Genomic DNA, 51,633 nt, shown 5'->3' with positions numbered 1-51,633 from the left:
CCCCCCCCCCCCCCCCCCCCCCCCCCCCGCCCCCCCCCCCCCCCCCCCCCCCCCCCCCCCCCCCCCCCCCCCCCCCCGGTCGGCGTTTGGGGGGGGGCTAGACCACCGTCCAGGCGTCCAGCGCGAGCCCGGGCTCCGTCGTCTTCTGTCGGGTGACCAGGAGTTCGCGGCCGGGGCCGAGCGCGGCCAGGACGACCCGCCCGTAGCCGTCGAGCGCGAGGGCCGGAGCGGTGAGGCCGGGCTCGCCGGTCGGCGTCCACCAGGCGCCGGCCGACTCGTTCTCGGTGGGGTAGGCGGCGACCGCCAGGCGTCTGGTCTCCGGCTCGTGCTGGGCCAACACCGTGCAGTCGTAGCCGTAGACGGGCGCCTGGATGACCGCCGCCGCGCCCTCGCCCGTCGCGCCGCCCAGCGATACGGGCTCGGCGTCCGCGCCCGACCGGTAGGCGACGATCTCCCGGGTGTCCGCGTCGCGCCAGTAGTGGGTGAGGGAGTCGCGACCGGTCTGGACGCCCGAGACGGAGCCCGGCAAGGGGTTCACATCGAGGTTGTCGCCGCGCTTGAGGCCGCCGCCGGGTTCGGTCATGTACCAGCGCAGGGCCGCGCCGGTGGCCGGTGCGAAGAACTCGACCCGGCCCTCCTTGGTGGCGACCGTGGACACGCCCTCGGTGACGTTGCTGCCCTTGAAGTCGACCCAGCCGCTCCACTTGCCCTTGGCGTCCTGCCGGCGGGCGCTGATGCCGCCGCCCGCGTTGCGGACCACGACGTGCACGGCGCCCTCCTTGCCGACGACGGTGGAGACCACCGTCACGCGCCGCGCCCGCTCGGCGTCCTTGGGGTGCGGGGTGCCCAGCGAGTGCCAGACCGTGGTCGGCCGCCCCGTCTGGTACTGGGTGGCGTGCACCACGTCCACGTCGATCTGGTCATCGGGGGCCCGCTTCTCGCGCAGCCCGACCAGGTGGACGTAACCGTCCGACCCCTGGCCGATGGAACAGGCGGTCAGACCCGGCACGTCGAGCCACTCGGGCCCAGCCCAGTTCGGCCCTCCGGGACGGGTCTCCGTCCAGCGGGCGATGCCGCCTGCCGCCGGGGCGTAGGCCGAGAGCCTGCCGTCCTTTCCGCGCAGCAACCGCAACACCATGGTTCGCAGACAACCTTCCCTCTTGTAACACCGACCATAGTATTTTGCCTGGCCGAGGACGCCGCGTGCCCTCCCCAGGGCAATACGGCCCCGACGCCCTGATCGTGCCAGGCTGAGCGCATGAAGGCACTCGTGGTGGTGGACGCGGCGAACGTGGTCGGCTCCGTACCCGACGGATGGTGGCGCGATCGGCACGGCGCGGCCGAGCGCCTGCGGGACACGTTGGCGCCCCTGGCCGACGCGGGGTTGCCCGCCCGCGCGGACGTGCCCGGCTGGGCGCAGGAGGGCCCCGTGGAGGTCGTGCTCGTGGTCGAGGGCCGGGCGCGTGGCGTGGATTCAACACCGTTCGTACGGGTCGAGTCGGCGCCCGGCAGTGGCGATGATCACATCGTGGCGGTGGTCGCCGCCCGCACTCCGGACCGCCCCTGCCTGGTGGTCACCGCCGACCGCGAACTACGGCAGCGGGTGGGCGCGTTGGGTGCGGACGTGGCGGGGCCGCGGGCGGTGCGTTCGTGACGGGTGGGCCGGGGGCGGGCGGGCCGGAGCGAGCTGGCGGTCCGGGGTGGTGGGGCGGTGCGGCCGGTGGGTGCGCGGTACGTGGCTCCTCGGGGCGCGAGGCGCGTGGGGGGCGCGGGCCGGTGCGCGGGCCCGCGCGGCAGCGCTATGACTCGCCGGTGATCCTGGCCGATCCGATCGTCGCAGCGGCGATCGTGCGGGCCGCGGTCCTGGTCGACGAGTTGGAGTTCAGGCTGGTCAGCGACGACTGGTTGAGTGCGTGGACGACGAACTCGTAAGTGTTCACCGTGGAGGGCGAGCACGGCCCCTGGTAGCCGAAGAGGCTCGCGCTGCCGCGGTAGTAGACCTGCCGGGCTCCCGCCGGGGTGGTGGGTTGGTACGTGTGGTCGACGTTCTGCGGGAGCGAGGTCGTGTTCGCGGGGATGTCGTAGATGACCCAGTGGATGAGGCTGGCGTTGTCGAGATCGCGCATGACGATCGCATAGCTCTTGGCGCCGGCCGGCGCGCCCGACCAGGTCAGGGCGGGGGATTCGTTCCGCTTGCCGGGGTCGCTGCCGCCGCCGCTGGTGCACTCGTGGACCTTGGGCATGACGCCGCCGTCGGCGAATGCGGAGCTGGACAGGGCGAATGCGTTCCCGGTCGACGGGTTCGACAGATTCGACGGAGCTGCTGAAGCCGATGGAGCCGGTGCGGCAGTGGCTGGCGTGAGGCTGGTGGCCCCGACGAAGAGCAGGGCACAGAGCGTGATTTTTGCACTTCTCACTGGAGGCTCCCGAGATGCTCGTGGTCGCTGAGGTGTCCGTGGCGTGAGAGTGGTATGCGTACGGCAGGACCAGCTTAGGCACTCGCGAATCTGACGCCATGTCACTTACCGGTCAGGTCACGGTACTTTTCGTCTTCCGCTTGGGTCATCCCGGACGGAACCGTCTCCGTGACGGCGCCGACGCGGGTGCGGTGGCGGGAGAGCCGCCAGTCGGGGCCGCGGGACACTGAGCGGGCCGTGAATATGAATCGGACGCGAAAGGGCCGCAGCGATGCCGAGCGAGGACCGCGGAGCAAGCGAATTCCACCAGGTGTGGGAACGCCTGAATACCTGGCTGGAACTGCATGCTCCGGATGACTACCGCGCCCTTCGATTACCCGCATCCGACGCGGCGATCAATTCCGTCACGGACGGCGCGTTCCCGCTGTGCGACGAGTTGCGCGCACTCTTACAGCACCACGACGGGGTGCCGCTCCTGCGCAGCGCAGGCGATCCCGGTTCCTTCCTCCCCGGCACCCGCGGGCTCTACGGGACGCAGCGCCTACGTGCGGGGCACCAGCGAATGAGGGAAAACGTCTCGTGGAGCGTCGAAGAGGGAACGGACAGCCTGGTCGTCGGCGAGACGGCGCACACCCACTGGATACCGTTCGCGGGGGACGTCACGGGGCAGGAACTCGTCATCGACCACCGCCCGGGCGCCACCTACGGCAAAGTGCTGGAATACGACGATGAGTACTGCCGGTACGAGCCGCGGTGGCGGAGCCTGACGCACTTCTTCGGCGAGGTGGCGGACGCGCTGGAGACCATGAGCCGCATTGACCACTACCAGCCGCAGATGCGCGAGGACTCACTGAGCGTCGAATGGCGGGTCGGCTGACTTCAGTGGCGTGGGGGGGGGGGGGGGGGGGGGGGGGGGGGGGCGCGGGCCCCCCCCCCCCGGGCGGGGGGGGGGGGCGGCCGGCTGGTCCCCCTGCCCCGCCATGCACCACACCCCGCCGATGTGGCCGGGGGGGGCCCGGCGGGGCGCGGGGGGGGGGGGCTTCCTCCGGGGGGGGGGGGCCCGCCCGGGCCCCCCCCCCCCCACCGTGCTCACCTCATGTCAAGGGCGCGCCGCACGTCCTTGACGCGGGCTCCGCTTCAGCTACGCGGGCGAATGACGCACACGCTGCTGGTGTCGCATCCTTCGAGCTCCGGAACCTCGATGTAGTACGGATCGTCGTCCTGTACCCGCATTTCCTGGGTGAAGGTGGCGAGGCCCCCGGCGCGCCCGGCGTCCATGTTCTGCTTCCCGGGCATGGAAGCTCGCGCACAGATGGCACTCCAGTTGGGCAACTCCTCCCTGTCATCGTCGTACAGGCGCCACCCGTCGCTCTCCTTCTTCGCATAGAGCTGGACGCACGACTTTCCGTGCGGCAGGTTCTGCCCACCGCTCTGTTTGGTGCTGGCGAAGGGGTACTCGTCGCACTGCACCCCATCGGCGTCGGGCGTGGCATCCGGGTGTGCGACCCAACGGTTCTCCTGGCCCCCCAGCTTGCAGATCACCTCGCGGTTCCTATCGCTGACGGCCTTGCTTCCCTCTCGACGGAGCGGGCTCTTGTGCCGCTTGCTCCCCGGGTGGGAATCGAGTTCCTCGCGCATCAGCCAGTAGTAGGCCGCCGCCGCGGGATACCGGTAGGTATTGGTCTTGAACGTCGAGCGGTAGTCCTTGAACGTGCAGCCCTTCGTACCCGCGGGGAAGACGGAGTCGCACCGAATGGGGCCCATCGGCGCAGAGTTCCACTCGCCGAAGTCGATGATCTTCTCCGCGCCCGGCACCTGCATGTCGATCTTGGTATAGATCTGGTGCTCGTGAGTCTTTCCGGGCACCAGGAGGTCACCCGACTGATGGATGCGGACGGCCGACGCCTGGTGGAACTCCCCCATCACCCAGGTGGGTTTGCCCTGCCAGGTGGGGGCGGGCGCCGGCGGAGTGTTTGAGGTCTCGCACTTGCCCACCGGAGTGCAACTAGCAACCCACTCCTTGACAAGGATAGGAGGCATGGCCCCCGTGTAACTGACGGGCTTGAAAGTGATGCTGCTGAGGAACTGGTTCTCGTCTCCCCGTAGCTTGAATTCCTGCACGAAGGCGAATACCACGGTGCCCACGATGCTGTGCGTTGACTCGTCCAGATAAAGGACCGGCCACTGATCCCGGTAGCAACCCTGGTAGCGCTTGATCTCGTACTTGTGGGTCATCTTGTCGCACCAGGGATTCAGGTTGCTCTTCGGCTGGGCCGGGTCGTCGACGTCCTTCACGCTGGGCGCCGTCTTGGCGGCTTCGGCGCAGATCCTCTGGTCCGCTTCGGCCGTACTGCTACACACCACTCGCTGGGCCACCGCGACGGGGCCGTCGTTCCCCTGGGGTTCCTGCACGCTGTAGTCCGGGTCCGGTGCGTTCGGATCCGGGTCGGGGACCTTGACCTCGGGCAGAGTCGGGAAGTTGCCGGGCTCGAAGGCGACAGCGTCGAAGGCTATGTCCTGATCACCCGTACCGTCCGAGGTGATCGTGGTGAGCCGGACCTGCGGGTTGCTGTCGTTGAACCGATAGACGCCGAGCGGTACCCACCGGTTCTTGTTGCCCTTCTGGGAAAGGACCTTCGTCCGCCAGCCCAGCTTTCCCTTCACCTCGTACCGCGCCTGTTCGGTCTGGGCACCGTGATCAGGGAGGTGCACCCACACTCTGGCCGTTCCATTGATCGGCTTGTTCAGCGTCCACGTTCCAGTGACCTTGAGGCGCTGGCCCTCGATGTCGGACTGACGCGTATGGGCGAACCAGAAGTGTCCTCCGTAGCCCGCGCCGAGCTGGTGGGTGTCGATCTTGGCCGGGAGGTGCGCCTCCACCCCGTTGTTCATAAAGTCGAAGCTGAAGCTGCCGGCCCCGGTCTGCCGGGGGCAATCCGGGCGGATCGAGGGAATGTTGTCGGGAACGTCATCGACGATCAGCGCCTTCCCGGGGAGGCCGGCGGTGGAGCAGTTCGGCGGATAGGCGGTGCCGTCCGCTTCCTCCTTGTAGGTGTCGTTGAACCGCAGGATCTCGTTGCCGCACTCCGCCTTGGTGCAGTCCTTCCACTTGACGGGTTGGGACCACCAGCACTTCAGGTCCGCACGCGTACAGGCGCCGAGCCCCGGTTCGTTCTGGTCGTTCGGCCCGATCTTGCTCGGATCGCATGTGTTCGCGGTCGTGCAGAAAAGCTTCTCCGACGGCTTCATGGCCATGCGGAGCTCGTTGTTGTTCCACCACGCCTGCCGGAAGCCGAGCACCATGGTGCCGGGGGACTCCAGGGCCTGGAGCGGGCGGGCGGCCCAGCCGATGACCTTTTCCTGGTACGGCCAGTCCTGTGGGTGTGCGGCGTGCGAATAGTCGTCTCCCGTGCCGCTCGCGTTGGAGAGGAACGGCGTACGGTTGGCCTTCCAGAGCGGGTTGGCGGGGTTGTTCGTGAAGCCCACCCCCCACAGGCCGTCGTTCTTGGCGGCGTCGGCCTTCCGGTAGTAGCCGGAGTTGTAGGCCCACAAGGCGAAGAACCAGTTCTCCAGGTACTTGGGGTCACCGCCGTTGACGGTCATCCCGTCCTTGCGCGTCAGATTCCACTTGTCGGCCAGGATGTTGACGCCGGCGGCGACGTTCGCGGTGTAGTCCAGAGCCACGGCCTCCTGCTGGAGTGTGGTCAGGGGCTTCTCCCCCGGCTTCTCCTTGCCGTGCACGCGCATGCCGTCAGTGACCTGGGTGATGCCGTATCCGCAGTCCGCCTCGGCCCAGTCGATTCCCCACGGGTCGGTCTGCTCACCGTCAGCCGCATACTTGATGCCGTAGTAGTTTCCGATCAGCGGGTTTCCGGTCACTCCGGGCACGACGACCCGGGACGCCTGCCACATGTTGGATTCCTGTGCGGTGATGCCGAGCATGATCTGCGCGGGAATCCGTCCGCCGCCTTCCAACGCCTTGAGGGGAAAGAGGCTCTGCGGCTGATAGGCGCCCATGCCCAGGTTCTTCCAGTTCGCCGGGCGCGATATGTGCTTGTTCAGGTTGTTGGTGATGGCCTGGTCCACGGCCCACTCGACTTGGCGGGGCTTGGGCTGCATGGCCTGCTTGCGCACGTCGTTGCGCGGGACCGAGCAGTACCGCTCGTCCTCGACCGGGTTGTTCGGGGAGCCCGCCGCGGCCACCGAGCGCCTCGTACCGGACGGGGCCTTGCCGGCCGGGAGCGCCGGGGAGCGGGCGCTTCTCCCGCCCTGCGGACGCTTGGCGGCCTCATCCGGCGTGACCCGGAAGGTGGCCCGCTCCCCCGTACCCAGCACCTTCAGGTCGATGCTCGCCGGCCGCGCCCCCGTGGGGTCCGGTGCGGCGCTCCGGGAGCCCTTGCCCGCCGCCCAGGCCGTTTCGGTCACCAGTGCAGCGCCGCGGGTCGTTGCGTGCGCGCCCGCGGGGATGTCGGTACGGCGCTTGACCGTGCTGGGCAGGGTGTCGACGGCGGTGGTCTCGCCGGTGATGATGACCGTGCCGTCCGCGCTGCTGGTGAGGTCCATCTTCCGCAGCGGGCCGACCGCCAGCACGTGGGGCCTGGCGCCGGCCGCGTCCCCCGCCTTGACGTCCTCGGCGGTCAGGCGTTCCACCTCGCCCCGCTCGACGCTTCCCCGGGCGCGCCCGGCCGGACGGTCGAGGTAGCTCACGCCGCCGTCGGCGTCCGACCTGAGCAGGAACGGGACCTGATCGGTCCGGGCGAGCGCCGTACGCCGGCCCGCTTCATCGATCTTGACGAGCCGGGCGGAGTCGGCCGCGACGATGTCCTCGCCCACCGGAACCGCGGAACTGACCTGGCCCGCCAACTCGATGGGCCGGCCGGTCTTGGCGGTCTCCGTGTCGACCGTGACGAGCCGGGTGGCGTTCTTCGTCTCACCCGCGTACTGGGTCAGGACGGCGGTCTCGGCCGTGCCGCAACCGGGACTGAAGTACGCGAGCGACGCCTGTTGCTTCAGCTTCGTCACCGCGCCGGTCCCGAGGTCCACCACAGCGGTGAAGGCGCCCCGCGCCATCAACTCGGGCTTGTTCGTGAACGTCCGCGGTGCGTAGGCGACGACCGCGCGCCGCCCCGAGCCCGTCACACAGGCATTGCCGATCCACTGGTCCGCGTCGAAGCCAGGTTCTGCGAGCGAGGCGGCGGTGCGCCAGGCGTACCCGTCCTTCTGGTCCGCGACCAGAAGGTGGAAGCCCCGCGCGTCACCGGTCGTCGTCCAGGCCCGGTCGCGAGACCGCTGCCAGTCCTTTCCGAGGATTTCGGTACGGTCAGTCGGTTTCACGCTGGAGGATGTCGCGGCCTGGGTGCCGGTGGCCGTCGCCGACGACGGTGCGGCGTTCCCCTGGCCGTCTTCATCGGCCCAAGCCGGCAGGTTGGGAAGTAATCCCACCGCCAGCGCTGCGGCGACGACGGCCGTGAGCGGAGTTCTCCTTCTTCGAGAATTCAACACGTGCCCCTTCTCTGCGCAGTTGAGAGACAGCGAACGTCCCGCTGGCTCACCGTGCGTGCACCATTCGTCTTCTGTCGCACGGAACGCGGGACGCCGGGCCGGGTGACGTAGGGCGTGGTGTCTGGAGTGAACTGTTGTGACCAACCACGGTGGCTACGGCCCGGGTCACGGAGCTCGACCCACCGATGGTCCGAACTCGCCGTGGGCGTGCTACAGCTACGGGCGGGCGCTGCAACAGGCCCCAAGAGGCAGCGTCCGCAACGCCGGTTGGGGGACAGTTGGCGCGTTACCCGTGCACGGCATTTGTCGCGTACAGCCGTGTGGCTGTTTCAAGGGAAGAATTCACACTGGCCAGTCGCACGAGGGAAGTGCGGGTCCCGCGACATCGCGGGCGCACGGCCGACGGCCTTCCGAAACACCACTGATCGAGCAAACAACAACAAGAGCGTTAATCATCAACATGTCGCGAACTGGCGATCGCCAGCCGAATTACTGGGCATCCTTCCCGCACCGTGCCGCACACCTTGCGGCAGTCTTCACGGCGAATCGGCAGTCCAAGGCCAAAAGCGGCCTGGTAGCACACGGCAGTAGAAAGATCCCTCCTTCCACGGTCGTACGGCAAATACAACATCAGAGGCAACCACATCACTAAGCCCGCATGAGAATCGCAGGAAGTGTGATTCTCCGTCAACGGTGCCCGAAAAGTGGGAGCGATGACTCTCAGGTGGCCGCGTCCGAAAAGCGCCAGCGCCCGATGGCCCCGCAAAGCGACGTTCAGCTCACTCGGCCCGCTCCGGTCCCGCTCCCGTCGCACCCACGGCACAAAAGCCCCGCGGCCGGCCCGGGCGGCACGCCCCTGCCACGCGGTTCCTAGTCCACCCGCCCCTTCCCCGCGCTCAGCCGGCTGTGGCCCCGCCCGTACGCGACGTAGATGACGGTGCCGAGGAGCATCCAGGCCCCGAAGCGGAGCCAGGTCTCCGTGGGGAGGTTGAGCATCAGCCACAGCGACGCCAGTACGGAGGCGATGGGCAGCGCGGGCACCAGCGGGGTGCGGAAGGCGCGGGGCAGGTCGGGGCGGGTGCGGCGGAGGACGACGACGCCGATCGCCACCACGACGAAGGCGAACAGGGTGCCGATGTTCACCAGTTCCGCCAGCTCCGAGAGGCTGGTGAAGCCGGCGATGACGGCGACCACCACGCCGAGCAGCACCGTGGAGCGGTACGGTGTGCCGTAGTGCGGGTGGACCCGCGAGAAGGCCCTGGGCAGCAATCCGTCACGGCTCATCGCGAAGAACACCCGGGACTGGCCGAGCAGCAGGATCAGGCACACGGTGGTGAGCCCGACCGCGGCGCCGAAGCTGATGAGCCCGGCGTAGAAGGGGTGACCGGTGGCCTTGAAGGCGTCCGCGAGCGGCGCGTCCACCGTCAGCCGGGTGTACTTCTCCATGCCGGTGACCACCAGGGACACGGCGACGTAGAGCACGGTGCAGACGATGAGCGAGCCGAGCAGGCCGCGGGGCACGTCGCGTTGGGGGTTGCGGGTCTCCTCGGCCGCGGTCGCCACGATGTCGAAGCCGATGAAGGCGAAGAAGACGACGGCCGCCGCGGTGAAGATGCCCTGGACGCCGAAGGTGGTCGGCTCGTACCCGAACATGACCTGGATGAGCGGGGCGGCCAGGCCCGAGCCGCGGTCGGCGGTGCCCTCGGCCGGCGGCACGAAGGGGCGCCAGTTGTCGACCTCGATGAAGAACGCCCCGGCCACGATCACCAGCAGCACCACCCCCACCTTGACCGCCACGATCAGTGAGGTGATCCGCGCGGACAGCTTCATGCCGGCCACCAGCACCCCGGTGATCACCAGCACCAGCACGAAGGCGAGCAGGTCGAAGCCGAAGCCGTCCGCCTCGCCGCCCGACAGCCGGGCCGGCAGGTGCCAGCCGGCGTTGTCCATCAGCGAGCGCACGTACCCCGACCAGCCGACGGCCACCACGGCGCAGCCGAGCGCCAACTCCAGCATCAGGTCCCAGCCGATGATCCAGGCCGGGAGTTCGCCGAGCGAGGCGTACGCGAAGGTGTAGGCGGAGCCGGCGACCGGCACGGTGGAGGCGAACTCCGCGTAGCACAGGGCCGCCAGGGCGCAGACCAGGCCGGCGGCGAGGAAGGCGAGCGCGACCGCGGGGCCCGCGGTGTTCCTGGCGATCTGGCCGGTCAGGACGAAGATGCCGGTGCCGATGACCACCCCGACCCCGAAGACGGTGAGGTCGAGCGCGGAGAGCGACTTGTTCAGCGCGTGCTCCGGCTCCTCGGTGTCCCGGATGGACTGCTCGACGTCCTTTGTCCGGAAATAGCCCCCGCCGCCGCCCTTGGGTACCCGTGCACTCACCGGTGCTCCTTACGGCTCCGCTCCGCCGCGCACCCGGCCCGTACCTGCGCTGCGCGTGTACGCGCCAAGGTCTCGCACGGCGCAGACGGCCCGGCCACGCACCCCGCCGGCGCCGGCCCGGTTCACCCGATGGAGTGCGGGACGACGCGGCGGGATCGCCCACCCGGAGCAGCGGGGGCTGCGGGAGGAGCTGCGGGGGCGCGAGCGTACGGGCCCGAGCTCGGGCACACGGGTCCGGTCGGGCCCGCGGTGCGGGGACTGGGCGTACGGGTGCCGGGCCCGGGCGTACGGGGCAGGGTCCGGCCCGCGGGTGCCGGGCCCGGGCGTAGAGGTGCAGGGCTCGGTGTACGGGTTCCGGGGCCGAGCTCAGGCGTACGGGTGCCGCGTTCGGGCGGATGCCAGGTCGCCCCGGCGCAACAACGTCGCCCCGGCGCAACAACACCGCCGGGCCGGGCCCGGGCACCACGAAGCCGGGCCGGCCCGTACGGCAGTGCCGTGGGGCCGACCCGGCAACGGTCGGTCGGTGCGCCCGGGCGCCCCTCAGCGGGGGCCGGGCGCCGGGACCTCAGTCGCGCGCCGGCTCCGCCGCGCTGCTGCGGGCGCCGGCGGCGTCCGCCTCGTACCGGCCGTCGATCTGCGCCACCAGGCCGGTCACCTGGCGGGCGATGTCGGGGGCGGTGAGGCCGATCTCGGCCAGCACCTCCTTGCGGGAGGCGTGGTCGAGGAAGCGCGGCGGGATGCCGAAGTCGCGCAGCGGAACGTCCACGCCGGCGTCGCGCAGCGCCTGGGCGATGGCGGAGCCGACGCCGCCGACCCGGCTGTTGTCCTCGACGGTGACGACCACCCGGTGCCGCTCGGCCAGCGCCGGCATCGCCTCGTCCACCGGCTTGACCCAGCGCGGGTCGACCACGGTGGTGGAGATGCCCTGCTTGTCCAGGAGGTCGGCGACCTCAAGGCACATCGGGGCGAGGGCGCCCACCGAGACGAGCAGCACATCGGCGCGCCCGGCGGCACGGCCCTCGGGGGCCGGCTCGCGCAGGATGTCCATGCCGCCGATCCGGTCCACGGCCTGCACGGCCGGGCCCACCGCGCCCTTGGAGTAGCGCACCACGGTCGGCGCGTCGGTGACCTCGACGGCCTCCCGGAGCTGGGCGCGGACCTGGTCGGCGTCGCGCGGCGCGGCCAGCCGCAGCCCCGGCACCACCTGGAGGATGGACATGTCCCACATGCCGTTGTGCGAGGCGCCGTCGGTGCCGGTGATCCCGGCCCGGTCCAGCACGAAGGTGACCCCGCACTTGTGCAGCGCCACGTCCATCAGGACCTGGTCGAAGGCGCGGTTGAGGAAGGTCGCGTAGACGGCGAAGACCGGGTGCAGGCCGCCGGTGGCCAGGCCCGCGGCCGAGACCGCCGCGTGCTGCTCGGCGATGCCGACGTCGAAGACCCGGTCGGGGAACTCCTTGGCGAACTTCTCCAGGCCGACCGGCTGGAGCATGGCCGCCGTGATCGCCACGATGTCCTTGCGCTCCTTGCCGAGCTTGACCATCTCCTCGCCGAAGACCGAGGTCCAGTCGGCGCCCGAGTTGGAGATCGGCAGTCCGGTGTCCGGGTGGATCTTGCCCACCGCGTGGAAGCGGTCGGCCTCGTCCTGGAGAGCGGGCGTGTACCCGCGGCCCTTCTCGGTGAGGCAGTGCACGATCACCGGGCCGCCGAACCGCTTGGCCCGCTCCAGCGCCGACTCCAGCGCCTCGATGTCGTGGCCGTCGATCGGGCCGACGTACTTCAGGCCCAGGTCCTCGAACATGCCCTGCGGCGCGATGAAGTCCTTGAGGCCCTTCTTGGCGCCGTGCAGCGTGCCGTACAGCGGGCGGCCGACGACCGGGGTGCGCTCCAGGAGGTCCTTGCCGCGGGCGAGGAAGCGCTCGTAGCCGTCGGTGGTGCGCAGCGTCGCGAGGTGGTTGGCGAGGCCGCCGATGGTCGGCGCGTACGAACGCTCGTTGTCGTTGACGACGATGACCAGCGGGCGGTCCTTGGCCACCGCGATGTTGTTCAGCGCCTCCCAGGCCATGCCGCCGGTCAGCGCGCCGTCGCCGATGACGGCCACGACGTGGTCCTTCTTGCGGAGGATCTCGTTGGCCTTGGCGATGCCTTCGGCCCAGCCGAGGACGGTGGAGGCGTGGCTGTTCTCGATGACGTCGTGCTCGGACTCCGCGCGCGAGGGGTAGCCGGAGAGGCCGCCCTTGCCCTTGAGCTTGGAGAAGTCCTGCCGGCCCGTGAGGAGTTTGTGCACGTAGGACTGGTGCCCGGTGTCGAAGAGGACCCGGTCCTTCGGGGAGTCGAAGACACGGTGCAGGGCGATGGTGAGCTCCACCACGCCGAGGTTGGGTCCGAGGTGTCCGCCGGTCTTGGAGACGGCTTCCACGAGGAAGGAGCGGATCTCCGTCGCCAGCTCGTCCAGTTGCTCGGTGCTGAACTTGTCGAGGTCGCGTGGCCGCTTGACCCGGCTCAGCAGTCGCCACCCGTCCGCTGCCTCCGCACGCGCTGCACGCGGCTCCTTCGGCACTTGCGCCTCCTTGGTGTAAAGCTGTCGAGCCTTGCCGGTCTGACGAGTCTAATGTTCCGCACTTATCGGTGATGTCGAGAGGATGCGATGTAACTCACGCGAGTGGTCTAGTTCCCGTGCGGGACGCGGCTCGACCGCGCGTGCGTACCGTGCGCCGGGCGGAACGGGGCGGGCGCCCCGGGCCCGACACCCGGCCGACCACCCCCGGAGCGGCCCCTAGCGCCCCGACGGGCAGCGCGCGGCCGGGACACGCATGGTGTAGGGGGGCGAGTGGGGCGCAGGGGGCTGCGCACTCCGCCGCATGCGGGCTCCGTACGGGCCGGGTACGAGCGATGCGCGGCGCGGACCGGCAGGCGGCGGGCGGCGGGCGGCCGACCGCGGGCCGCGGGGCACGGCCGGACCACCGACCACCGCCCACGGCCCACGGCCCACGGCCCACGGCCCACGGCCCACGGCGACCGCCAACGCCGTACGACCTCACCCCGTACGGCCTAACCCCGGCCCGCCGACCGCTGCGTGCGGCGCGCGACCGAGTCGATCACCACGGCCGCCAGCAGCACCCCGCCGGTGATCATGTACTGCACGGACGCCTCGATGCCCAGCAGCGTCATGCCGGAGGCGATGGAGCCGATCACCAGCATGCCGAGCAGCGCCGACCAGACGCTGCCCCGGCCGCCGAAGAGGCTGGTGCCGCCGATCACGGCCGCGGCGATGGCCTCCATCAGCAGGTTCCCGGTGCCGGCGCCCTGGTTGGCGGCGGCGATCCGGGAGGCGATGAAGAGGCCGCCGACCGAGGCCATCAGCCCGGAGACGGCGAAGACGGTGATGCGGACGAAGGTGACGTTGATGCCCGCCCGGCGCGCCGCCTCCACGCCGCCGCCCACCGCGAAGACCTGGCGCCCGAAGCGGGTGCGGCGCAACAGCACGTCGTAGCCGATGAGCACCACCAGGAAGATCAGCAGGGCCAGCGGCAGCCCCTTGTACTCGTTGAGCCGCCAGGCCGCCGCGAAGGCGAGGACGGCCAGCACGCCGGTGCGCGCCAGGATCTCGCCGAGCGGCCGGTGCGGCACGCCCGCGGCCCGGCGGCGGTGTGCGTCCAGGAGCTGGGCGGCGAGGAAGCCGGCGACGGCGAGCCCGGCGACGCCGTAGGCCACCGCGATGTAGACGAAGTAGTGGCTGGTGAGGTTGACGATGAAGCTGTCGCGGTCGAGGTTGATGGTGCCGGTGGTGCCCAGCACCTGGAGCATCAGGCCGTTCCAGGCCAGCAGCCCGGCGAGCGTCACCACGAACGCCGGCACCCCGATGCGGGCGAAGAAGAAGCCGTGCACCGCGCCGACCACCGCCCCGGAGGCGAGGGCGACGAGGATCGCGAGCCCCTCGGGCACGCCCTCGTTGACGTGCAGTACGGCGACGACGGCGGCGGCGAGGCCACTGACCGAGCCGACCGACAGGTCGATCTCGCCGAGCAGCAGCACCAGGACGATGCCGACCGAGATCATGCCGGTGCCGACGATGTAGATGGACAGGTCGGACAGGTTCTTCGGGGAGAGGAAGGCCGAGTCCTGCCACTGGAAGACGGCCCAGATGATCGCCAGCCCGACGACGACGGGCACCGCGCCGAGCTCCCCGCCGCGCAGCTTGCGGCCGAACTCCTGCACGTACCCCGCAAGGCCGCGCTCGCGGACCAGCAGCCGGGGGTCGACGGCGGCGATGGCACCGGGGGCCGCGGGCTCACCCTCGATGGCCGTTCCCGCCGTCGACCCTGCCGCCGGTTCCGCCGCCGACCCTGCCGCCGGTTCCACCGCCGGTTCCGCCGGCGGGTTCGCAGCGGGGGCACCGGCGGAGGCGCCGGGTGCGGGCGGATCGGCGTGCGCGGCGGCGTGCGGATGTGCGGTGGCCGGGTGCGGCTCTTGGCCCGCGCCGTCGGCCGGCTTGTCCAGATCGGGGCTCACGCGAGGTCCTCCGGGTCCGAGATACGGGCCTTACGGCGGGTGACAGCGTTGTCGGTGGCGCCGGTGATCGCGGCGATGATCTCCTCCTGCGAGGTGGCCCGAACGTCGAAGGTGCCGTTGTTGCGGCCCAGCCGCAGCACCGCCACCCGGTCGGCCACCGCCTTGACGTCGGCCATGTTGTGGCTGATGAGGATCACCGCGAGGCCGCGCTCGCGCAGCCGCTCCACCAGGTCGAGCACCTGGGCGGTCTGCTCGACGCCCAGCGCCGCGGTCGGCTCGTCCAAGATCACCAGGCCGGGTTCGCCCAGCATGGAGCGGGCGATGGCCACCGTCTGGCGCTGCCCGCCGGAGAGCGCGGCGATGGGGATGCGCACGCTGGGGATGCGGATGGACAGCGTCTGGAGCAGTTCGCGGGCCCGGCGCTCCATCTCGACCTCGTCCAGGATGCCGGCGCGGGTGAGCTCCCGGCCGAGGAAGAGGTTGCCGACCACGTCGATGTTGTCGCAGAGCGCGAGGTCCTGGTAGACCGTCGCGACGCCGAGCGCCTGGGCGTCGTGCGGGCGCTCGACCCGGACCCGCCGGCCGCGCCACTCGATCACCCCGCCGTCCGCGGGGCCGACCCCGGCGACCGTCTTGACCAGGGTGGACTTGCCGGCGCCGTTGTCGCCCACCAGGGCGACCACCTCGCCGGCGTGGACCTCCAGATCGACGTCGGTGAGCGCCTGGACGGCACCGAACCGTTTGGAGATCCCGCGCAACGCCAGTACGGGCGTAGCGGTCACGTCAACCATCTCCTTCGCCGCCCGTCGGGGCGGGTCTGCGCCGCACCGCCGGGGCGGGCGCGTCGAAGCCGGGTGCCCGGCCGGGGCCCGGCCGCGGGGGGCAGGGGCGGGGGCTAGCGCAGTCCGGCCCGCTCGCAGGCGGCCCGGTACCTGGGCGTGCAGATCTTGCCCAACGAGTAGAGGCGGTCCTTGACCACGGTGTCCTTGATGTTGTCCACGGTCAGCGCGACCGGGGGGATCAGCGTGGCGGGGACGTCCTGCTCGGTCGGGCTGTCCACGGTGGTCCTCGCCGGCACGTCCTCGCCCCAGCCGAGCGCCACCGCCATCTCGGCCGCGGTCCTGGCCTCGACCTTGTACGACTTGTAGACGCTCATGAACTGCTCACCCGCGACGATGCGCTGTACGGCGGCGAGCTCCGCGTCCTGCCCGGTCACCGGCGGAACCGTGGCGAACCCGCCGTGCTGGAGCGCGGTGATCGCGCCGCCCGCCATGCCGTCGTTGGCCGCGTACACGCCGACGATCCGGTCCTTGCCGAGCGAGGAGATCGCGCCGTTCATGCTGTCGTGGGCGAGGTTGGGCAGCCACTTCTCCACGTCGTAGGACTTGCCGACCTTGACCTTGCCGCGGAAGACGGAGAGCGCCCCCTCCTTGTACATGGCGGCGTTCGGGTCGGCCTCCCAGCCGTTGAGCATGACGATCTGGCCGCGGTCGGCCTTGCCGCCGATTTCCTTGAGCAGCGACCTGGCCTGGACCCGGCCGACCTCCGCGTTGTCGAAGGAGGTGTACGCGGAGATGGGGCCCTCGGCCAGCCGGTCGTAGGCGACCACCGGGATGTCCGCCTCGTGCGCCTTGTCGACGGAGCTGGCGATGGACTTGGAGTCCACCGCGTCCAGGACGAGCACGTCGACGTCCTTGGTGATCATGGAGTCGACCTGTTGCTGTTGGACCGAGGCATCCGATTTGGCGTTCACGTACTTGACGTCGCAGGCCGGACAGAGCTCCTTGACCCGCTTCGTGATCAGGGGCTTGTCGAAGTTCTCGTAGCGCGCGGTCTGGTCTTCCGGCAGCAGAAGCCCGATCGTGAGGGGAGCGCCCTGCTGGCGGTCCCGCGACTCCTTGCTGTCCGCCTCCTTGGCCTTGCCGCACGCGGCCAGACCGACGGTGAGGCTGACCGCGGCGGTGGCGATGACGACACGCCGGAGCGTCGCGTTCATGTGGGGTACCTCCCTGACGCGGCCGTCCGTGCGGCCGAGGTGGCAGGCAGTCAACTCGCCAGTAACTCACGCGTCAAGAAGTAAATCCTTAACGAGATGGCAACGGTGCCATTCGTAACTTATGTGAACGGTGTGGCCTCGATGTACCTGACATGAAACCGCCCCCACGGGGTTTCGTGGGGGCGGTTGGGGTGGGGCTGGGCTGCGGGGCGGCGCGGGTATGCGCGGCCGGCAGCTCGGGCCGGGGTCAAAGCTGGGGTCGGCGTTCGGGCCTGGCCGCAGGGGCTGCGGTGCGCACGGCCGGCGGGGGTGGGTACGCGCGGCGGGTGACGGGTCCAGCGGCGCCCAGGTCAACCCAGGTCAGCCCAGGTCAAGCCGGCGCCCGGGGCAGGCCAGGCCAGCCAGGCAGGGCTGCGCAGGCAGGCCAGCCCGTCCTGCTCAGGCCAGGGCCGGCGTTCCCGTGGTGAGGGAGCCGTCGAGGAGCGTGGAGCCGCCCATCTCGCTCAGCACCAGGGCCAGCGCGCCGAGCACCTCGGCCCGGCTGCCGAGCGCGCCGGGCAGCACCGAGAGCTGGCGCGCTGCGCTGGGGATCGCGTACCGCGCGACGGAGTCCCGTATCGGGTCGAGCACCAGGTCACCGGCGTCCGCGAGGTCGCCGCCGAGCACCACCCGGCTGGGGTTGAGCAGATTGCACAGATTGGCCACGCCGCTGCCCACGTGCCGCCCGACGTCGGCGATCACCCGCCGGCAGCCTGGGTCGCCGTCCTGGGCGAGCGCCACCATGCGCTCCATGGTCAGGTCGGGGCCGTGGCTTGAGTGCAGCAGCGGCAGTACGTACCGGGCGGCGGTGAAGGTCTCCAGGCAGCCGCGGTTGCCGCAGCGGCACACCGGGCCGGATTCGTCGAGGGTGATGTGGCCGATCTCGCCCGCCGTGCCGCCCGGGCCGCGGTAGATCTGGCCGCTGATCACCAGGCCGGCGCCGACGCCGCTGGCCACCTTGATGTACGCGAGGTCGGCCACGCCCCGGCCGCTGCCCCACACCAGCTCGCCGAGGGCGCCCAGGTTGGCGTCGTTGTCCACGTAGACCGGGACGCCGAGCCTGGCCGCGAGGTCATCGCGCGGGTTGGCGCCGGCCCAGCCCGGCAGGATCGCCGTGGAACCGAGCGTTCCGGTGGCCACGTCGATGGGGCCCGGCACACCGAGCCCCACGCCCACCACCTTGGCCGGGTCGATGCCGCTGACCTCGATCAGGCGGCCGACCAGTTGTTCGGCGCGGTCCATGCCCTGCGCCGCCGAGGCGTCCACGTCCAGCGGCTCGGTCTCCTCTGCGAGCACCTGGTGGGCCAGGTTGCCGACGGCCACCCGCAGGTGGGCGTGGCCGAAGTCGACGCCCACCACGATGCCGGCGTCGCCGCTGAGCGCGACGCTGCGGGCGCGGCGCCCGCCCGCGGAGGTCGGCGTGACCTCGACGGTGCCGCCGTCCTTGAGCTCGCGGACGATGTTGGAGACCGTGGCGGCCGAGAGCCCCGTGGTACGGGCGATCTCCGCCTGGGTGAGCGATCCCGCCATCCGCACCGCGCGCACGACCCGCTCAAGGTGGGCCCGGTGCAGCGATGACTGCGACCCCGGAGTCTCCACGCCCATCCCACTCCTGCCTGGGCGTACGGCGCGCCGGCCGGCCGCCGGCCGGACCACAGGGGCGGGTCCGGCACTGTCTCCAACATGTGAACTCTAAGCTGAGCCGTACTGGTTGTCGCGCGTCAAGTCCGCTCCCCGCCCCGGCCACCCGACGGGGGCGGCCCCGGCGACCGGCCGGGGCGAGGAGCAGGTGCAGCGGCACCGTAACGCCCAGGGATGCGGCCGGGCGCCGCGGGGGGCCGGGGGGCGGCCCCGAGCCCGCGGCGCGTGGGGGCGGGGCCGGGGCCTGACGGGGCGCCGTGGTGGGGCAGGTCAGGGCTCCGCGGTGGGGCCGGACGGGGCTCCGTCGTGGGACAGGAGGGGACGGAACTCCCTGGTGGAGGGCGGGGTGGGCCCGCGATGTGCCCGGTGCGCCCCGTGTGGATGTGTCGACTATTTGAGGGCGCCGGCGGTGAGGCCGGCTTGGACCTGGCGTTGGAAGATGATGTACACCGCAAGGACCGGCAGCATGGCGATCAGCAGGCCGGAGAAGAGCACCGCCCAATTGCCCTTGTAGCCCTGGGACACGGCGAGTTCCACCAGTCCTTGCGGGAGGAGCTTGTCCTTGTCGTCGCCCTGGTTCAGTACGTAGGGCAGCATGTACTGGTTCCACTGGCCGAGGAAGTTGAAGATCCCGATGCTGATCAGTCCCGGCTTGGCCATCGGCAGCATGACCTGGAAGAACGTGCGGGTGTGGGAGGCGCCGTCGAGCATGGCGGCCTCCGCGACGGAGGTCGGCAGCGTCCTGAAGAACGAGGTCAGGAAGAACACCGTGAACGGCAGCGAGTACGCGATGTAGACCAGGATCAACCCGTGCTTGGTGTTGAGCATCTCCATGTTCTGCAACACGAAGTACAGCGGGACCATCGCCAGCACGATGGGAAAGCTCATGCCGCCCACGAACAGGAAGTAGATGAACCGGTTCCCGCGGAATTCGAATCGGGCCAGTACGTAGGCGGCCATCGCGCCCAGCAGCATCGTGCCGAAGAGCGAACCGGTCACCACCACGGCCGAGTTCAGGAAGTACCGGCCCATGTTCGCGGTCTGCCACGCGTCCGACCAGTTTCCGAAGTGCAACGAGGACGGCAGCGACCAGGGCGAGGTGAAGATCTCCTTGTCGGTCTTCAAGGAACTCATCGCCGCCCACAGCAGCGGCATCGTCACCAACAGGCCCCACACGGCCAGGATTCCGTGCGAGAACACATTCAGGGCGCCGCCTGCGTAATCCCGCCGCGTCTTCCCCGTCGGTGCGGATGGTGCGCTGTGCTGGGCCTCGGTGGCCCTTTCCTCCTTGGCCAGGTCCAGTGCGCCGGTGGCTCGGCGTGACGGTTCGTCGGTCATGGAGCTTCACTCCCCCCGGTACGACGTCGGTCGGCGTCGTGGCGCGGCTGGATTTGCTGTGGATGATCGGGCGTTACGGGCCGGGGCATGTCAGAACTCCAGCCTTTCGCGGCGGCCGAGCCGCATGACGATCGCGGCGAAGATCATCGTGACGATCAACAGGGCCACGCCCAGCGCCGTCCCGTAACCCGCCTGCCCGTCCTGAATGCCCTTCGTGTACACGAACCACGTCAGGACCTCGGTCGAATAGTCAGGACCACCAGGGCCGACCGTCATGATCTGCACCACGGCGAACGAGTCCAACGCCAGGATTCCCATGTACACCCAACCGGTCTGCACCGTGTCCCACAGCAGTGGCAACGTGATCCGGAAGAACGTCGTGAACCGGTTCGCGCCGTCGAGCAGGGCCGCCTCGTAGAAATCCCGCGGAATCGTGCTCATCGCGGCCGAGAACAACACCACGTAGAACCCGACGTTGCTCCACACCATCACCGCCATGACACACCACAGCGCCAACTCCGGATCACCCAACCAGTCAGGCTGCACCGAATCCAACCCGATACCGGAAAGGAACGAGTTCAACGCACCACTGTTCGGGTTGTACGCGAACTGGAAGATCAGCGCCACGATCGCGATCGACAGCACCTGCGGAAAGAAATACACCACCTTGTACACGGCAGATCCCTGCACACCCGACACCACCGCGCCCTTGCGTCGCCCGCCCACATTCAGCATGAAGGCGAAGAACAGCCCCATGCCGAGCGTCACGAGCGGCAACACGAGCAACAACACCAGATTGTTCCGCAAGGCATGCCAGAAGACGTCGTCATGCCACATCTTGCGGTAGTTGTCGAACCCCACCATCTTGAGGTCCGAGCTCAACCCGCTCCAGTTCGTGAACGAATAGTAGATGGCCTGGACGAACGGCGAGAGAACGAACACCGCATAGATCGCCAGAGGCAGGGCCAAGAACCCCACGATGAAGCCGTACTTACCGTGCCGCACTGCTACCGACCCCACTTCTCGCCTGCGAGATATGACCTGGTCGACGCCGGACTAGCGGTGTCGGTACTTCTTCACCGCATCGTCCCTGGCGGTCTCGTCAGCGAACTTCTGGCACTTGGCCATGCACTCCTTGGGCGACAGGCGGCCCGCCATCATCTCGCCCAGTGCGGCCGTGCCGATCTTCTCCTTCTGCAAGCGCACGTACCAGTCCTGGAGCCGCGGGTTCACCACGTTCGGCCCCGCCTTCGTCCACAACTCCTGCGCCGACGCCAGCCCCGGCGCGAGCGTCAGTCCCTCGGTCCCGCCGTTCAGCGAGGAGAGCGAGGACACCTGCTTGATGAAGGTCTGCGTCGACTTCTCGCCCAGCATGATCCGCAGCAACTCCATGCCGCCCTGCGGGTTCTTCGCGTTCTTCGGCACGATGAACGGCTCACCACCCGAGGCCCAGATCGTCCCGAACGGCAGCTTGTCGCTGGAATCCAGCGAGGACGGCGCGCCCACCGCCATGTCGAAGTTCTTCGGCGTCGTCTTCTTCGACTCGTTCTCCACCCACGAACCGTTCGGGATGAAGAGCGCCTTGCCCTCGTTCCACGCCACCTGCGACTGGGTGTGGTCAAGGCCAGGCGTGCCCTTGAGGATGTACCCCTTGCTCTGCAATTCGTGGTACGCCTCGAACGCCGACTTCACCGCATCGTGCTTCCAGGCGTTCGGCTCCAGGTTGTCGATCGCGTCCAGCACCTCGCGACCGCCGATCTTCGCGATGAACGGATACAGGCTGAACGGCAGGTAGTACGGGTACTTCCCCGGATACGTCCACCCCGCGATCCCCTGCTTCTTCGCGTCCTCGCACAGCTTGAGCATGGCGTCCCAGTCCTGCGGGTACTCCCAGCCGTGCTTTGCTAATAACGACTTCGAATACCACACGCCATAGATCGTGTAGGCGTAGTACAGGACCCAGACCTCGTCCCCGTCGAACTGCCCCATCTCCACCACGCCGGGCCGCAGCGTGTCCCGTACCTTCTTCTTCGGATCGTCCAGGGACGGCGCGTCCAAAAGCGCTCGCAGGTCCGTCAACTGCTCCTTGGAGACCAGCGTCCCGAAATCCATCTGTTCCGCGCCCGAGTTGTCGATAAGATCCGGCGGCGTGCCCCCGTTGAACCGGGGAGCCAACCGTGCCTGGATCTTCTGTGTCGCCGTGTGCTTGATCTTCCCGTCCGTTTTCGGATAAGCCGCCACGTACTGCGCCTCAGCCGCCTTCGCGTACTCATCACCAAAGCCGCCGTCGAAAATGACGACGTCAAGCCCCGCGCCCTCGTTGACCGCCAGTGGATTCTTCGCCGTCTTCTCTCCCTTTTCGACCTGCTCGGTGTCGTCACCGCCACTGGTCGCACAGGCGCTCAGCGCCGTCATCGTGGGAACCGAGATCAGCCCGATTGCCGCTGCTCGCTTCACCAGATCACGGCGACCAAATTCTGAGGTGAATCCCATGGCAGGTCCTCGCCTTCTTCAGGACTGTGCGGTGCCAGATCTCCCGTACTTCGTCCGCGTACGACGAACGCCCCGACACCGCGGGTCAGATAGAGCTGGAGGTGCTGAATTGCGCAAAGACACGGACGACGGGCACGCGTCAGATGTGGGCGCGCACATCCGTCGTCGGGTCCATTGCCGTGGACCACGGCGGATCAGACGCGACAGGTATAGTCCACTTGGCGTGACGGGGCAAGATTGGCAGCAGAAATCGCGTGCGTCTTTCCCGAGTTGAGACCTCGGCGGCTTACCGCCACCGATGGCGCAGCAGGCACTCGAAGTCGCACGTCCGAAGTGCTTTTCCACCCCTGGCACGCACGTACCGCGGACATCTCGGAGCCTCGCTGGATTGCCCCTGCCACACCATCTCCGACCTGCCCTTTCGGGCAGCGCGGCCGGGCTCTGGCGGCCCGCCCGTGGCGCCGGCCGCAGACACGGAAGCGGGCCGCATTCCCCGGTGGGAATGCGGCCCGCTCACGCTTACCGGGGCCGGCTGAAAACCGCCCCGCGCCGATACGGAAGGGCGGATTTCTCTCGCCCGCCCATCGGCTTAGTCCAGACCTTTAGCGCACCGGAACGAAATTGCCGGTCCGGTGCGCTCGGCCGGTTCTTTACTTGCGGATCAGCGACCGCAGGACGTACTGCATGATGCCGCCGTTGCGGTAGTAGTCCGCCTCGCCGGGGGTGTCGATGCGCACGACCGCGTCGAACTCCACGCCGCTGTCGGTGGTGACCTTGACGGTGCGCGGCGTGGTGCCGTCGTTGAGCGCGGTCACACCGGCGATGGCGAAGGTCTCCTCGCCGGTCAGGCCGAGCGACTCGGCCGTGGCGCCCTCGGGGAACTGGAGCGGCAGCACGCCCATGCCGATCAGGTTGGAGCGGTGGATGCGCTCGTAGGACTCGGCGATGACGGCCTTGACGCCGAGCAGCGCGGTGCCCTTGGCGGCCCAGTCGCGGGAGGAGCCGGAGCCGTACTCCTTGCCGGCCAGGACGACCAGCGGGATGCCGGCGGCCTGGTAGTTCTGCGACGCGTCGTAGATGAAGGAGACCGGGCCGTCCGCGACGGTGAAGTCGCGGGTGAAGCCGCCCTCGGTGCCGGGCGCGATCTGGTTGCGCAGCCGGATGTTGGCGAACGTGCCGCGGATCATGACCTCGTGGTTGCCACGGCGCGAGCCGTAGGAGTTGAAGTCACGCCGCTCGACGCCGTGCTCGGTGAGGTACGTGCCCGCCGGGGTGTCGGCCTTGATGGCGCCGGCCGGCGAGATGTGGTCGGTGGTGACCGAGTCGCCGAGCTTGGCCAGGACGCGCGCACCGGCGATGTCCTGCACCGGCGACGGCTCCATGGCCATGCCCTCGAAGTAGGGGGGCTTGCGCACGTAGGTGGACTCGGCGTCCCACTCGAAGGTGTTGCCGGTGGGGATCGGCAGCGCCTGCCACTGGGCGTCGCCGGCGAAGACGTCGCTGTAGGACTTGTTGAACATGTCCTCGCCGATGGCGTTGGCCACCACGTCGTTGACCTCGGCCTCGGTCGGCCAGATGTCCGCGAGGTAGACCGGCTTGCCCTCGGTGTCGGTGCCCAGCGCCTCGGTGGTGATGTCCACCTTCATGGAGCCGGCGAGCGCGTACGCGACGACCAGCGGCGGGGACGCCAGGTAGTTCATCTTGACGTCGGGGTTGATCCGGCCCTCGAAGTTGCGGTTGCCGGAGAGCACCGAGGTGACGGCCAGGTCGTTCTCGTTGATGGCCTTGGAGACCTCGTCCGGCAGCGGGCCGGAGTTGCCGATGCAGGTGGTGCAGCCGTAGCCGACGAGGTTGAAGCCGACCTTGTCGAGGTAGGGGGTCAGGCCCGCCTTGTCGAAGTAGTCGGTGACGACCTTGGAGCCGGGCGCGAGGGTGGTCTTGACCCACGGCTTGCGGGTCAGGCCCTTCTCCACCGCCTTCTTGGCCACCAGCGCGGCGGCGACCATGACGTACGGGTTGGAGGTGTTGGTGCACGAGGTGATGGCGGCGACGGTGACGGCGCCGTGGTCGATCTCGTACGTCGATCCGTCGGGAGCGGTGACGGTGGTCGGCCGGGTCGGCACGCCGTTGGCGGCGGCCGGGGCGTCGGAGGCCGGGAAGGACTCCTTGCCCGCCTCCTCGTCGTCGCTGACGTAGTTCCGCACGTCCTGCGCGAACTGCTGGGCGGCGTTCGCCAGCACGATGCGGTCCTGCGGGCGCTTGGGGCCGGCGATGGACGGCACCACGGTGGCCAGGTCCAGTTCGAGCTTCTCGGAGTAGTCAGGCTCGGCGGCCGGGTCGAGCCACAGGCCCTGCTCCTTGGCGTACGCCTCGACGAGCGCGAGCTGCTGCTCGGAACGGCCGGTCAGCTTCAGGTAGTTGATCGTCTCGGCGTCGATCGGGAAGATCGCCGCGGTGGAGCCGAACTCCGGCGACATGTTGCCGATGGTGGCGCGGTTGGCCAGCGACGTGGCGGCCACGCCCTCGCCGTAGAACTCCACGAACTTGCCGACCACACCGTGCTTGCGCAGCATCTCGGTGATGGTGAGCACCAGGTCGGTGGCGGTGGTGCCGGGCTTGAGCTCACCGGTGAGCTTGAAGCCGACGACGCGCGGAATGAGCATGGAGACCGGCTGGCCGAGCATGGCCGCCTCGGCCTCGATGCCGCCGACGCCCCAGCCGAGCACGCCGAGGCCGTTGACCATGGTGGTGTGCGAGTCGGTGCCGACCAGGGTGTCGGGGTACGCCTGGCCGCCGCGGACCATGACGGTGCGGGCCAGGTGCTCGATGTTGACCTGGTGCACGATGCCGGTGCCCGGCGGGACGACCTTGAACTCGTCGAAGGCGGTCTGGCCCCAGCGCAGGAACTGGTAGCGCTCGCGGTTGCGGCCGTACTCCAGCTCGACGTTCTGCGCGAACGCCTCGTGGGTGCCGAACTTGTCGGCGATGACGGAGTGGTCGATGACCAGCTCGGCCGGGGCCAGCGGGTTGATCTTCGCCGGGTCGCCGCCCAGCTCCTTGACGGCCTCACGCATGGTGGCGAGGTCCACGACGCAGGGCACGCCGGTGAAGTCCTGCATGATCACGCGGGCCGGGGTGAACTGGATCTCCTGGCTAGGCTGCGCCTGCGAGTCCCAGTTGCCCACCGCACGGATGTGGTCGGCGGTGATGTTCGCGCCGTCCTCGGTACGGAGCAGGTTCTCCAGCAGCACCTTCAGGCTGTAGGGCAGGCGGGCGGAGCCCTCGACCTTGTCCAGCTTGAAGATCTCGTACGACTCGTCGCCCACGCGCAGCGTGCTGCGGGCGTCGAAGCTGTTCGCCGACACGACAGTCTCCTTCATGCATGAATTCGCGCGTACCACCGCATCCTGCCGCCCGGGGACCTTGCCGATCCGCTAAGGTGCACCTAACTTAGGTATACCTAACTAGCGCGACAGCGGTACGCCTTCCCGGCAGATATCTCGATGTCGAGATAACTCTAGTACATCGCTGGCGCACGGTCATGCGCTGGCCTGCCCCGCGCGCACCACTCGGCCCTGCTGCCGCATGCCTCTCGGCTCGTCCGCCGCACGCCTCTCGGCTCGTCCGCCGCACCCCACGCGGCCCCGGCGCCGGGCCCCCCGGCCCCGGGGCCGGCGCGGGCCCACCGTCCGCCGGGGCACATCCCGCCGGTCCCGATCGCCCCGGTGGGCCTCGGTTGCGCGCCCGGGCCGCGCCCCGGGCGCGCGGGCGGCCGGGCCCCACCGGGGGCCCGGGGCACCCCCGCCCCCGGGGGGCCCGCCCCCGGGCCCCCCCGCCCCCCCCCCCCCCGGGGGCCCCCGCGACTCCAGGAGGTGGACGGTACGGGCGAGCGCCGCGGCCACCGGTGGGCTGGTCCGGTGGCCGCCCCAGGGCTGGGCGACGACGCCGATCCGCAGCGCGCCCGGCGGGCGGCCGACCTCCCGGGCGTACGGCCGCACCGGCTCGGGCGCCACGTACGGGTCGCCCGGCTCCGGGCCGCTGACCAGGTCGAGCAGGGCCGCGCTGTCGCGCACCGTACGGCTGACGCAGCCCTGCACGGCCAGGCCGTTGAAGACCTCGTCGAACTGCGGGCCGACCGAGATCCGGCCCCGCGTCGGCTTCAGGCCGAACAGGCCGTTGTACGCGGCGGGGATGCGGATCGAGCCGGCGGCGTCGGTGCCGTGGGCGATCGGCCCCACCCCGGCCGCGACCGCGGCGCCCGCGCCCCCGCTCGACCCGCCCGCGCGGCGCGTCAGGTCCCACGGGTTGCGGGTAGCGCCGTACAGCACCGGTTCCGTCGTGGTGCTGTACGCCAACTCCGGTGTCGCCGTGCGTCCGAAGACGACCAGCCCGGCCCGGCGCAGCCGCCGCGCGAGGGCTGAGTCGGCGTCGGCCACATGGCCCGCCGCGAGGCGGCTGCCGAGTTCGCTGCGCCGGCCGGCCAACAGCACGCCGATGTCCTTGACCAGGAACGGCACCCCGGCCAGCGGCGTGCTGCCCGGGGGCGGCGCAGCGTCGGCTTCCCAGCTCTCCACGACGGCGTTGAGCTGCGGGTTGACCGCCTCCAGCGCCCGGTGCGCGACCTCCTGGAGCTCATCCGCCGTCACCTCGCCGGCGGCCACCAGCTCCGCGAGTCCCACCGCGTCGAACCGTACGTACTCGGACACCTGCACCGCGCGCTCCTCACTCCCAGCGGACCTGTCGATACCGCTGGGGATCTGCTGATACCGATGGCTCTCGGATGATGCCGATCGGTCCCTCACGATACCGAGCGGTATCGTGAGGGACGGATTGGTACCGTAGCAGGGAGCGCGAGCGGGTCCCACGGGGTGCCCGTGGCGAGCGCAGTGGCAATCGGACGACACGGAGTGGGCATGGCTTCGACCGCCAGTAGGCCGGGCAGGGTGGCGAAGCTGCCGCCGCGCGAGCGCATCCTCGACGCGGCCGAGGAACTGTTCCAGCGCGAGGGCATCCGGCGGGTGGGCGTCCAGGCGATCGCCGAGCGGGCCGAGACCACCAAGATGGCCATCTACCGGCACTTCGAGACGAAGGACGCCCTGGTGGCGGAGTGGTTGCGGATCGTCGCCGCGGACTACCAGGCGGCCTTCGACCAGGTCGAGGCCGACTACCCGGACCGCCCCCGGGAGCAGGTCGTCGGCCTGGCCAGGTTCATCGCCCACGGGTTGCCGACGGTCTCCCGCCGCGGCTGCCCGTTCGTCAACGCCCTGGCCGCACTCCCCGACCCCGCCCACCCCGCCCGACAGGTCATCGAGGAGCACAAGAAGCTCCAGAACCGCCGCCTGACGGCGATGTGCCGGGCGGCCGACCTCCCCGACCCGCAGCAGACGGCGGCCGAGATCACCTTCCTGCTGGAAGGTGCCCAGGTCAGCATGGAGAACGGGAGCGTCGACCGGGTGCCGGAGAGGCTGCTGCGGATGGTCGAAGCCATCGTGGAACGGGGTGGCTCGGCCGGCCGGGCCACGGGGTGACGCGCCGGACGCCCCACTGATCCGAGGGCGGGAGCCGGTTCCGTACGGGCTGTACGGCGGGCTCCGGGATCGGGTGGCGGGCGCCCACCGTGGCGCAGCCGCCGGCCACACGCCGTATGCCGTATCCCGTATACGCAGGCCACCCGGCAGGTGCCCACCCGCAACGGGCACAATGTGCGCATGCTGGATTTGCTGCCTGGGGTCGGGGTGGTCCTGCCGGGCGGGGGCGGGACGCTCAGGTTCGGGATGGCGCCTGCGGAGGTCGACGCGTTGTTGTCGGCGCTGCCGGTCCACCACTACGACCGGCAGTGCATGAGTCTGACGCGCGCCGACTACGCCGAACTCCGGCACGCCCACGACGCCTGGCTCACCGGAATCCTCTACCACGACGCCTGGAGCGTGGTCGGCACCTTCGGGGACGTGGCGCTGTCCGTCTCCGGCGGCGGCCCCGACCGTGCTGACCTCCTCACCCGCATCGACGTCGATGCGGGTGTGCCGTGGGGCGAGCCGGCGGGCACCCCCGTGGTGTGGGACGGGGTCGACCTGTTCGGGAACCCGGCCGAAGACGTCCTGTCCGTGCTCCCCGAACCCCGCTGCCCCGCCCCAGAGTCGGCCGCCGCGGTGAGGGTGGAACCGCTGGGCCTGTGGCTGTCCCCGCCGTCACCCGGCGCCGACCGCTGGTCCCGGCTGTCCCTGCTGCACACCCCCACCGGCTGGGAACGCTGCTGCGCCGGCACCTTCGCCTGCGCGGCGGGCGGTGACGGCAGGGTGGGGCTCTTCCTCTAGCGCGCTCACCCCGCGCGCCGGTCCGGCTCGACAACCGCCCCGAGCCCGGGTAGCGGCTCCGGCTGCGCCGCCGGGGAAGGAAGTGAACCGCACGGGTGGCCCCGCATGGTGCACGGGCGGCGTGCCCGCAGAACGTACGGTCGTTCACCAGGCGAACCCCCTGGGTGCTGCCCGCCCCTCATGCGGCCCGTCCCGCCCCGTATGCGCCGGGGCCGGCGCGGGCCCGGTGGCTCGCACGCCGGGTGTCGCGTTCGTACGATGGAACGATGCCTGATCCGCACCCGGGACCGTCGTCCCGCGAAGACCGCACCGAGGCCCCGGCGACCGACGGCACCCCCGAGGCGGTCCTGCTGCCCACCGGGCCGGGCCACGCCTATCTGGCCCGGGCCGAGCGCACGGGCATCCGCCCGCTCCAGCCCGAGGATGAACGGGAGTTCATCACGCGCACACGGGAGAGCGTCGCGCTGCACCGGCCGTGGCTGACTCCGCCGGAGACGCCGGAACAGTTCGCGTACTACGTGCAGCGCCTCGCGGCGCCGGATCGCGCCGGGTTCGTCATCTGTGAACTGGCGACCGATCAGATCGCCGGCTACGTCACCATCAACAACATCGTCGGCGGCGCCTTCCAGTGCGGGGCGCTCGGTTACGGCGCCTTCGCGCACGCCGCCGGTCGGGGGCTGATGGCCGAGGGCCTCGGCCTCGTCATCGACCACGCCTTCGGGCCGCTCGGCCTGCGGCGCCTCGAAGCCAACGTGCAACCCGACAACGACCGCTCCAACGCCCTCGCCCGCCGCCTCGGCTTCCGCCACGAGGGTTACTCGCCCGAGTTCCTCTACGTCGACGGCGACTGGCGCGACCACGAACGCTGGGCCCTGACCACCACGATGCGCTACCCGAGCCCCGGGCAAGGCACGATGGCCCCATGAAGATCATCCTCCGTCCCGCCGTGCCCATCCTCCGCGTCTTCGACCGGGCCAAGGCGCACGAGTTCTACGTCGACTACCTGGGTTGCACCCTCGACTGGGAACACCGCTTCGCCCCCGACCTGCCCGCCTACGCCCAACTCTCCCGGGACGCCCTGGTCCTGCACCTCTCGGAGCACCACGGCGACGGCACCCCGGGCACCGCGGTCTACGTCGAACTCGACGGCGTACGCGCGCTGCACGCCGAACTCACTGCCAAGCAGTACCCGTTCCTCAGGCCCGACCTGGAGGAGGACGAGGAGATCGGCCTCTCCCTGACCCTGCTCGACCCGTTCGGCAACCAGTTGCGGTTCGCCGAACCCGTCGAGTGACCGAGGCTGTGCCGGTAGCCGGTAGCCGGTAGCCGGTAGCCGGTAGCCGGTAGCCGGTAGCCGGTAGCTGTTGGGGGTGGCGGGCCGGGTGGGCCCGCCCCGGCTCACCCCGTGCCCAGCAGGTCGACCAACCCGTCGGCCAGCTCCGTACGCCAGCACAGGTAGTCGTGGCCGCCGTTGAACTCCCGGTACTGCGCCGCGTAACCCTGGGCGCGGAGCACCTCGGGCAGCCGGCGGTTGGCGGGGAGCAGCACCCACTCCTGTTCGCCGGCCGACAGCCAGCAGCGGACCGGGTGGGCCGGGTCCGCCGGTGTCCTGGCGACCAGCGACGTCAGCCACTGGCCGGCCGGGCCGTCCGGCCACCAGAAGGACCCCGACTGGCTCAGCGCGTTGCCGAACCGGTGCGGGGCGCGTACCGCGGCGTACGTGGCGAGCAACCCACCCAGGCTCTGGCCGGCCAGTACGGTGCGTGCCGGGTCGGTCGTCAGGGGCCAGCGGGCGGCGGCCCACGGCAGCAGGTCGTCCGTGAGGAAGTCCACGAACCTGTCGTTGCAGGCCAGTTCGGACCAGCGGGTGTCGCTGTCCAGCGCATCGGGCAACAGCGCGACCAGGGGTGGCAGCCGCCCGTCGGCGATCAGGTTGTCGAGCAGGGTGGCCACCCCGAGTTCGGGTTGCCACATCTCACCGTCGAAGAGCACCAGGACGGGGAGGGGCGTGGCTGACTCGGTGCCGGCCGGTGCCGGTGTGGCCGATGCCCCGCTGGTTGGTGTTGGTGTTGGTGTTGGTGCTGGTGCTGGTGCCGGTGCCGGCGGCTGGGTGGGTGACGTGGTGGCGGGTGTGTACACCCACACCCGGCGTTCGTTGCCGAGCGCCGCGCTGTGCACCGTGTGGAGCGTGACCGTGCCGCGGGGGATGCCGGCCCGCGGTTGCCAGTCGGCCTCGCCGGGGGCGTTCGACAGGCGTACCACCGACTGGGGAGCGCCACCCCAGCGGCGGGGGAGTGCGTGCGGGTTGCGCGGGTCGGGGCGGCCCTGACCGCGCAGCCAGGGAAGATATCCGGGGTCGCTGGGTTCGGGTGCGGGCACACCCTGTGCGGTGCGGGGCGCCGTGGGTTGCACGGCCGCGACCGGGGAAGCTGTGACCGCTGGCTCCACCACTGCGACGGTCGGTGTTGGTTCCACCGCCGTGCCTGCCGGTTCCATCACCGGAGCCGGGGCTTGCGCCACCACGGGCGCCTCACCCGCCGACTCCCCACTCGCAGCCTCCCCACCCACTGGTTCTCCCGCAGCGGCAGCGGCCTCGTCCACGCACAGTGCGTAGCTGGCCCGCCAGTCGCGGCGCATCCGAAGCGACCAGTGCCAGACGTCGGTGCCCGGCAGGTGCGCCATCAGGTTGTCGGTGGGGGTGCGCGGGTCGATGACCTTGTTCGGCAGGACCAGCACCGAGCGGGTCGCGGGTGTGCCGCGCCACAGGAAGGTGACGACCGCGTGGTCGGGGTCGCCCGCCGGGTCGGGCTCGACCAGCGGTGTGCCCGCCGCCTCGACCTCCCGCCAGAACTCCGCGACGGCGTCCCGGTGCTCACCCTGGAGCGCCCCCGCCGCCGCGCCCGTACCACCCGCCACCTGCGCCCCGTACGCTCCGGGCTCGGCCCCAGCCCCAGTCCGGGCTCCCGCTCCCTCGCCCGTCCCATCGGCCGTGGCGGTCAGGCCCAGTCGGTGGGCCAGCGCGGTCACCCGCGGGCTGGTCGCCCGGGGCACCGGGGCGGGGCGGGGGGTGCGCGGCGGGCGGCGCGGGGCGTCGGTCGGTGGCGGGGATGCGGACATCGGGTGGAACCTCCGGCACGGCGGACGCCCGAACGGAAGACCCCATCGGGTACCGGACGGAAGACTGGCAAGGATCTGCTACAGATGAGGTTCACCTTACTTACCGTGGGGCGTGTGCTGCCCACCGGCCGTCCGGCGCAGCGTGCGGCCCCCGTCGGGACCGGCCCTAACTCCACATGCTGGAAGCCCTGTTCAGCGGGGCCCGCAGGATGTTCCATGGTGATCACACGGCCGCCGTAGCCACGGCGGCTGCACGTGAAGGACTGAGAGAGGCAGTTGTGGTAACGAGCGTGCGACGCACCACCCTGACCCTGCCCGCCGCCCCGCTGGGCCCGGAGAACCCGCTGCCCGCTCTACGCCCGCTGGACGAGGTCCACCAGATCGACGACCGGACGCGCGCCGGTCTGCCCGACCAGATGGCCCGGCAGGTCGCGTACGAGCCGCTGCGCTCCATACTGCCCACCCGGCTCCGCGACGCGTACACCCGGGAGAGGGTGACGACCGAGCTCGATGCGATCGTGATCGAGAACGACCGGCTGCGGGCCACCGTGCTGCCCGGCCTCGGCGGGCGCGTCGCCTCCCTCTTCCACAAGCCGACCGGGCGCGAGCTGCTCTACCGCAACCCGGTCTTCCAGCCGGCGGACTTCGCGCTCAACGGCGCCTGGTTCTCCGGTGGCATCGAGTGGAACATTGGCGCCACCGGCCACACCACCCTCTCCTGCGCCCCGGTGTACGCGGCCCGGGTACCGGCGCCGGACGGTTCGGGCGGCGAGATGCTGCGCCTGTGGGAGTGGGAACGACTGCGCGACCTGCCCTTCCAGGTGGACCTGTGGCTGCCGGACGGTTCGGACTTCCTGTACGTCGGCGTCCGGGTGCGCAACCCGCACCCGCATCCGGCGGCCGTCTACTGGTGGTCCAACATCGCCGTCCCCGAGGACGCCCGCACCCGGGTCATCGCGCCGGCCGAGGCGGCGTACCACTTCGGCTACGAGCGCACCCTGCGCCGCGTCCCCGTGCCCACCTGGCAGGGCGTCGACCACAGCTATCCGCTGCGCGGCGACTCCGCGGCCGACTTCTTCTACGACCTGCCGGCGGGCGCCAGGCGGTGGATCGCCGCGCTGGACGGTACGGGGCACGGGCTGGTGCACACCTCGACCGACCTGCTGCGGGGCCGCAAGCTCTTCCGCTGGGGCGCCGGCGCCGGCGGGCGCAGATGGCAGGAGTGGCTGACCGAGCCCGGCACCGGCGGCTACGCCGAGATCCAGGCCGGGCTGGCCCGCACCCAACTCGAACACGTTCGGCTGGGCGCCGAGGAAGAGTTCAGTTGGCTGGAGGCGTACGGGCCGCTGTCCGCCGACGCGGTCACCGTGCACGGCGACCACTGGGCCGCGGCCCGGGGCGCGGTCGCCGAGGCGCTGGCGGCGGCCCTGCCGCGGGACCGGGTGGACGCCGCCTACCGGACCTGGCTGCCCAGCGCGGACGCCGAGCCGGGGGAGGTGCTGGCCGAGGGGTCGGGCTGGGGCGCGCTGGAGCTGGAGCGCGCCGGTTACGAGCTGCCGGGCACCCCCTTCGCCCCCGCCTCGCTGGGTGCGCCCCAGCAGCCGTGGCGCGAGTTGCTGCGCACCGGCGCCCTGCCCACCCCGCAACCCACCCGCCCGCCGGGCACCTCGCTGGTCTCTCGCCCCTGGCGCGAACTCCTGGAGACCGCCGACGCCGACGTGCTCGTGGACCCGCACCTGAAGTACCACCTCGGGGTGGCCCAGTGGCACGAGGGCGACCGCTCGCAGGCCGTACGGAGCTGGGAGCGGGCGATCGAGATCAGCGACTGGTGGCCGGTGCTGCGCTGTCTGGCCGTGGCCGACCAGACCGACGGCCACGTCAACCGGGCGGCCGATCGCTGGCTGGCCGCGTTCCGCGGGGCGGTGGGGGAGTGGCGGGCCGCTGCCGGCACGGAGGGGGTTGCTGCTGCGCCGGGGGGTGTGCCGGGGTTGGACGGGGCGCCGGGGCTGGACGCCGTGCCGGGGCCGGATGCTGCATCGGGGCTGGACGCTGTCCCCGGGCCGGATGTGCAGGTTGCTGATGTTCAGGCTGCCGACGGCCAGACCGCGGCTGAGTGGCGGTCCGCGCTGGCGGGGCTCGCCCGGGAGACGGTGGCCGCGCTGCTCGCGGTGGAGCGCGCGGCGGAGGCGCACGAGGTACTGGCCGCGCTGCCGGACCAGGTGCGGGCCCGCGGCCGGTTCGCCCTGCTGGAAGCCCGGGTCCTGCTCGCCGCCGGCGACGCTGCGGCGGCGCGGGCCCTGTTCGACCGCGGCTTCGAGGTCGCTGACCTGCGCGAAGGTGAGGAGACGCTGAGCGAGACCTGGTACGCGATTGCCGAAGGTCTGATCGCCGCCGAACCCGGGGCGAAGGGGCTTGACCCCGCCGCACTGCGCGCCCGTGCCCGGACGGATCACCCGTTGCCCGAGCGGTACGAGTTCCGCATGCGGCCGTCCTGAGCGGGCCGGGCCGGGCTGGGCCGCTGCCGCGGGGCCCGGACCAGGGTGTGACGGGTGCGGTGCGAGGGTGATGGGCGAATGATGGTTGCCGGGTGGGTTGGCTGGTCGGAGAGTTGAGCCCGGTGGGTTGGTCGCTTGGCGGGTTGGCCGTCCGGCCCGCGTGGTGGACCCACCCGCCCCACCTTGGCCGCCTCACCCACTCCGCCCCGCCCTGCCCCACCCCGCCTCGCCTCGCCTCGCAGTGAAGCGGGGCGGCGCGGGGCGGGGCAGCCGGACCTACTGGGGTGCGCGCTGCACGTCCACGTACTCGAAGACGGAACCGTCCGGGTGGCGGGCGACCAGGTTGCGGCCGATCGGGGTGGGCAGCGGGCCGGCGATGATGTGCGCGCCGACCGCCTGGAGGTCCGTCACCGCCTGGTCCACGTCCCGTACCGCCAAGGTCGCCGTGACCTTCCGCAGGATCTCCAACTCGTTCTCCGGGCCGCTCATCAGGAAGAAGCAGCCGACCGCGGCGACCGAGACGCCGCCCCGTTGGAAGCGCATGGCCTGGGCGCCGGTCAGCCGCTCGTAGACGGCGATCGCGGCGTCCAGATCCGGCACGCACACCCGCAGTGAAGTCCCCAGAATGTCCATGCGCCGAGCCTAGTTGAGCGCGATCACGCGCGGCAGAGGATCTCCCCGTGCAGCACGGCGAACCAGCCGTCGGCCGCCCGGCCCCACTGGCGCCAGGCGTCGGCGGCGGCCAGCAGCCCGGCCTCCGTGACGTGCCCGCCGAGCACGGCCGACGCCCGGTAGTGCGGGGAGAGCGTGCGGTCCGCCCACAGCCCGCTCCACCAGGAACGCTCCTCGTCGGTCGCGTAGCACCAGGCGGTGGCGGTGGAGGTGACCTCAGTGAACCCGGCCCGCCCGGCCCAGGCGCGCAACTGCCGCCCGGCGTCGGGCTCCCCGCCGCTGGCGCGGGCGACCGTGCGGTAGGTCGCCAGCCAGTCGTCGAGCCCGGGCACCTGCGGGTACCAGGTCATCGCCGCGTAGTCGGCGTCCCGGGCGGCGCCCACCCCCCCCGGCCGGCACACCCGGCGCATCTCCCGCAGCGCACCCACCGGGTCGGTCACGTGTTGCAGCACCTGGTGGGCGTGGACCACGTCGAACGAGTCGTCGGGGAAGTCCAGCCGATGCACGTCGGCGCCCGCGAACGTGAGGTTGGTCAGGCCGCGTTCGGCGGCAGTGGCCCGCGCCTGGACCAGTACGCCGTCGGCCGCGTCCACGCCGGTCACCTCGCCCGGCGCCACCCGCTCGGCGAGGTCCGCGGTGATCGTGCCGGGCCCGCAGCCCACGTCGAGCACCGACTGTCCGGGGGCCAGTTCGGGCAGCAGGTAGCCGGCCGAGTTGGCGGCCGTGCGCCAGGTGTGCGAGCGCAACACGGCCTCGTGGTGGCCGTGGACGTAGTGCGCCGCGCGGCGCGGGACATCGGCGGACATGGCGGACCATCCCTTCCCGTAGGGCACCCCGAACCGGGCGCCTACTGCACCGTACGTGGGTGTCTCGCTTTGTGAGAGTGGCGTCTTGCTATGCGGACCGAGACGGGTGGGTGGTTGGAGGGTGGGTTGCCACGGGGGGCTACCGGGTCGGCGCCGGGTGGGCCGGTCACGCGGGGTGGCTGGTTACGCGGTGGGTGCTCACGCAGCGGATGTGACGTGCTGTGGGGTGCCTGCGTTGCTGCCTGCGTGGCTGATCGGGCTCGCGCTGGGCACGCTGCCGGAGAGCCGGAGAGCCGGAGAGCCGGAGAGCCGGAGAGCCGGAGAGCCGGAGAGCCGGAGAGCCGCAGGGTTGCAGGGTTGCAGGGCCGATGAGGCGCTGGGTTGCAGAGGCCGGGGCACCGGCCCCGTACGCCGCGACCCGCCACCCCACCCCGCGACCTGCCCCCACAACCTGCCACCCCACCCCACTTCACCTTGCCCCACCCCACCCCACCCCGCGCCCGGCGCAACGTAGGCTCACGGCCATGCGTGCACAACTGCGTCAGATCGTCGTGGACTGTCGGCAGCCGCGGGTGCTGGTCAGGTTCTGGGCCGCCCTGTTCGACGCGGAGCCGGTCGACCGGGCCCGCGGCTGGTCCCACCTGGAGTTGCCCGGGCTCGCGCGGCTCGCCTTCCAGCCGGTGCCCGAGACCAAGGTGGTGAAGAACCGGCTGCACCTCGACGTCGCGGTGCCCGACGTCGAATCGGCCGCGACGGCTGCGGTGGCGCTCGGCGCGGTACGGGTCGGCACCCTGGTCACCGACGACCAGGGTGCCTTTCAGACCATGCACGACCCGGAGGGCAACGAGTTCTGCCTGGTGAGCGAGTGACGTAGGCCCCGGCCGGGCGGGTCAGCCCGCCCGCGGCCGGTACACCCGGAGCGCCTCGTTCACCTTGTCCAGCGTCAGGGCGCGGGGCGCCGGCTCCACCTCGCCGTCGTACGCCAGCGCCGTACCCTCCGGGATGTTGTCCACGCGCAGCCTGCGCAGCCGGGCCTCGGCGTGCACCGGGGAGCGGCGCAACACGCCGAGCAGCGCGGCCGAGAGAAGCCGGGCGCGGGGCAGCCGGCCGCCGTGCACGATGCGCACGTCGAGCAGCCCGTCGGCCAGGTCGTGCCTGCTGGCCGGGGCCGAACCGACACCGCGGTACGAGCAGTTGCCGGCGAAGAGCATCCACACCGAGCGGCGCCTGCCGTTGATCACCAGGTCGAGCGGTTCGGCCGTGCGCAGCACCTGCGCGGTGGCGAGCACTTCGGCCGCCCAACTGCCCCCCCGCCCCGCCCAGCGCTCCCGGATGCGCACCAACTCCGGGTAGCAGCCGATGCTGAAGGTGTTGACGTAGTGGGTGCTCGACGCGGCCCCGTCTGCGGTGAACCGCGCCAGGTCAACGGCGACGGCCTGTCCCGCAGTCACCGCGCGGCAACTGTCCTCGACGGTCTCAAGACCCAGGTCGTACGCGAAGTGGTTGAGCGTACCGCCCGGCAGTACGGCCAGCGGCAGTCCGGCCCGCGCGGCCACCTCGGCGGCGGCGCTGACGGTGCCGTCGCCGCCGCACACGCCGAGGGCGCCGCCGAGTTCCCGGGCCCGTTGCGCGGCCTTCTCCAACAGTTCCGTCAGCGAGGGTGTCTCGGGCTGCCGGCCCGAATCGGCACTCGCGCCTGTGTCCGAACCTGCTTCTGTGGCTGTGCCTGGTTCCGTGTCCGTACCCGCCGTGCCTGTCTCTGCGCCGGTGCCCGTACCCGTACCGGTGTCGGCGTTTGTGTCCGCATCCGCATCCGCATCCGCGCGGTCCCCCGCATCTTCCGGGACCAGGTCGCGGTCGGGCTCCGGGGTGAACGACCAGAACTCGGCCTCCGGCAGCGCCTCCCGGATCGGGTCCAGCGGATCGGCGCGCGGCGGCCACACACTGGTGGCGCCGGAACCCGAGTTGGCGACGACGACCAGGCCCCGGCCGCGGGGCAGCGCCGGCGCGTCCGTCCGGGGGCGGGCGGCGGACGGCAACTGCGACCTGGTCGGCACCAGACCGCGCACCGCCAGCGCCGCACCCGCGCCGATGGCGCTGCCGACGAGGACGTCGCTGGGGTAGTGGGCGCCGGTGTAGATGCGGGAGAAGGCCACGGATGCGGCGATCGGCGCCACCACGGCGCCCCACCTGGGTGACTCCAGGGCCACCCCCACCGCGAACGCGGCGGCCGATGCGGAGTGCCCGGAGGGGAAGGAGGTGGTGATGGGCTGTCTGCGCAGCCGGCGGATCATCGGCACGCCGTCCACCAGCGGCCGGTTGCGCCGCACCGACCGCTTGGCCACGGTGTTCACGGTCGCCGACGCCAGCGCGAGTGAGGCGACGCCGCGCAGCGCCGCCCGGCGGGTGGGACGGTGCTTGGTGGCCGCCATGCCCGCCGCGATCCCCAGCCACAGCAACCCGTGGTTGGCGCTGTGACTCAGCCGCGGCAGCACCGGTTCCGCACCGGGCCAGTGCCGGGACGCCACCGCGTGGAACATCCGCTTGTCCAGCCTGACCAGCCGGTGATCGGAACCGTGGGTGTGCCGCGCGGCTGCGGCCCGCTCCGCCGCAGCCTCCTCAAGCGCCCGCAAGGAGGCGCGTACCCACCGCGAACCGCGCTGGCCAGCGGCCTGTACGTGCTCGCCGACCTGTTCCAGGGCAGGGGCGTGGCCGCCGGCCGGGGCGGCGCCGGCGAACAGCGGACCGGCCGCTGCGGTGGTACGAGACGGAGTCCAGCCTGCTGCTGCCCGCCGCGCGACCGGCCACCGCGGCCTGGCACCCGACCGGCCGACCGGCCCGGCCCCGGGCCCACCCGGCAGCAACCGCCCCAGCAACCCGTACGCCCCGGCCCGCTGCTCGCCCTTGCCCGCCATGCGTCACCCACTCCTTCGCTCCATCACACCGACCACCGCCCCACCGCGCAGCACATCGCGTACCTGGCAGGACCCTCCCACGGCGCGGCACGGCCCCGGCGGCACGACCGTATGGTGGCGGCATGCCTTGGCGCCGTGCGGTAGCGCCGTGATCCACTCGGATACCCGGGGTTCGCCAGCCTAGGCCGAAGTGGGTGCGTACTGATCGCGCGGTGGGTTGGAGCGGGTGGGTTGCGCGGCCACGGGTGGGTTGGCACTGGTCACGGGTGGGCCCGTACGCAGGCGGGTCCGCCGCGGTCCGGGGACAATGGGGCGCATGGCTGCGACGACGGACGAACGCCAGGTGGCCCGGCGCCACCGGGAGGCGCTGGAACTCTCCACCTCGCGGGTGCACGCCATCCGCCCCGACCAGTGGGACGCCCCCACACCCTGCACCGACTGGTCCGTACGGGAGCTGGTGAACCACCTGGCCGTGGAACAGCTGTGGGTGCCACCCTTGGTGCGCGACGGCTCCACCATCGAGGAGCAGGGCGACCGGTTCGACGGCGACCAACTGGGTGAGCAGCCGGCGGCCACCTGGGACCTGGCGGCGGCGGGCGCGCTCCGGGCGTTCGCGGAACCCGGCGCCCTCTCGCGTACCGTCCACCTGTCGTCCGGGCCGAGTAGCACCCTCGCCTACTGCGCACAGATGACGATGGACGCGACCGTGCACGCCTGGGATCTGTCCCGGGCCATCGGGGCGGATGAGCAACTGCCGCCGGAACTGGTCGAGTTCGCGGCACGTGAGGTGCGGCCGTATGCGGCCGACCTGGTCGGCACCGGCCTGTTCGCGGCCCCCCGCACCCCATCGCCGGGGGCCGACGCCCAGGGCGAACTGCTGGCCCTGCTCGGCCGCCGCCCCTGACCGCCCCCCCCGGTCGGGCGGGGGTCGGTGGTTCACGGAATGACCGGTCGGAGGGTTAGCGCGGCCATGGGGCGGCGGGTTGACGCGGCGGCGGGCTGGTGGGGCGGCGGTCGGCGGCGCCCGCTGGGCCAGGACGCTGCCGGTATCCGGTGCCTACCGGCCGCCCGAGACCTTCGCGAACTCCGCCAGGAACGCCGCGTTGAAGGCCGGCAGATCATCCGGATTGCGGCTGGTGACCAGCACATTGGGCCCGTCGGCACAGACGACGACCCGTTCGTCGACCCACCGCCCACCCGCATTGCGGACGTCGGTGGCAAGGCTCGGGTACGAGGTGAGGGTGCGGCGCCTGACCACATCGGCCTCCACCAGCGTCCACGGCGCGTGACAGATCGCCGCGACCGGCTTGCCCGTCTCGAAGAAGTCCTGGACGAAGGCCACCGCATCGGCGTCCTGCCGCAGCGCGTCCGGGTTGGCCACGCCACCGGGCAGCAACAGCCCGTCGAAGTCCTCGATGTGGGCCTCGCCGACGAGTTGGTCGACGGGGAAGGTGTCGGCCCTGTCGAGGTGGTGAAACGCCTGCACCGTGCCGGGCGCGGTGGACAACAGGGTCGGTGTGCCGTCGGCGTCCCGTACGGCCTGCCAGGGGTTGGTGAGCTCGACCTGTTCGACGCCGTCGGGTGCGGTGAGAAAAGCGACTCGCATGGGTGTGTTCCCTCTCCAGGTGGGTGATGGGGTCCGGGGCGCGGCGGCGTTGCCGGGCCCACGGCCGGCGGGGCGGCGGACGCCGGGCCGGTCGGAGCGGCCGGGCCCCGGGTCATCGATAGTTGCCCGGCCGCCGGCCCGCCAATCGAGCGGGCTCCGCCGAACGGAGTCCGCCACCCGGGCCCGTACCCCCTCCGGCTGCCGACCATGGGTGGGGTTTGCGCTCGGAAGACCTCGGGCACCCGAAGGACTGTGCCTCGGACCGGAGGCACGACCGCGGGAAGGCGCTGGTAGCCCGCGTGCGACCAACCGGTCCGCGCGTGCCCCGCTCCCGCCATGACATCTGCGACCGCCACTGCGGCGAACCATAGATGCACCGCAATCAGGGAGAGCGGAACATGACGCCTGTACGTACACGCAAGCGGCACCCGCACGACGATGCCCCCGACACCTCGGCCGAGTTCCGGCGCATCGACGAACTGCCCGACGGCCCCGAGAAGGACGCCCTGCGCGAGCAGGTGGTGCGCGCCTGGATGCCCATGGCGGAACGCATCGCCGCCACCTACCGCAACCGGGGCGAGAGCGGTGAGGACCTTGCGCAGGTCGCCATGCTCGGCCTGGTCAAGGCCGTGAACCGGTATGAGACAGACCGCGGCTCCGCCTTCGAGAGCTATGCGGTGCCCACCATCGTCGGCGAGGTCAAACGCCACTTCCGGGACCACCTGTGGAGCCTGCATGTGCCGCGCCGCGTCCAGGAGTTGCGCCAACAGGTACGGGTCGCCATCCAGGCCCTGACCCGCACCCCCGACGGGCGCCGGCCATCGGTGGCGGACGTGGCGCGCCACACGGGCCTGACCGAAGCCGAGGTCCGGACCGGCATGGGCGCACTCGACTCCTTCGCCACCCTGTCGCTGGACGCCGAACTGACGGGCGGCGCGGACGGCTACTCCCTTGCCGACACCCTGGGCGCCCCCGACCCCGACTACGACCGGATCGTGGCCCGCGAATCCGTCAAAAAGTCCCTACACGCCCTGCCCGAACGCGAACGCCGCATCCTCTACCTGCGCTTCTTCTGCGACATGACGCAGAGTCGGATCGCCGACCAACTCGGCATGTCCCAGATGCACGTCTCCCGCCTGATCCACCGCACGTGCTCCCGCATCGGCCAGCGCGTGCTTGCGGACGTGGCGTGAGGGGAGGACGACTGGCGGGGACGGGGGCGGGGACGGGGACGACTGGGACGGGTTCGTGTGGGTGCGTGTGGGTGGGGGTGAGGGGTGGGGACGGGTGGGGTAGCGACAACGGACCGCCGTGGCGATCCCGCGGGTCAGCGGAGGACGACTCTTGCGCCCCGCTCTTCGAAGAGCTTCTGGATCAGGTCGAACAGGGTAACTTCGCGATCGCCGGCAGGCACGGGCTTCGCCAGTCGTGTCCTGCTCTCAGCCGAGGACTCCCAGTGCAGGGTGAGCGGAGCGGTGGCGCCCCAGCCGCCTCGCAGACAGTCGTCGAGAGCGTCGAGATTCCAGCCGAAGTACCCGCCTGGCCCGTTGACGGCCTCACCGATCGCACAGTAAAAGGTGTCCTCATCCACGATGTGCCGGCCGTCCAAGCTGAACACCTGGCCCGCACGGGCGTCCGGTCTGCCCCGACGGCGGTACTGCCGGGACGACAGTGCCACCGAGAGCCAGGCGCGTCTGCCCTCAGGGGTGAGTCCGTGCCACATGCCGGTCCGGTTGAGACGACCCGAGCGAACCAGGTCCCACACCTGTTCTGCTTCGGCCAGTGCACCATCGCACCACAGCGTCACGGTGAGGTCGACGAGGCGGGTTCCGTGAGAGGAAGGCTCGACACCCAGCACGGTGACCTCGTTGACGAAGTAGGACCCCATGACGGCACCGGCACGGTCGATGAGGTCGAGATGGGCGTTTCCCGCCACGGCGTGACGACTGCCGACGCGGCCGACGCTCCGCAACAGGCCACCCTGGGGGAGACAACCTAAGAGGCGCACGCGCCGCGGCCCTGCTCCGGCCGTCGTCGGCGTGAACAACCCTGCTGCCTCCCGGGCGAAGCCCCAGACATCGCTTGCGTCCTCATCTGAGGCCAGCGCGTACCTCTGGGAGTGCACCGCCGACGTCCTGGGCACGCTGAACGAGGTCTCCCGGGAACCTTCGTTCCGGCCCTGGCCGCTGGGTGAGTACGAGTTCATGACGCCTGTCTCCTCGTCAGGACTGTCCACCAGGTTCGAACGGGCCAACACGAGCGGTGGTCCAGCCGGCGCCGCGCGCCGTGGCGAGGATCGTCGCGCGCTCCGGGTGCGAACGGGCCGAGCCGGGCCCTTCGGCGCGACCGCAGCAGCCCGGGCGCTGCCTCGGGCGCCGCCCGCCCCGTGGGACCCCCCCCCCCGGCCCCGGGGCGGCGCCCCACCCCGATCAGTCGAGACAGAACTCGTTGCCCTCGATGTCCCGCATGTAGATGCAGGACTCGTTCTCCTCATCTGCGAGCATCAGTTGTACGCGCTCCGCGCCGAGCGCCATCAGCCGGGCGCACTCCGCCTCCAGAGTGGCCAGGCGTTCCTCGCCCACCAGGCCGGCGCCGGCGCGTACGTCGATGTGCACCCGGTTCTTGGCGACCTTGCCTTCGGGAACGCGCTGGAAGTACAGCCGGGGCCCCTCGCCCGAAGGGTCGATGCTGGCGAACCACGCGCCCTGCTTCTCGACGGGCTGCGCACGGTTGTACGCGTCCCACGTGTCGAACCCGTCCGGCACCGCCGGCGGGACGTAACCCAATACCTCGCACCAGAAGCGACCCACCCGCTCGGGGTCCGCACAGTCGAAGGTGACCTGGATCTTCTTGATCGATGGCATCGGCGCACCCTAGCAGGGGGTGCGGCCCGCTCTGGGGTGTGACGCCGGTCGGGGAGTGGGTGACGGGGCGGGGCGGGGCGTGGCGCGGGTGGGTGGCTCGTGGTGGTCAGTCGCCGAGGGTGACACCCAGGTCGTGACGCATGACGGTGCGCATGGCGCCGAGCAGGTCCCACAGTTCGTACTGGGCGCGGCTCGCCGTCTCCACCGTTTCGCCCGGCTCGGGTGCGCCCCGCTCCAGGCGTTTCACCTGCCCGTAGACCGAGTTCAGGGCCTGGTTGAGGACCTGCGCCCGACCGAGCACCTCGTCGGGGGCGACCATCTGGGCCTCCGAGTACCGGTCGCGGTGCGCGTTCTTCACAGCTTCCAGCGCTTCCCGGTCCGCCTCCGTCACCTCGCGTTCCCGCAGCACGCGGAGGTGCCGGTTGAGGGCGGTGGCGAACTGTCGGGCGTCCCGGTTCAGCTCCCCGTAACAGGTGCGGCGCAGCGAGCGGTTCTCGCGGGCCTCCTCGTGCACGCGGACGAGTTCGATCTCGCGGCGCTTCGCGCGCTCCGCACCGTGCTGGGCGAGGAGGGCCCCACCCAGCGTGCCCGCGACGCCGGCCACCGCGATGATGACCGAACCGAGGTCCATCACCGGGCTCCTCGGAACGGTTCGGCCGCCGTCCCGGTGCCCCGGGGGCGTACGGGTGAGGATGGCGCGGCACCGCGCGCGGGGCCCCGGCGCCGGTGCGGAAGGAGCAGGCGCGGCCCCGCCGCTGCGGTGGTCACGGCGTGCGGCGGGCGAACAGGATCGCGCCCGGTGTCGGTTGGTCCGGGTCGAGTAGCCACTGGGCCTCGACGGTGAAGCCGGCGGCGCGTAGCCAGTGCGCCACCTCGGTGGGTTCGCGGCGGTGTACGGCGACCTTCATCGGGTGGCCGCCGTAACCCTGCGTCTTCAGGTGCACGCCCGCGCCCGCGTGGAAGCCGAGCAGCAGTGGGCCCGCGGGTGGCAGGACGCGGTGGAAGTGGTCGAGTACGGCGGGCACCGCGTCGTCGGGGACGTGGATCAGGGACCAGAAGGCGAGCACGGCGGAGACGGACGCGTCGGCGAGCGGTAGCCGCGTCATCGAGCCCACCGCGAACCGCAGGTGCGGATGGTCGCGCCGGGCCACGTCGAGCATGCGTGGGGACAGGTCGATGCCGAAGGCGTCGAGACCCAGCCCGTGCAGGTGCGCGGTGACGTGTCCGGGACCGCACCCCACGTCGGCCACCGGACCGCCCCCGGCCGCCCGCACCGACTCGGCGAACACCGCCAGCGCGGCCCGCAGTTGGGGCTTGCCGGCCAGGGCGCCGCGCAACTGGTCGGCGTAGCTGACGGCGACGGTGTCGTACGAACTCCGGGTGTCGGCCAACCATGCGTCCCTGTCCATGGCCGCACACGCTAGCCGACCGTCCCCGATGTGAAACCGCCGCCTCCTGAGCCAGTCCCCGGCGCCATCTGCGATCACGGCGGCGCTGCGAATTCTGCGGTTGGGCGGCTGCTTCTGCGAACCCTGAGCCCGCTGGGGCTGCCACGGCTCCCCAGGGCTCGCGCCGCTTGCCGGTCGGGCTGTGTGGCGCGTCACGCGGCCGGGGCGCGGCGGGGCCGCGGGCCGTCGTGTCGGCCCGCGCCCACACTCGGGTGATCTGCGAGGGTTGCCCCGTTACGGTCCCTTCGTCGATGGAGGTGCGGATATGGAGACACGGATGCAGCGGCCCGACCCCGCGTCCAGCGCTCCGGTCCTTCCCTGGGCGGCGGAGGGCGGGTTGCCGCCGCTGCCCGACCTCGCCGCCCACCTCGCCGCGGCATCCGACCGGACCAGGCCGGAGCCGATCGGCGGCGCGCTCGCACTGCGCCGCGCGGCCGGTGACTACTGGGGGCGGCGCGGACTGCACACCGCGCCCGACGACGTGCTCGCCGGCCCCGGCGCGCAGCCGCTGCTGCTGGCACTGCTCGCCACCGTCGGCGGCGACGTGTTGCTCACCCGCCCTTCGGCCGCCTGGTACGCGCCGCTCGCCCGGCTCGCCGGCCGGCCCGTGTACCCGGTGCCGGCCCCCGCCGCGGGCGGTGGCGTACCCGATCCGTTCGCCCTGTTGGAGACCGTGCGCCGGGTCCGTGCCGAGGGCGGTGACCCGCGGGTGCTGCTGCTCGCGGTGGCCGACGACCCGACCGGCACGGGGGCGCCGCCCGAGTTGCTGCACGAGGTCTGCGAGGCGGCCGAGGCGGCGGGCCTGCTGGTGGTCAGCGACGAGACCTGGCGGGACACGGTGCATCCGGCCGCGGGCGGGCCCGCACGGGAAGGGGCGTGGCCGGTGGCCGAGGGCGCGCGGCCCGTTCCTGCCGCCGGGCGACTGTCCGCCCCCGATGCGACGGGGGGTCGCGATGGCCCGCCCGGCTCGGGCCGACCACCGGCGCCCGGCCCGGGCCGGCCGATGCCGCCTGCCCCCTGGCCGGCGGAGAACGTGCTGGTCAGCCCGGCCGAGATGGTGGCCGATCGGGTCGTGGTGCTCACCGATCTGGCCGGTGCGTTGACGCCCCCGAGTTGGCCGGCGGCCGTGGCGAGGTTCCCCCGCACCGACCACGGGGCCGCACTGCGGTCGGACCTGCTGGCCGCGCTGAGCGCCGTACGGGCCGAGCTCGCCGCCCCGGTGGCCGCGGCGGCGCTGCACGCCCTGCGGGAGCCGGAGCCGGTACGGGCCAGGGTGGAGCGGTCGGCGCGCGCCTTCGGGGCGGTCGGCGCGGCGGCCTACGACCGGCTGGCCGCGCTGGGCGTCCGCAGCCGGCCGCCGTGCGCGGGCCGTCATCTCTACGCCGACCTGGAAGAGCTGCGCGGGCCGCTGGCCGAACGCGGCATCGCCGACTCGGTGGACCTGGAGCGCGAGCTGACCCGGCGGCTGGGGCGGCCGGTCCCGGGTGGCCACCGGTTCGGCGACACACCCGACGCACTGCGCGTACGGCTGTCCACGCTACCGCTGCTGGGCGCCGACGACACCCAGCGGCTCGCCGCGCTCGACACGCGCCAACCGCTTGAACTAGCTCATGTACGCGGTGCGTTGGACCTTCTTGCGGCTGCCTTCGGGGAGCTGGGGTGGATGGGGTGAGCTGAGTTCGGTTGGCCGGCCTGGTTGGCCTGGGCTGGGTTGGCCTCGACTGGCCTCGACTGGGCTGGGCTGGGCTGGCCCAGGTTGGGTTGGTCTGAGCTGGATTGGTCTGAGCTGGATGGGGTGGGGGCCGCCTGGGCCGGGGCCGTTGCTCGCCGGATGGCGGGCGTCGTCCGCCGTCCGCTGCTCTGGTGGCCGTCTGGTCGTCAACCCGGCCCGACGCCCGTCCGCCCCGGCTGCCAGGGGCGGCGTCGTACCCCTGGTGCGCGGGACGTGGTCCCGTCGTCCCCGGATTCGTTGGGCTAAGGGGGCCGCGGCCGGTCGAGTGGGGGCGGGACGGGGTAGCCGTCTCGGTGCGCGGTGCTTCGCGCTCGCGACCGGTTCGCCTCACCGAATGGAGCCTTGTCGATGACCGATCAGACCGAGCGGTTCCGTACCGAAGCCGGCCCCGCGGGCGTGGCCCGCCCACAGGCCGGCCGGCGCGCGCGTACCGACGGGGGCCCACGTCCGCTGCCGGCGCCCCGCCCGCTCGGTGGAGTGCGCCGCTGGCCGAGGACGTTCGCCCACCGGCTGACCACGCCGCTGCCGGGTGGGCGCGCGCTGGCCAGGCTCGCCCGCGAGGGGCTGCTGCGGCCGTCGAGTCAGGCCCTGCACACCATCGCCGATCTGCCGTTCGCGCCCGGCCCGCTGCCCCTGCCCGGGCCCGGGGCGGTCGCGCTCACCTGGGTGGGGCACGCCAGTTGGGTGATCCGCATCGGCGGGCTGACCGTCCTGGCCGACCCCGTCTGGTCCCGGCGGATCTTCGGCACCCCGGCCCGGGTGACGCCGGTGGGCGTGCGCTGGGAGGACCTGCCGCACATCGACGCCGTCGTCATCAGCCACAACCACTACGACCACCTAGACGCACCCACCCTCAAGCGGCTGCCGCGCGACACCGCGCTCCTGGTGCCCGCAGGACTCGCCCCCTGGTGTCGCCGCCGCGGCTTCACCCACGTGACGGAACTCGACTGGTGGGAGGCGGTGGAACTGCCCGCGCCCGCCGGCGGCGTCGTACGGTTCGCCTTCGTCCCCGCCCACCACTGGAGCAAGCGCGGCCTCATCGACACCTGCCGTTCGCTGTGGGGCGGCTGGGTGCTCACCGCCCCACCCGGCGCGGACGACACGCCCGGGCACCGGCTCTACTTCGCCGGCGACACCGGGTACGGCCACTGGTTCACCGAGATCGGCGACCGCTACCCGGGCATCGACCTGGCCCTGCTGCCGATCGGCGCGTACGAACCGCGCTGGATGCTGCGCCCCGTACACCTGGACCCCGAAGAGGCGGTCCGGGCGCACGGGGACCTGCGGGCGCGCCGGATGGCCCCCATGCACTGGGCGACCTTCCTGCTCTCGGCCGAACCGCCGACGGAGCCACTGCGCCGCGCCCATGCCGCCTGGGCCGCAACCGGCCGCCCCCGCGAAGACCTGTGGGACCTACCGGTGGGCGGTTCGCGGGTGTTGGGGGAGGAGGGGTAGCGGGCTCTGTGGGTGTGGATGTGGGGCGTGGGTGTGGGGGTGGGTGTGATGGGGGTCGGGGCTTGGCTGGGGCGGCGGTGGCGGCTTGGGTGGGTGCGGCCTGTGGTGCGGTGGGTGGGGTGAACCTGACCGCCCGTCGCCGAAGGGGTTATGGCGGCGCCAACTAGCAGTCCACTATGTATTCCTGATGGACCGTCATACTTCCGATGCCGGTCGGAACCGCATCCCGACACCCCCTTCCGGTTGAGGTGGGCCCCCGCCCGCCCCCGCGGCGTACGAGCGAAGTCCTGCCCCGGGCTGAGGTGGTGGGCAGGACCCTCGTCCCAGCCGCGGGACGCACCGGGACCTGGGCACTCGCGCCCGCGGGCGATGTGCCGGCGGGGCGCGGTTTCCTAGCCTCCAGACATGCGATCACACGATGTGCCCGAGACCGGGCCCATGACCGGGGTTTCCACGTCCGTCACCCGCGTCGGAGCCCCGGCCCCCACCCGTGCGGAGCACGGGGCCGTTACCCGTACGGAGCGCGTGGCCCGTACCCGTACCGGACACCCTGCCCGCACCCGGCGCCGGACCTCAGGGTTGCTCCTCGCCCTTCCGCTGACGCTGTGTCTGACCGCGCTGACCGGGGCCGGTGCGGCGCCGGCCGCCGGGCCGGGCGGCGGTGACCCGGCGCGGGAGTTGGCCCGCGTTGACCAGCCCCTGCGCAGCACCGCGCCGGACGCGCCCTTCGACGGCGACCTGCGGGCCTTCGGCCGGATGGTGGGGGCGGCGGACGTCGTCGGCGCCGGGGAGGCCACCCACGGGTCGGCCGAGTTCGTCACCACCAAGCACCGCCTGTTCCGCTACCTCGTCGAGCACCAGAACTTCCGTTCCTTCGCCTTCGAGATCCAGTGGAGCGCCGGCCTGCGCCTGGACCGCTGGGTGCGCACCGGCGACGGCGACCTGGCGACCATCATGGACGAGGAGTTCCAGAACGGCGGCGCGCTGTGGAACACCGAGGAGATGGCGGACCTGTTCCGCTGGATGCGCGCCTGGAACAAGGAGCACCGCGACCAACTCCGGGTGGCCGGCAACGACGCGGCCTTCGCCGGGCCCGAACTCTTCGACCGGGTCACCGCGTACGTCGCCCGCAACTATCCGGCCCTGCTGCCCGCCGTCAAGCAGAAGTACGCGGCGTCGCGGCCGACCGCCGGCATGGACGAGACGATGACGTCCAGGTTCGCGATGCCGCTGGCCGAACGGCAACAGCTCAGGGACGACGTGCAGTCCGTACTCACCCTGCTGGAGCGGCAGCGGCCGGGACCCGACCGGCGGGCGCACGCGCTGGTCATCCAGCACGCCAGGGCCATCGCCCAGGTGGGCACCCTGTTCGGTTACGACATGGTGGGTGACGCGCCGGGCGCGATGCGCTACCGGGACGAGGTGATGGCCGCCAACACGGTGTGGTGGCAGCGGCACACCGGCACCCGGGTCTTCCTGTCCGCCCACAACACGCACGTCGCGGGCGAGTCCAACGTGCCCGACTACTACCCCACCACCCAGGGCGAGGTGCTGCGCAAGGAACTCGGCAAGCGGTACGTCAACCTTGGATTCACCTTCGGGCAGGGCGGGTTCAACGCGGTCGACCCCGAGGACCCGAAGAAGGTCTACCGCCCCGTCGAACTGGGCCCCGCCGCCCCCGACAGCAGCGAACACACCCTGGAACGGGTCGCCAAGGGTGACTACTACCTGGACACCCGCACGGCGCCCCGCGCCGCCCGGAGCTGGCTGACGACCGCCCGCCCGGTGCGCAGCATCGGCGCCTCCTGGCCGGCGGCCGAGTACGAGTCGACGCGGCTCGCCCGGAACTACGACATCGTGGTCCACCTGCACCGGGTCACCACGACCACGCCGCGGTGACGCCCCGCCCCGCGGCCCCGATCGGCCCCCGCCGCCCGCACCTGCGCCACCCGGCACCCCGTACGAGGCGGACGGGGCGTCCGCGGACCCGCAGCGCCCCGGAGCTGACGCCCTACCAGCAGTCCCGCCACCCGCGCCCGGGGCGGGCCCCGCAACCCGGCGGCCGGGCCCTGCGTCAACCGACGCAGACGGTACGACGGCCGGGACGCGGGGGCGCGCCCCCGCCCCGCGACCTGGCACCAACCCACCCATCCGCCGCGCCCACCGGGCGTGACCAAGAGGTTCCTTCGATGACTCGGCTCTCGGACCGTCCACCGGCCCCGTCTTCCCGCCCGGCGGGGGCCCGCTTCGCCCCGCGCCGGCCGCGGCGCGCGCTCGCCGTGGCCGCGGTGGTCAGCACGGCGCGCGCCGTCGGCGCGACCCTGCCGGCGACGGCCGCCCCGCACCGCCCGCAGGACACGGTGGGCCAGGGCCTCGTCCACCTGGTGCGCGACGACCAGTACCCGGCGGCGCTGGCCGCCACCACCGAGCCCGACGGGCGGACCCGTAACCAGGTCGCCGGCGTCGCCGACCTGCGCACCGGGGCCAAGGCCCCGCTCAACGGCCGGGTGCGGGCCGGCAGCAACACCAAGACGTTCACCGCGGCCGTCGTCCTGCAACTGGTCGGCGAGGGCAAGGTGGGGCTCGACCAGCCCGTCGACAGGTATCTGCCGGGGCTGGTGCGCGGCGAGGGCATCGACGGCCGGAACATCACGGTCCGTCAGCTCCTCCAGCACACCAGCGGCCTGCCGGACTACGTGCCCTACCTCGGCGACATCACCGGCAGCGAGCGGCACACCTACGTGCAGCCGCGCACCACGCTCGACCTGGGCCTGGCGCACAAGGCACTGTTCGCGCCCGGCGCCGGCTGGGAGTACAGCAACACCAACTACACCCTTGCCGGGCTGATCATCGAGAAGGTCACCGGACGGCCGCTGGCCGAGGAGATCACCCGCCGGATCATCGACCGCATCGGCCTGCGCCACACCACCTTCCCCGGCGTCGGCGACGAGCGCATCCCCGGGCCGCACCCGCGCGGCTACTACGCGGACAAGGCGGGCGCGCCGCTCCAGGACATGACCGAGCTCGACCCGTCCTGGGGCTGGGCCGCCGGGCAGCTCATCTCCACCCCGGCCGACTTGAACCGGTTCTTCACCGCCCTGCTCGGCGGCGAACTCCTCGCCCCCGCTCAGCTCGCCGAGATGCGCACCACGGTCCCCACCGACGGCAAGCTGTGGGCCGGCGCCCGCTACGGGCTCGGCCTCATCAGCACGCCGCTCACCTGCGGCGGCCTGGCCTGGGGGCACGGCGGTGACATCCCCGGCTACCAGACCCGCGGCGGCGCCCCCGACCGCGGCCGGGCCGGCTCCGTCGCCGTCACCGCGGACCGGCACACGGTCAAGCAGGGGCCGGGCGACGTCCGGGCCCTGGTGGACTCCGCGCTGTGCCGCTGAGGGGCGGCCGGCGACGGTGACCGGCGCGGGGCGGGGAGAGTACGGGGCTCCCCGCCCCGTGCCGGCCGGCGGGGACCGCCGGGGCGGCGCAGCCGGGGCGAAAAAACTCGGCGGCGCCCGGCGGCACCCGAGAGGGAGGAGGGGAAGGCCCCGCGCCCGGGCGCGGGCAGTACGCGCCACCCGGGACGCGGGCAGGCGGCCAGGGCCGGACCGTCCGTCAACGGCGGGCGCCGGCGCAGCGAGAGGGGGAGCGGTGCGGGGAACCACTGCGGGAGCGGACGGCCGCGGTGCAGGGGGCGGCGGCCGGCGCGGGCGGGTGCGGGGCGCCCGCCGGCTGCGGATCGGCGTGGGCCTCGCCGTGGTCGCCGCGGTCGCCGCGGGGGCGGGCGCCCCCGGCGCGCGGGGCGCGCCGCCGGTGGGCCCGGGGGGGTTTTCACATCTGGCCCGGGCGCCCCGCCTCCATGTGGTTGTGTAGGGGGGGGGCGGGTCGATTAAAA

The 51,633-nt window shown here is 71.8% G+C and carries 38 protein-coding genes; 14 read left to right on the top strand and 24 right to left on the bottom strand.

What is annotated here, in order from left to right; translation table 11 throughout:
• Positions 1 to 97: 97 nt before the first annotated feature.
• Positions 98 to 1,138 carry a hypothetical protein gene (locus AAHZ94_RS00620; RefSeq protein ID WP_349989814.1) on the bottom strand — a complete coding sequence of 347 codons (1,041 nt, stop codon included), beginning with the start codon at positions 1,136 to 1,138 and terminating at the stop codon, positions 98 to 100.
• Between the two features lie 120 nt (positions 1,139 to 1,258).
• Between AAHZ94_RS00620 and AAHZ94_RS00615 the strand changes: the two genes are divergently transcribed.
• Positions 1,259 to 1,654: an NTP pyrophosphohydrolase gene (locus AAHZ94_RS00615; protein WP_349989813.1), complete on the top strand. Its 396-nt coding sequence runs from the start codon at positions 1,259 to 1,261 to the stop codon at positions 1,652 to 1,654.
• Between the two features lie 145 nt (positions 1,655 to 1,799).
• Here the strand turns inward: AAHZ94_RS00615 and AAHZ94_RS00610 are convergent, their stop codons facing one another.
• Positions 1,800 to 2,417: a YbhB/YbcL family Raf kinase inhibitor-like protein gene (locus AAHZ94_RS00610; protein ID WP_349989812.1), complete on the bottom strand. Its 618-nt coding sequence runs from the start codon at positions 2,415 to 2,417 to the stop codon at positions 1,800 to 1,802.
• A gap of 310 nt (positions 2,418 to 2,727) precedes the next feature.
• On the opposite strand from AAHZ94_RS00610, the gene AAHZ94_RS00605 reads away from it, so the two are divergent.
• Positions 2,728 to 3,294, top strand: a complete 567-nt coding sequence (locus AAHZ94_RS00605; protein ID WP_349989811.1) for an SMI1/KNR4 family protein — start codon at positions 2,728 to 2,730, stop codon at positions 3,292 to 3,294.
• Here AAHZ94_RS00605 and AAHZ94_RS00600 read toward each other — a convergent pair.
• The 13 genes from AAHZ94_RS00600 to AAHZ94_RS00540 all read right to left on the bottom strand — a co-directional run bounded on the left by AAHZ94_RS00600 (position 3,265) and on the right by AAHZ94_RS00540 (position 27,032).
• Positions 3,265 to 3,399: a hypothetical protein gene (locus AAHZ94_RS00600; RefSeq protein ID WP_349989810.1), complete on the bottom strand. Its 135-nt coding sequence runs from the start codon at positions 3,397 to 3,399 to the stop codon at positions 3,265 to 3,267. The genes AAHZ94_RS00605 and AAHZ94_RS00600 overlap by 30 nt on opposite strands.
• A gap of 155 nt (positions 3,400 to 3,554) precedes the next feature.
• On the bottom strand, positions 3,555 to 7,919 hold the full coding sequence (locus AAHZ94_RS00595; protein ID WP_349989809.1) for a golvesin C-terminal-like domain-containing protein: 4,365 nt from the start codon (positions 7,917 to 7,919) through the stop codon (positions 3,555 to 3,557).
• Positions 7,920 to 8,789: 870 nt separating this feature from the next.
• Entirely contained in the window at positions 8,790 to 10,301 is a 1,512-nt protein-coding gene (locus tag AAHZ94_RS00590) for an amino acid permease (RefSeq protein WP_349989808.1), read from the bottom strand.
• Positions 10,302 to 10,866: 565 nt separating this feature from the next.
• On the bottom strand, positions 10,867 to 12,810 hold the full coding sequence (gene dxs / locus AAHZ94_RS00585) for a 1-deoxy-D-xylulose-5-phosphate synthase (RefSeq protein ID WP_349989818.1): 1,944 nt from the start codon (positions 12,808 to 12,810) through the stop codon (positions 10,867 to 10,869).
• Positions 12,811 to 13,352: 542 nt separating this feature from the next.
• Positions 13,353 to 14,603, bottom strand: a complete 1,251-nt coding sequence (locus tag AAHZ94_RS00580) for a sugar ABC transporter permease (protein ID WP_349989817.1) — start codon at positions 14,601 to 14,603, stop codon at positions 13,353 to 13,355.
• 206 nt (positions 14,604 to 14,809) lie between these two features.
• Entirely contained in the window at positions 14,810 to 15,604 is a 795-nt protein-coding gene (locus AAHZ94_RS00575; RefSeq protein ID WP_349989807.1) for an ATP-binding cassette domain-containing protein, read from the bottom strand.
• A gap of 104 nt (positions 15,605 to 15,708) precedes the next feature.
• A complete protein-coding gene (locus AAHZ94_RS00570; protein ID WP_349989806.1) occupies positions 15,709 to 16,809 on the bottom strand; it encodes a substrate-binding domain-containing protein in 1,101 nt (366 codons plus the stop codon).
• 438 nt (positions 16,810 to 17,247) lie between these two features.
• Positions 17,248 to 18,447, bottom strand: coding sequence for an ROK family transcriptional regulator (locus tag AAHZ94_RS00565; RefSeq protein ID WP_349989805.1), 1,200 nt, complete (start codon positions 18,445 to 18,447; stop codon positions 17,248 to 17,250).
• Positions 18,448 to 18,879: 432 nt separating this feature from the next.
• A complete protein-coding gene (locus AAHZ94_RS00560) occupies positions 18,880 to 19,827 on the bottom strand; it encodes a carbohydrate ABC transporter permease (RefSeq protein ID WP_349989804.1) in 948 nt (315 codons plus the stop codon).
• A gap of 90 nt (positions 19,828 to 19,917) precedes the next feature.
• Positions 19,918 to 20,832, bottom strand: a complete 915-nt coding sequence (locus AAHZ94_RS00555; RefSeq protein WP_349989803.1) for a carbohydrate ABC transporter permease — start codon at positions 20,830 to 20,832, stop codon at positions 19,918 to 19,920.
• A 51-nt stretch (positions 20,833 to 20,883) separates the two neighbouring features.
• Positions 20,884 to 22,320 carry an N-acetylglucosamine/diacetylchitobiose ABC transporter substrate-binding protein gene (gene ngcE / locus AAHZ94_RS00550; RefSeq protein ID WP_349989802.1) on the bottom strand — a complete coding sequence of 479 codons (1,437 nt, stop codon included), beginning with the start codon at positions 22,318 to 22,320 and terminating at the stop codon, positions 20,884 to 20,886.
• Positions 22,321 to 22,970: 650 nt separating this feature from the next.
• A complete protein-coding gene (acnA, locus tag AAHZ94_RS00545) occupies positions 22,971 to 25,685 on the bottom strand; it encodes an aconitate hydratase AcnA (RefSeq protein ID WP_349989801.1) in 2,715 nt (904 codons plus the stop codon).
• Positions 25,686 to 25,859: 174 nt separating this feature from the next.
• Positions 25,860 to 27,032 carry an amidase gene (locus AAHZ94_RS00540; RefSeq protein WP_349989800.1) on the bottom strand — a complete coding sequence of 391 codons (1,173 nt, stop codon included), beginning with the start codon at positions 27,030 to 27,032 and terminating at the stop codon, positions 25,860 to 25,862.
• 201 nt (positions 27,033 to 27,233) lie between these two features.
• Here AAHZ94_RS00540 and AAHZ94_RS00535 point away from each other — a divergent pair, with 201 nt between their 5' ends.
• From AAHZ94_RS00535 to AAHZ94_RS00520, 4 genes are all read left to right on the top strand, one after another.
• Positions 27,234 to 27,848 carry a TetR/AcrR family transcriptional regulator gene (locus AAHZ94_RS00535; protein WP_349989799.1) on the top strand — a complete coding sequence of 205 codons (615 nt, stop codon included), beginning with the start codon at positions 27,234 to 27,236 and terminating at the stop codon, positions 27,846 to 27,848.
• A gap of 180 nt (positions 27,849 to 28,028) precedes the next feature.
• Complete coding sequence (locus AAHZ94_RS00530; protein WP_349989798.1) at positions 28,029 to 28,634, top strand: hypothetical protein; 606 nt, start codon at positions 28,029 to 28,031, stop codon at positions 28,632 to 28,634.
• Positions 28,635 to 28,900: 266 nt separating this feature from the next.
• Positions 28,901 to 29,560 (top strand): GNAT family N-acetyltransferase, encoded by a 660-nt coding sequence (locus AAHZ94_RS00525; RefSeq protein ID WP_349989797.1) that lies wholly within the window; start codon positions 28,901 to 28,903, stop codon positions 29,558 to 29,560.
• Positions 29,557 to 29,928 carry a glyoxalase superfamily protein gene (locus AAHZ94_RS00520; protein WP_349989796.1) on the top strand — a complete coding sequence of 124 codons (372 nt, stop codon included), beginning with the start codon at positions 29,557 to 29,559 and terminating at the stop codon, positions 29,926 to 29,928. The genes AAHZ94_RS00525 and AAHZ94_RS00520 overlap by 4 nt, the downstream gene beginning before the upstream one ends.
• A 104-nt stretch (positions 29,929 to 30,032) precedes the next feature.
• On the opposite strand, the gene AAHZ94_RS00515 is transcribed toward AAHZ94_RS00520, so the two are convergent.
• Positions 30,033 to 31,751 carry an alpha/beta hydrolase-fold protein gene (locus AAHZ94_RS00515; RefSeq protein ID WP_349989795.1) on the bottom strand — a complete coding sequence of 573 codons (1,719 nt, stop codon included), beginning with the start codon at positions 31,749 to 31,751 and terminating at the stop codon, positions 30,033 to 30,035.
• A 278-nt stretch (positions 31,752 to 32,029) separates the two neighbouring features.
• Here AAHZ94_RS00515 and AAHZ94_RS00510 point away from each other — a divergent pair, with 278 nt between their 5' ends.
• The gene (locus AAHZ94_RS00510; protein ID WP_349989794.1) at positions 32,030 to 34,246 is read left to right on the top strand and encodes a DUF5107 domain-containing protein; all 2,217 of its coding nucleotides are present in this window, start codon (positions 32,030 to 32,032) and stop codon (positions 34,244 to 34,246) included.
• Positions 34,247 to 34,522: 276 nt separating this feature from the next.
• Here the strand turns inward: AAHZ94_RS00510 and AAHZ94_RS00505 are convergent, their stop codons facing one another.
• Complete coding sequence (locus AAHZ94_RS00505) at positions 34,523 to 34,879, bottom strand: VOC family protein (RefSeq protein WP_349989793.1); 357 nt, start codon at positions 34,877 to 34,879, stop codon at positions 34,523 to 34,525.
• A gap of 23 nt (positions 34,880 to 34,902) precedes the next feature.
• Complete coding sequence (locus AAHZ94_RS00500; RefSeq protein WP_349989792.1) at positions 34,903 to 35,724, bottom strand: class I SAM-dependent methyltransferase; 822 nt, start codon at positions 35,722 to 35,724, stop codon at positions 34,903 to 34,905.
• A 524-nt stretch (positions 35,725 to 36,248) separates the two neighbouring features.
• Here AAHZ94_RS00500 and AAHZ94_RS00495 point away from each other — a divergent pair.
• Complete coding sequence (locus AAHZ94_RS00495; protein WP_349989791.1) at positions 36,249 to 36,593, top strand: VOC family protein; 345 nt, start codon at positions 36,249 to 36,251, stop codon at positions 36,591 to 36,593.
• A gap of 21 nt (positions 36,594 to 36,614) precedes the next feature.
• On the opposite strand, the gene AAHZ94_RS00490 is transcribed toward AAHZ94_RS00495, so the two are convergent.
• Complete coding sequence (locus AAHZ94_RS00490; RefSeq protein ID WP_349989816.1) at positions 36,615 to 38,264, bottom strand: bifunctional phosphatase PAP2/diacylglycerol kinase family protein; 1,650 nt, start codon at positions 38,262 to 38,264, stop codon at positions 36,615 to 36,617.
• Positions 38,265 to 38,955: 691 nt separating this feature from the next.
• Between AAHZ94_RS00490 and AAHZ94_RS00485 the strand changes: the two genes are divergently transcribed.
• Positions 38,956 to 39,543, top strand: a complete 588-nt coding sequence (locus AAHZ94_RS00485) for a TIGR03086 family metal-binding protein (RefSeq protein ID WP_349989790.1) — start codon at positions 38,956 to 38,958, stop codon at positions 39,541 to 39,543.
• Positions 39,544 to 39,696: 153 nt separating this feature from the next.
• Here AAHZ94_RS00485 and AAHZ94_RS00480 read toward each other — a convergent pair whose 3' ends face one another.
• Complete coding sequence (locus AAHZ94_RS00480; RefSeq protein WP_349989789.1) at positions 39,697 to 40,245, bottom strand: type 1 glutamine amidotransferase domain-containing protein; 549 nt, start codon at positions 40,243 to 40,245, stop codon at positions 39,697 to 39,699.
• Positions 40,246 to 40,643: 398 nt separating this feature from the next.
• Between AAHZ94_RS00480 and AAHZ94_RS00475 the strand changes: the two genes are divergently transcribed.
• Positions 40,644 to 41,438, top strand: coding sequence for a SigB/SigF/SigG family RNA polymerase sigma factor (locus AAHZ94_RS00475; RefSeq protein WP_349989788.1), 795 nt, complete (start codon positions 40,644 to 40,646; stop codon positions 41,436 to 41,438).
• A 134-nt stretch (positions 41,439 to 41,572) separates the two neighbouring features.
• On the opposite strand, the gene AAHZ94_RS00470 is transcribed toward AAHZ94_RS00475, so the two are convergent.
• The 4 genes from AAHZ94_RS00470 to AAHZ94_RS00455 form a co-directional block, all read right to left on the bottom strand.
• Positions 41,573 to 42,181: a barstar family protein gene (locus tag AAHZ94_RS00470; RefSeq protein ID WP_349989787.1), complete on the bottom strand. Its 609-nt coding sequence runs from the start codon at positions 42,179 to 42,181 to the stop codon at positions 41,573 to 41,575.
• A gap of 493 nt (positions 42,182 to 42,674) precedes the next feature.
• The gene (locus AAHZ94_RS00465) at positions 42,675 to 43,109 is read right to left on the bottom strand and encodes a VOC family protein (RefSeq protein WP_349989786.1); all 435 of its coding nucleotides are present in this window, start codon (positions 43,107 to 43,109) and stop codon (positions 42,675 to 42,677) included.
• A gap of 106 nt (positions 43,110 to 43,215) precedes the next feature.
• Positions 43,216 to 43,740, bottom strand: a complete 525-nt coding sequence (locus tag AAHZ94_RS00460) for a hypothetical protein (protein WP_349989785.1) — start codon at positions 43,738 to 43,740, stop codon at positions 43,216 to 43,218.
• A gap of 133 nt (positions 43,741 to 43,873) precedes the next feature.
• Positions 43,874 to 44,518 (bottom strand): class I SAM-dependent methyltransferase, encoded by a 645-nt coding sequence (locus AAHZ94_RS00455; protein WP_349989784.1) that lies wholly within the window; start codon positions 44,516 to 44,518, stop codon positions 43,874 to 43,876.
• Positions 44,519 to 44,822: 304 nt separating this feature from the next.
• On the opposite strand from AAHZ94_RS00455, the gene AAHZ94_RS00450 reads away from it, so the two are divergent.
• The 4 genes from AAHZ94_RS00450 to AAHZ94_RS00435 all read left to right on the top strand — a co-directional run bounded on the left by AAHZ94_RS00450 (position 44,823) and on the right by AAHZ94_RS00435 (position 51,136).
• The gene (locus tag AAHZ94_RS00450) at positions 44,823 to 46,229 is read left to right on the top strand and encodes an aminotransferase class I/II-fold pyridoxal phosphate-dependent enzyme (RefSeq protein ID WP_502964550.1); all 1,407 of its coding nucleotides are present in this window, start codon (positions 44,823 to 44,825) and stop codon (positions 46,227 to 46,229) included.
• Positions 46,230 to 46,637: 408 nt separating this feature from the next.
• Positions 46,638 to 47,744, top strand: a complete 1,107-nt coding sequence (locus AAHZ94_RS00445) for an MBL fold metallo-hydrolase (protein ID WP_349989783.1) — start codon at positions 46,638 to 46,640, stop codon at positions 47,742 to 47,744.
• 405 nt (positions 47,745 to 48,149) lie between these two features.
• Positions 48,150 to 49,643: an erythromycin esterase family protein gene (locus AAHZ94_RS00440; protein ID WP_349989782.1), complete on the top strand. Its 1,494-nt coding sequence runs from the start codon at positions 48,150 to 48,152 to the stop codon at positions 49,641 to 49,643.
• Between the two features lie 290 nt (positions 49,644 to 49,933).
• Positions 49,934 to 51,136 carry a serine hydrolase domain-containing protein gene (locus AAHZ94_RS00435; RefSeq protein ID WP_349989781.1) on the top strand — a complete coding sequence of 401 codons (1,203 nt, stop codon included), beginning with the start codon at positions 49,934 to 49,936 and terminating at the stop codon, positions 51,134 to 51,136.
• Positions 51,137 to 51,633 lie beyond the last annotated feature (497 nt).

The organism is Streptomyces sp. HSW2009 (assembly GCF_040240285.1).
Classification (GTDB): domain Bacteria; phylum Actinomycetota; class Actinomycetes; order Streptomycetales; family Streptomycetaceae; genus Streptomyces.
The sequence above is the reverse complement of the archived record's forward strand: the minus strand, read 5'-3'. Positions and strand labels throughout refer to the sequence as shown.

Coding starts and splice junctions, on each gene's coding strand:
- AAHZ94_RS00435 (WP_349989781.1), top strand. CDS start 49,934: ATGACTCGGCTCTCGGACCGTCCACCGGCCCCGTCTTCCCGCCCGGCG.
- AAHZ94_RS00465 (WP_349989786.1), bottom strand. CDS start 43,109: ATGCCATCGATCAAGAAGATCCAGGTCACCTTCGACTGTGCGGACCCC.
- AAHZ94_RS00485 (WP_349989790.1), top strand. CDS start 38,956: ATGGCTGCGACGACGGACGAACGCCAGGTGGCCCGGCGCCACCGGGAG.
- AAHZ94_RS00535 (WP_349989799.1), top strand. CDS start 27,234: ATGGCTTCGACCGCCAGTAGGCCGGGCAGGGTGGCGAAGCTGCCGCCG.
- AAHZ94_RS00440 (WP_349989782.1), top strand. CDS start 48,150: ATGCGATCACACGATGTGCCCGAGACCGGGCCCATGACCGGGGTTTCC.
- AAHZ94_RS00480 (WP_349989789.1), bottom strand. CDS start 40,245: ATGCGAGTCGCTTTTCTCACCGCACCCGACGGCGTCGAACAGGTCGAG.
- ngcE (WP_349989802.1), bottom strand. CDS start 22,320: ATGGGATTCACCTCAGAATTTGGTCGCCGTGATCTGGTGAAGCGAGCA.
- AAHZ94_RS00455 (WP_349989784.1), bottom strand. CDS start 44,518: ATGGACAGGGACGCATGGTTGGCCGACACCCGGAGTTCGTACGACACC.
- AAHZ94_RS00570 (WP_349989806.1), bottom strand. CDS start 16,809: ATGAACGCGACGCTCCGGCGTGTCGTCATCGCCACCGCCGCGGTCAGC.
- AAHZ94_RS00505 (WP_349989793.1), bottom strand. CDS start 34,879: ATGGACATTCTGGGGACTTCACTGCGGGTGTGCGTGCCGGATCTGGAC.
- AAHZ94_RS00530 (WP_349989798.1), top strand. CDS start 28,029: ATGCTGGATTTGCTGCCTGGGGTCGGGGTGGTCCTGCCGGGCGGGGGC.
- AAHZ94_RS00445 (WP_349989783.1), top strand. CDS start 46,638: ATGACCGATCAGACCGAGCGGTTCCGTACCGAAGCCGGCCCCGCGGGC.
- AAHZ94_RS00450 (WP_502964550.1), top strand. CDS start 44,823: ATGGAGACACGGATGCAGCGGCCCGACCCCGCGTCCAGCGCTCCGGTC.
- AAHZ94_RS00600 (WP_349989810.1), bottom strand. CDS start 3,399: ATGGCGGGGCAGGGGGACCAGCCGGCCGCCCCCCCCCCCCGCCCGGGG.
- AAHZ94_RS00525 (WP_349989797.1), top strand. CDS start 28,901: ATGCCTGATCCGCACCCGGGACCGTCGTCCCGCGAAGACCGCACCGAG.
- AAHZ94_RS00515 (WP_349989795.1), bottom strand. CDS start 31,751: ATGTCCGCATCCCCGCCACCGACCGACGCCCCGCGCCGCCCGCCGCGC.
- AAHZ94_RS00500 (WP_349989792.1), bottom strand. CDS start 35,724: ATGTCCGCCGATGTCCCGCGCCGCGCGGCGCACTACGTCCACGGCCAC.
- AAHZ94_RS00520 (WP_349989796.1), top strand. CDS start 29,557: ATGAAGATCATCCTCCGTCCCGCCGTGCCCATCCTCCGCGTCTTCGAC.
- AAHZ94_RS00460 (WP_349989785.1), bottom strand. CDS start 43,740: ATGGACCTCGGTTCGGTCATCATCGCGGTGGCCGGCGTCGCGGGCACG.
- AAHZ94_RS00475 (WP_349989788.1), top strand. CDS start 40,644: ATGACGCCTGTACGTACACGCAAGCGGCACCCGCACGACGATGCCCCC.
- AAHZ94_RS00620 (WP_349989814.1), bottom strand. CDS start 1,138: ATGGTGTTGCGGTTGCTGCGCGGAAAGGACGGCAGGCTCTCGGCCTAC.
- AAHZ94_RS00615 (WP_349989813.1), top strand. CDS start 1,259: ATGAAGGCACTCGTGGTGGTGGACGCGGCGAACGTGGTCGGCTCCGTA.
- AAHZ94_RS00490 (WP_349989816.1), bottom strand. CDS start 38,264: ATGTTCCACGCGGTGGCGTCCCGGCACTGGCCCGGTGCGGAACCGGTG.
- AAHZ94_RS00495 (WP_349989791.1), top strand. CDS start 36,249: ATGCGTGCACAACTGCGTCAGATCGTCGTGGACTGTCGGCAGCCGCGG.
- AAHZ94_RS00575 (WP_349989807.1), bottom strand. CDS start 15,604: ATGGTTGACGTGACCGCTACGCCCGTACTGGCGTTGCGCGGGATCTCC.
- AAHZ94_RS00560 (WP_349989804.1), bottom strand. CDS start 19,827: ATGACCGACGAACCGTCACGCCGAGCCACCGGCGCACTGGACCTGGCC.